Origin of the sequence: Variovorax sp. KK3 (assembly GCF_001984055.1) — a bacterium.
Taxonomy (GTDB): Bacteria; Pseudomonadota; Gammaproteobacteria; order Burkholderiales; family Burkholderiaceae_C; genus Variovorax.
Window position 1 is genome coordinate 1 of record NZ_LYVO01000064.1, and the last position, 43,298, is coordinate 43,298.

The following is a 43,298-nucleotide window of genomic DNA, read 5'->3' on the forward strand; positions in this document are numbered from 1 at the left end:
GCTGATCCTGGCCGCCTTCGCGCCGCCGCTGACCGAACTGGCCTTCAAGTTCGGCCCGGCCGAATACTTCTCGCTGATGATCCTGGGCCTGATCGGCGCCGTGGTGCTGGCCTCGGGCTCGCTGCTCAAGGCGGTCGCGATGATCGTGCTGGGCCTGCTGCTCGGCATCGTTGGCACCGACGTCAACTCGGGCGTCGCCCGCTTCAGCTTCGACATCCCCGAACTCACCGACGGCATCGGCTTCGTGGTGATCGCCATGGGCGTGTTCGGCTACGGCGAAATCATCGGCAACCTGTCGCACCCCGACGACGAGCGCGAGGTCTTCACCAACAAGGTCAAGGGCCTCTGGCCCACCAAGGAAGACTTCAAGAACATGGCGCCCGCCGTGCTGCGCGGTACCACGCTGGGTTCGGCCCTGGGCATCCTGCCCGGCGGCGGTGCGCTGCTCGCGGCCTTCGCGGCCTATGCGCTCGAGAAGAAGATCAAGATGCGCCCCGGCGAAATCGCCTTCGGCAAGGGCAACATCCGCGGCGTGGCATCGCCCGAGTCGGCCAACAACGCCGGCGCGCAAACGTCCTTCATCCCGCTGCTGACGCTGGGCATTCCGCCCAATGCCGTGATGGCGCTGATGGTCGGTGCCATGACCATCCACAACATCCAGCCCGGCCCGCAGGTCATGACCAGCAACCCCGAGCTGTTCTGGGGCCTGATCGCCTCGATGTGGATCGGCAACGCGATGCTGATCATCCTGAACCTGCCGCTGATCGGCATGTGGATCAAGCTGCTGACGGTGCCTTACAAGTTCCTGTTCCCGGCCATCGTGCTGTTCTGCGCGATCGGCGTGTACTCGACCAACAACAACACCTTCGACATCTGGATGGTCGCGATCTTCGGCTTCATCGGCTATGTCTTCATCAAGCTGCGCGCCGAGCCGGCACCGCTGTTGCTGGGCTTCATCCTGGGCCCGATGATGGAAGAGAACCTGCGGCGCGCGCTGCTGCTGTCGCGCGGATCGTGGAGCGTGTTCGTCACGCGGCCGCTGTCGGCCGGCCTGCTCGTGGCGGCGCTGCTGCTGCTGGGCATCGTGCTGCTGCCGTCGATCAAGGCGAAGCGCGAAGAGGCTTTCGTGGAGGACTGAGTTCTCCCCACCACCAAGCGAAAGGCCGCCTTCGGGCGGCTTTTTGCTGGCTGTCTCGCCTACGGCGTCGGCCGCTTGAAGCCCGATTCCCGCTGGCTTCTCAGCGCGAGCACGAAGACCGTGTCGATGTCGGGGACGAAGCGATAGAGCGCCACGTACGCCCGCGATTCCCTGCCGATAAGCAGCTCACGCTTGCCCGCTTCGACGGGACGACCCATGAAAGGGTTCAACTCGAGGATGTCCAGCGCGCGGACGATGTCGGCGATACGCCCCGGAACGTCGTCGACCCCATGCGAATTCAGGTGATCGATGATTCGCTCGAAGTCGGCAGTGACCTCCGCCGCAACCTCAATCCGCGGCACGTGAACTCTTGCGCGTTTCGGCTCGCTGTGCGCCAGGATTGCGCGCCCGGGGCCTTGCGGCCTCCCGTCCGGCTGCTCGTGCGCCGACGTATTCCTTGAGATCGGACCAGGCGACGGACTTGCCCGTTTCCAGCAGGTTGGCCCAACGCTTCTGCGCAACCTGATGCAATTCTTCTTCGGCCTCCGCCTGCTCCAGCAGGCGGACGACGGCCTCGACGATGAAGGCGTGAGGGCTCTTTCCGGTGATTTCAGCGGCGTGCGCAACGCGCACCCTCAGATCCTCATCCAGGCGAATGGTGGTGGTCGACATGACGAACTCCCGAAAAGCCGCCACTGTAGCACTGTTGTGCTACGCGCTTTCTCAGCGCAGCCCCAGCAGTTCCAACGCCAGCGCATGCGTCCTCGACTGCGTATCGACCAGCTCGTGCAGCACGTCCATGTGGTTGCGCCCCGGCACGCGCTCGTCGGCGACCATGCGGGGTGCCCAGGCCTGGGCGATCAGGTCGGCCTGGCGGTGGAACTCTTCGCTCTCGTCGCCGCCCACCACCGTCGCCAGGGCGCCGTGTGCCGGGGCCCGCATCGCCGCGGGGCTCAGGCGCAGGGCGGATTCGGCGCTCAGGTTGATGTCGGCCGACAGGAAAGGCGCGTGGCGCAGTGGCTCCAGGTCGTGCAGGCCCGAGATGGACAACGCGGCCTTCACCAGGTCCGGCGGCAGTCCGGGCGCGAAGGCCGGCCAGTCGCAGGCCAGCAGCATCGTCGCCAGGTGTCCGCCGGCCGAATGGCCCGCGACCACGATATGCCCCGGGTCGCCGCCGTGCGCGGCGGCATTGGCGTGCACCCACGTCAGCGCCTTCACCATCTGCAGCGCGATGTGTTCGACGGTCACGGCCGGGCACAGGTCGTAGTCGAGCAGGACGACCATTGCCCCTGCATCCGCAAAAGGCGGCGCGATGAAGCCCTGGTCGCGCTTGCTCAGTGCGCGCCAGTAGCCGCCGTGGATGTAGACCAGCACCGGCGCGTCTTTCCGCGCGGCAGGCAACAGGTCGAGCCGTTCGGCGGCGCCACTTCCGTAGGGCAGGTCGAGCGCCCAGCCGGGGCGCTCGTAGGCGCGCGCCGAAGACTCGGCCCAGTGCGCCAGGATCGCAGGATGTTCCGGCACGCGCGCGCGGTTGTTGTACTGCGCGTCGTACCAGGCGGGGGAGTTCTGCATGTCTTCTTCGGTCATTCCTGGGCTCAACTTTGGCAACACTTCGGCGAAACTTCGGCGGAACTTCGACCCGATCAGCGGCGCTTGGCCGCCACCGGCGCCGGCACCCGCACGCCGTTCGGCTTGGGGCGGCCGCGCGCGGCGGGCTTCTGCTCCGACTCGCGCAGGGCCGCGTCGATCAGCGCGTCGGCCATCCACAGCGCGGTGCGCTCCACCTCGCGGTCGCCCAGGCCCCAGATGTCCTTGAGGATCACGTAGGGCTCGATGCCGTAGACCACCGACAGGGCATGGTGCAGCCGCTTGCGCACCGCGGGGCTCAGCTGCGGGCCGAGCGGCTCGATCGCGTGTTCGAGGATGCGCACGCGGTGGCCGCGGCGGTAGGGTTCTTCTTCGAGCAGGCCCGCACGCTCCAAGGCCCACTGCTCCAGCGACAGTTGCGCGGCCGCGCGCAGCTGCGCCTCGAATTCCTTGAAGCGCGGGAAGGTCTGCACGAAGAGTTCGTGCACCCGCTCGCGGCCGTTGGGGTTGTCCGACGCGAGCCGGCGCACGGGGCCGAGCGAGCTGTCGATCACCGCCGTGACCAGCGCGCTGCGGCTCGGAAAGTAGCGGTAGGCCGTGGCGCGCGACACCTTGGAGCGCGCCGCCGCCTCGGCCACCGAGGGGATGTGGCCGCTCTGCCGGATGATGTCCATCGCGGTGTCGAGCAGCAGATTGAAAGTGGCCGCCCTGACGCCGCGCTCGGGCGGCACGGGCGGTTCGCTCAGCTTGTGCTTCAGTCGCGCCATGGGGTTTCTACGGGTTCGAGAGGACCTGACTCTGCTTGTGGTTGTCCGAGGTCGGCACGTATGATGCACCGATCCCGATTTGAGACGCAAGTCTCAAAGACGATGACAGTTCCCTGATCTCGCGGCGGCCGGCCCCCAATTCGTGAAACCGGCACATGACCGCGGGACAAGACGGAGACAAATGCGATGCGCTTGGCCAGCTGGAGTTGGGGCGGACGCGAACACGTGGGCACGATCTCGGCCGACGGGCGCGAGGCCACGCCGCTCGCGTGTCGCGATGCATCGGCGGGCGTGCTGCCGCTCATTCGAGCCCTCGCGCAGGGCGAGCCCCTTCCCTCCCCCTCCGGCGCGCGGCTTCCTGTCGAAGTGCTGGACCTGCGCGCGCCGCTGCCGCGCCCGCTGCGCAGCCTCTTCTGCGTCGGCCGCAACTACCGCGCGCATGCCAACGAGCTGGCCGGCACCGTGTTCCGCGCCTCCATGCCGGAAAGCGACCCCTGGCCGATCGTCTTCGGCAAGCTGGGCGAATGCGTGATCGGGCCGCGTGACCCGGTGCGGCTGCCCAACCCGAAGACCACGGTGCAAATCGACTACGAGTCCGAACTCGCGGTGGTGATCGGCCGCGGCGGCCGCGACATCCCGCGCTCGCACGCCATGGACCACGTGTTCGGCTACACCATCGTCAACGACGTGACGGCGCGCGACGTGCAGATGCGCCACCAGCAGTGGGACCTGGGCAAGAGCTTCGACGGCTTCTGCCCCATGGGCCCGTGGATCGTGACGGCCGACGAGATGGACGGCCGCGCCACCCGCGTGCGCGGCTGGGTCAACGGCGCACTGCGGCAGGACGGCCAGACCAAGGACATGATCTTCGACATCCCCACGCTGATCGAGACCTGCTCGCGCGGCATTACGCTGTTTCCCGGCGACGTGATCGCCACCGGCACGCCGGCCGGCGTGGGCATGGGCCTCGATCCGCCGCAATGGCTGGGCGCGGGCGACGTGGTGCGCATCGAGATCGACGGCATCGGCGTCATCGAGAACGCCTTCGAATAGGCCGCGCCATGGCATTCCAGACCATCGACCGCGTCGCGGTGGAGGAAGAAGGCGAGGGCCCGGCCGTCGTCTGCGTGCACGGCCTGGGCGGCAGCGGCAACACCTTCACACCGCTGATGCCTGCGCTGGTGCGGCACCGCGTGATCCGGGTCGACCTGCCCGGCAGCGGGCGCTCGCAGCGCGCCGAAGGGGATCTGTCGATCGCGCGCTACGTCGAAGCCCTGCTGCGCGTGTGCGACCGGCTCAAGGTCGAGCGCGCGCACTGGATCGGCCATTCGATGGGCACCATCGTCTGCCAGCACATCGCGGCCGATCATCCGAAGCTCACCGCCAGCGTGGCCCTGTTCGGGCCGCTGATCGCGCCGCCCGACGCCGCCCGCAGCGCGATGAAGGCCCGCGCCGCCAAGGCACGCGAAGGCGCGGCCGGCATGCAGGAGATCGTGCAGGGCCTGCTGCAGGCCGCCATTTCGGCCGACACGCGCCAGCGCCTGCCGCTGGCCGTGGCCTACGTGCGCGAAAGCCTGATGCGCCAGGACGGCGAGGCCTACGCGCGCAGTTGCGAGGCGCTGGCCGGTGCGCCCGCGGCCAGCGTGGACCGCATCGAAGCGCCCGTGCTGCTGGTCACCGGCGACGAAGACGGCGTGGCGCCGCCGCAGGCCGTGCGCGCCATGGCCGACCGGCTGCACAACGCCGCGAGCAAACGGGTGGTGGTGCTGCCGCGCTGCGGGCACTGGACGCCGATCGAGCGGCCCGAGGACTGCCAGCGCGAGCTGCGCGAGTTCCTGGCCGCGCACGCAAGGAGCTGACCCATGGCCGACGTGCTGTTCACCAATGTGCGTGTGTTCGACGGCGGCGGCGAGGCGCCCTTCACCGGCGACGTGCTGGTGCAGGGCAACCGCATCTCGCGCGTCGTCAGGACCGGCTACGGCGGCCGTTCCGCGCCGGTGATGGGCGCACAGCAGATCGATGGCGCCGGCGCCTTCCTGATGCCCGGCATGGTGGAGGCGCACACGCACTTCTCGTGGAACGACCAGCCGAGCCTCGACGCCATCCAGCGCATGCCGCCCGAGGAGCACATCCTCTGGTGCGCCGAGGTCGCCAAGCGCTACCTCGACATGGGCTGGACCAGCTGCGTCGGCGCTGCCACCGCGAAGCCGCGGCTCGACGTGGTGATCCGCAACGCCATCGCCGACGGCACCATCGTCGGCCCGCGCTACCTGGCCGCGAGCCAGGAGATCACCGTGCCCGGCGGCCTGGGCGACACCACCCAGCCGCACCTGCCGCAGCCCGAGTTCGCCTTCGGCGCGGTGGTCAGCGGTGCGGAGGAGATGCGGCGCTGCGTGCGCATGTTCGCCAAGTACGGCGTCGACTCGCTGAAGATCAATCTCTCGGGCGAGTCGATCACCGGCATGCCCAGCGAGATGAGCCAGTTCACCGAAGAGGAGATCGCCGTCTGCGTGCAGGAGGCCAAGGCCTGGGGCAAGCGGGTGGCCGCGCATGCGCGCTCCACCTGGTCGATCAAGCAGTGCGTGAAGCAGGGCATCGAGGTGATCTACCACGCGAGCTTCACGGACGAGGAGGCGCTCGACATGCTCGAAGCGCACAAGTTCGAGCACTTCGTCGCGCCGGGCCTGGCCTGGCTGATCAACACCTGCCACCACGCGAGCGAATGGGGCCTGACGCCCGAGGTGACGCGGCGCATGGGCTACCACCGCGAGCTCGAAGCGGCGATCGAGAGCATGAAAGCCATGCGCCGGCGCGGCATCCGCATCCTGCCCGGCGGCGACTACGGCTTTGCATGGACGCCGCACGGCACCAATGCCAAGGACCTGGAGTACTTCGTCAAATACGTTGGCATGAGCACCATGGAGGCCCTGCTCTCGGCCACCGCCTGGGGCGGGCCGATGATGCGCATGGGCAAGGTGCTGGGCTACGTGCGCGAAGGCTACCTGGCCGACCTGCTGCTGATCGACGGCGACCCGCTGGCCGACATCACGGTGCTGCAGGACAAGGCGCGCATCTTGGCGGTGATGAAAGACGGCGAGTTTCATCGTGCGCCGCCGGTGCGGCGGTCGCAAACCACCCGCTGGGCAGCCTAGAAGTCGAGGAGAAGCACATGAGCGATGTCGTCTTCACCAACGTCCGCATCCTCGACGGCACGGGGCAGAACCCCTATACCGGCAGCGTGCTCGTGCGCGGCAACCGCATCCGCCAGGTCGGCCGCAGCACGGCGCCCATCGCCCCCGGCGGCGCGATGGTGGTCGACGGCGCCGGCGCCACGCTGATGCCCGGCATGTGCGAGGCCCACACGCACTTCTCGTGGAACGACGCCGCCACGCTGTCCGCGATCCAGCGCATGCCGCTCGAAGAGCACGTGCTGTGGTGCGCCAAGGTGGCCAAGCGATACCTCGAGGCCGGCTTCACGTCCTGCGTGGGCGCGGCCTGCGCCAAGCCGCGGCTCGACGTGGTGATCCGCAATGCGATCAACGCCGGCCAGATCCCGGGCCCGCGCTACCTCGCGGCCAGCCAGGAGATCACCGTGCCCGGCGGCCTGGGCGACGAGACGCTGCCGCACCTGCCCTTTCCGGAGTTCAGCTTCGGCGTCAACGTCAACTCCGCCGACGAGATGCGCAAGGCCGTGCGCATGTTCCTCAAGTACGGTGTCGACTCGATCAAGCTCAATCTCTCGGGCGACAACTTCACGCCCGACTCGCCGGCCGAGACCACCTGGATGAGCGACGAGGAAGTCGACGCCGCCATGCGCGAAGTGCGCGTGCGCGGCAAGCGCGGCACCGCGCATGCGCGCTCTGCTGCGTCGGTGAAGCAGGCGCTGCGCCACGGCATCGACGTGATCTACCACGCGAGCTTCACCGACGAAGAGACGCTCGACATGCTCGAGGCCGCGAAGGACCGCGTGTTCGTCGCGCCCGGCATCGCCATCCTCTACGCGATGCTGTACGAGGCCGAGCCCTACGGCATCACCTACGAGAAGGCCTGCGCCCTGGGCTACCAGATCGAGTGGGACGCCGCGCTCGAATCGCTCAAGGCCATCCACCGGCGCGGCGTGCGCGTGCTGCCCGGCGGCGACTACGGCTTCGCGATGACCCCGCACTGCCAGAACGCGCGCGACCTCGAGTTCTTCGTCAAGTACCTGGGCTTCACGCCGATGGAAGCCATCCGCAGCACCACGCTTTACGGCGGCCAGATCATGATGCGCGGCCACGAGCTCGGCACCATCCAGGACGGCCACCTGGCCGACCTGCTGCTGGTCGACGGCGACCCGCTCGCCAACATCGCGATCCTGCGCGACCCCAAGCGCATCCTCGCCGTGATGAAGGACGGCGAATTCGCCAAGGCGCCGGAGATCGCTTCGCAGCGTCGCTGGGAGCGCGCCGCATGAAGTTGAAGTGGCTGCTGTGGCTGGTGGTGGGCGGGCCGATCGCGGTGTTCTCCGTCTGGGCGCTCTTCGACAATGCGCGCCTCTACGTGATCACGCTGCTCAACGGCCTGACGCTGGCCTCGCTCTACTTCATCGTCGCCAGCGGCTTCACGCTGGTCTTCGGCCTGATGCGCAACGTCAACCTGGCGCACGGCTCGCTCTACCTGCTCGGCGGCTACGTGGCCTTCGTGGTCGCGGACTGGACGGGCTGGTGGATCCTCGCGCTGGCCGCGGGCTTCGCGGCGGCCGCGATCGGCGGGCTGCTGATCCAGTTGCTGGTGCTGCGACGCATGCAGGGCGAGGAGCTGCGGCAGACGCTCGTGACCATCGCGCTGTCGATCGTCATCGCCGACGTGCTGTTGTGGATCTTCACCGGCCAGGTGCATCAGATGGAAGCCCCGGCTTGGCTGCAGGGGCCGATCCGTGACATCCCGCTGATCCGTGCCTATTCGGCCTATCGCCTCTCGCTGCTCGGCTTCGGCATCGCGATCGGCCTGGGCCTGTGGTGGCTGCTCACGCGCACGCGGGTCGGCATGATGATCCGCGCTGGCGTGGACGACCGCGGCATGCTCTCGGCATCGGGCGTGAACGTCAACATGGTGTTCGCCATCACCTTCATGCTCGGCGCCGGCCTGGCCGGGTTTGGCGGCGTGATCGGTGCGGTGGAGCTTTCGATGGTGCCGGGCGAAGACACGCGGCTGCTGCTGGCGTCACTCATCGTCGTGATCGTGGGCGGCATGGGCAGCGTGCCGGGCGCCGCGATCGGCTCGGCCATCCTGGGGCTGGCAGAGACCTACGGGCTGGCCTACGCGCCGACCTACAGCGTGGTGTTCACCTTCGTGATCCTGATCCTCGTGCTGGCGTTCCGGCCGCGCGGGATCATGGGGAAGGCGGCATGAGCGCAGCGCAATGGCGTCGCGCGATGCGCTCGGGCACGGCCGCGGGCGCGCCACCGCGCGTGCTGTCGACCGTTGCCACGACAGCCTTGCCCATGCCGGCCCCGACACAGGCCAGCCGCGACTGGCTTGCCTCGATGCGGCGCGCCATCCACCTGCGCCACATCGCCGTGCTGGTCATCGTGCTGGTGTTCCCTTTCGTCTCCACGCCTTTCATCACCTTCCAGGTCGTCGCCCAGTCGCTCGTGCTCGGCCTGATCGCGCTGTCGCTCACCTTCCTCGCCGGCTACGGCGGCATGATCTCGCTGGCACAGATGACGGTGGCGGGCATCGCCGGCTACGCGCTCGCGGTGCTCGGCACCAGCAACGGCGCCGACATCGCACTGCGCTGGCCCTGGTGGGTGGCGGTGCCCTTCGCGCTCTTCATCGCCACGCTGTGCGCCACGCTGATCGGCTGGCTGTCGGTGCGCACCGAGGGCATCTACACCATCATGATCACGCTGGCGATCGGCGTGGCGTTCTACTACCTGGTGCTGCAGAACTACAGCGTGTTCAACGGCTTCCAGGGCCTGCGCGAGGTGTACCCGCCCAAGATCTTCGGCATCGCCTGGCGCGACCCGGTGCCCTTCTACTTCCTCTGCCTGGCCTGTGCGATGGCCGGCTACTTCGTGGTGAAGTGGGTGGTGCGCGCGCCATTCGGCATCGCGCTGCAGGGCATCCGCGACAACCCGCGGCGCATGGCGGCGCTGGGCTACCACGTGGTGGCGCACCGGGTCGCCGCCTATGCGCTGGCGGGGCTCTTGGCGGCGGTCGGCGGCGTGCTGCTGGTCTGGTACAACGGCCTCATCACGCCGGGCTCGGTCAGCACGTCGTGGCTCATCAACATCCTCGTGGTCGCCGTGCTCGGCGGCATGCGGCATCCCATCGGCGCCTTCTTCGGCGCGCTCGTCTTCGTGCTGCTGCAGACCTTCGCGATCGACCTGATCGACCGCGAGCGCTTCAACCTGCTGATCGGTGGCGTGTTCTTCGTCATCGTCCTGTTTTCCCCCGACGGCCTGCTCGGCGTGTGGGCGGCGCTGCGCGCCCGCTTCGGTCCGAGGCAAGGCTTGACTTCCAACCAAAGGAGACAACCGTGAACGTGAACAAGCGACTCTGGGTTCGTTCGATGGTGGGTGCGGCCGCGTTGGCGGCAGCGGCAGGCGGCGCATGGGCGCAGGGACAGCCGGTGAAGATCGGCCTGCTCGCCACGCTCGAAGGGCCCTTCGCGGCCGGCGGCGCGGACGGCATGCGTGGTGCCGAGCTGGCGGTGAAGCAGCGCGGCGGCACGGTGGCCGGGCGCAAGATCGAGATCATCAAGGCCAGTTCGGACGCCAAGCCCGACGTGGCGGTCAACTCCACGCGCAAGCTGGTGGAACAGGACAAGGTCGACATCATGGTCGGCCCGCTTTCGGGCGGCGAAGGCATCGCGGTCAAGGACTATTCGAAGACGCAGCCGCAGGTGACCTTCATCAACGGCGGCTCGGGCGCGCAGGGCGCCACGCTCGACAGCCCGAGCCCCAACTTCTACCGCTTCAACACCGAAGGCGCGCAGTGGATGGTGGGACTGGGCAAGGCCGCCATCGCCAAGGGCTACAAGAAGGTGATGGTGATAGCCGAGGACTACGCCTTTCCGTACTCGCAGGTGCAGGGCTTCATGACCGAGTTCTGCAAGGCCGGCGGCAAGGTGCCCGAGAAGGCCTGGGTGCCGCTGGGCGGCAAGGACTATTCGTCGGTGATCGCCAAGATCCCGAAGGACGTCGATGCATTGCTGGTGGTGCTGGGCGGCGCCGACGCGGTGAACTTCCTCACGCAGTACGAGAACGCCGGCGGCGACAAGCCGATGCTGGGCGGCTCCATCACCGTGAGCCAGGACGTGCTGAACTACAAGGGCAAGCGTCGCGAATCGCTGGTGGGCACGCTGTCGGCCGGCCCGCTGGCCGACGCCTACGACGGCGCGGAGTGGAAGGCATTCGTCGCCGACTACCAGAAGACCTATCCGGTCTCGGCCGGCGGCTTTCCGAGCCCGAGCCTGTTCGCCTACGTGTACTACGTCAACATGAAGGCGGCGCTCGACGGGCTCGACGCGGTCAAGGGCGACCTGTCGGGCAACCAGGCGAAGTACCGCGAGGCGCTGCAGAAGATGACATTGAAGACGCCTACCGGCGACGTCAAGCTCGACAGCAACCGGCAGGCCATCGGCACCACCTTCGTCACCGAGGTGGTGAAGGACGACAAGGGCAACCTCTTCAACAAGGTGCACAGCAAGGTCGACAACATCGACCAGTTGCTGGGCATGAAGAAAGAGGAATTCAAGATCGGCTCCCGCGACGTCCCCGCCTGCCCCTGAAATGTTGCGCTCCCCCAGGCTCCCCCACTTCGTGTGGTCCGCCAACCCCCTCACCGGGGGCGCACCCAGCGGCCCGGCAAAGCCGGTTCCGCGGGTGCTTCCGAACGGGCCGGCTTCGCGGCCCTGAAAGGAGATTGCAGTGGCCTCTGTCAGCACTTTGCGCACCGGCGTCGCCGCACCTCCGCGGACGGCGGCCGGAACGCATGCGCCGCTTGCGTCGAGCGATGCACTGGTGCTCAGCGGCGTGACGCGCGCCTTCGGTGCGCTGCGTGCGGTCGACGGGGTGTCGTTGTCGGTGGCAGCGGGCGAGAAGTACGCCATCCTCGGCTCGAACGGCGCGGGCAAGACCACGCTGTTCAATGCGATCACGGGCGACTTCCCGCCCACAGCGGGACGCATTCATTTCTTCGGCGAAGACATCACCGAACTGCCGCCCTACGACCGCATCCGCAAGGGCTTGCGGCGCACCTACCAGTCCTCGCTGCTGTTCCGCGAACTGACGGTGCGCGACAACCTGTTCCTGGCGGTGCGCGGCGTGGCCAACGGACGCTTCGGCTTTCTGCGCGCAGGCGCGACGCATCCGTCGACGCTGGCCACGCAGGACTTGCTGGAGCGCACGCGGCTCGCGCACATTGCCGGCGAGCGCGTCGCCAACCTCGCGCACGGACAGCAGCGCCAGTTGGAAATCGGCATGGCGCTGGCCGGTGCGCCGCGCCTCATCCTCTTCGACGAGCCGGCGGCCGGGCTGTCGCCGGCCGAGCGGCGCGAGCTGGTGGCGCTGCTGCGCTCGCTGCCGGCGCACATGAGCTTCGTGCTGATCGAGCACGACCTGGACATCGCTCTACGCGTGACCGAGAAGGTCACCGTGATGCACAACGGCCGCACCCTGCGCACCGGCACGCCGAGCGAGATCGAGAACGACGCGCAGGTGCAGGCCATCTACATGGGGAGCCGGCACTGATGGCCTGGCGCCGCACCTCACGAGACACGTCGCGCAACGCCGCGGCACCGCCGGCCTCCGTTGCCGGACCGGTGCTGGCCGTCGAATCGCTCGACGTCTACTACGGCCGCGCCCACGCGCTCCAGGGAGTGAGCCTCACGCTCGATGCGGGCGTCCTCGGCATCGTGGGCCGCAACGGCATGGGCAAGACCACGCTGTGCAACGCCATCACCGGCCTGGTGCCGGCACGCGGCAGCATCCGGATGGCCGGTGAACAGATCCTGGGCCTGGCGCCACACGAGATCACACGGCGCGGCATCGCCTACGTGCCGCAGGGCCGCAGGGTCTGGCCCTCGCTGTCGGTCGACGAGACGCTGCGCCTGGTGGCCAGCCACCGGCGCGAACTGGACCGCGTCTACGCCATGTTCCCGCGCCTGGCCGAACGCCGCGGACACGGCGGCGCGCAGCTCTCGGGCGGCGAGCAGCAGATGCTGGCCATCGGCCGCGCGCTGCTGCTGGACCCGCGCCTGCTGGTGATGGACGAGCCCACCGAAGGCCTGGCACCGGTGATCGTCGAGCAGGTCGCGCAATCGCTGCGCACGCTGGCGGCCGAAGGGCGCATCGCGGTGCTGCTGATCGAGCAAAACCTCGGCGTGGCGATCTCGGTGAGCGATCGCATCGGCGTGATGGTCAATGGGCGGATCGCGCAGGAGATGCCGACGGCGCAGTTGGCCGGCGACCTGGCGCTGCAGGAGCGGCTGCTGGGGGTGCGGTCGAACGGGCATGACGAAGCGGTGGCGCCGATCGCACTGGATGCGGGCGATGCGGGCGGGCCGGCGCAGGTCTTCACCGTTCGGCGTGCGCACGCGGAGGGGGCGCCTTCGCTGGATGGGCCGGCACCGGGGACCGTGCGCGGGTTCAATCGGTGGAATGCGGGCGTGGTGGCGGCGCCGGTGAACGACATTCCGCGGGCGGCTGCTGCGCCGCAGCCCTCACCCCAACCCTCTCCCGCAGGCGGGAGAGGAAGCACTACCGCGCAACCGGCACGCACGACACAACCCACGCTGACGGAGCGGCCCGCCGCGCAACTCTTCGACTTTCCCGTCGCCACGGGCGGCATGCGCGCGGCCTATGTTGCCGGCACCTTCGACACCAAGGGGCGTGAGCTCTTCTTCCTGCGCCAATGCCTGGAGCGCCTGGGCCTGCGCGTGGTGACGGTGGACCTGTCCACCTCGGGCAAGACCTCGCCGGCCAGCGTCCACCCGCGGGAGGTGGCACGCCACCATCCGCAAGGCGAATCGGCCGTGTTCAGCAACGACCGCGGCAGCGCCACCACCGCCATGGCACAGGCTTTCGAGTCCTTCCTGCGCACGCGCCGCGACCTGGGCGGCCTGATCTCGGCCGGTGGCTCTGGCGGCACCTCGATGGCGACGCAGGGCATGCGCGCATTGCCGATCGGCATGCCCAAGGTGATGGTCTCGACCATGGCCAGCGGCGACACGCGGCCCTACGTGGGGCCGAGCGACATCTGCATGATGTATTCGGTCACCGACGTGCAGGGCATCCACCGCATCAGCGAGCAGGTGCTGGCGAACGCGGCGAATGCGCTGGCCGGCATGATCGCGCACCCGCCGGCCACGTCCGAAGTGCGCAAGCCCGCGCTGGGCCTGACGATGTTCGGCGTGACCACGCCCTGCGTGCAGGCCGTGACCAAGCGGCTCGAGGAAGACTACGACTGCCTGGTCTTCCACGCCACGGGCGTGGGCGGCCAGTCGATGGAGAAGCTGGCCGACTCGGGCCTCCTGGCCGGCGCGATCGACGTGTCGACCACCGAGATCGCCGACGAGATCGCCGGCGGCGTGCTCTCGGCCGGGCCGGGGCGGCTCGACGTCTTCGCGCAGCACGCCCTGCCCTACGTCGGATCGTGCGGCGCACTCGACATGGTCAACTTCGGCGCATGGGAGACGGTGCCGGAGCGCTTTCGCGCACGCCGCCTCTACCGCCACAACCCGACGGTGACGTTGATGCGCACCACGCCCGACGAATGCCGCGCCATCGGCGCATTCATCGCCGGCAAGCTCAACGCCATGCGCGGGCCGATGCGCTTCTTGATTCCCGAAGGCGGCGTCTCCGCCATCGACCGCCCCAGCCAGCCTTTTCACGACCCGGAGGCAGACCGCGCGCTGTTCGAGGCGATCGAGCAGAACTTCCGGCCCGGTGCCGGACGGCGCCTGCAGCGGCTGCCTCTGCACATCAACGACGAGGCCTTCGCCGAGGCCCTGGTTGCGGCCTGGCGTGAGATCGCCAGCCCCGCACCCAACGTGCGGCGCGCTTGAAGAGGGAGACACGATGGCACGCATTCCACGCAGCACCTTGCTCGAACGCTTCCGCGCCAAGATCGCCGCAGGCCGGCCGATCATCGGGGGCGGCGCGGGCACGGGGCTGTCGGCCAAATGCGAAGAGGCCGGCGGCATCGACCTGATCGTCATCTACAACTCGGGCCGCTACCGCATGGCCGGGCGCGGCTCGCTGGCGGGGCTGCTGGCCTACGGCAATGCCAACGAGATCGTCTGCGAGATGGCGCGCGAGGTGCTGCCGGTGGTCAAGCACACGCCGGTGCTGGCCGGGGTGAACGGCACCGATCCCTTCATGATCCCCGACGAGTTCCTGGGCCGCCTGGTGTCGCTGGGCTTTTCGGGCGTGCAGAACTTTCCCACGGTCGGGCTGATCGACGGCACCTTCCGCGCCAACCTCGAAGAGACCGGCATGGGCTACGGGCTCGAGGTGGACCTGATCGCGCGCGCCCGTGCCTTCGACCTGCTGACCACGCCGTACGTCTTCTGCGAAGCCGACGCGCGCGCCATGGCCGCGGCCGGCGCGGACATCGTGGTCTGCCACCTGGGCCTGACCACCGGCGGCGCCATCGGCGCGGAGACCGCGCTCACGCTGGAAGACTGCGTGAGCCGCATCAACGCCTGGGCCGCGGCCGCGAACGCGGTCAACCCCGGCGCCATCGTGCTGTGCCACGGCGGCCCCATCGCCACACCGGAAGACGCGCATTGGGTGTTGTCCCGCTGCCCGTCGTGCCACGGCTTCTACGGCGCCAGCTCGATGGAGCGGCTGCCCACCGAAGTGGCACTGACCGACACCACGCGCCGCTTCGTCGGCATCACGAGATAGTTCGATCAGCTACGAGACAACAGGAGACGAGACCCATGTCAGGCGCTCAATTCGGCAATTTCATCCTGGGGCTGATCGTGGTCGCGATCGTCGTCGCGCTCGCGGTCTGGCTGCTGCACTGGCTGTACCTGCGCAGCTCGAAAGAGCGGGCCTTCGTGCGCACCGGCCTGGGCGGGCAGAAGGTGGTGCTCGATGGCGGCGCCTTCGTGCTGCCCATCGTGCACGACGTGATCCCGGTCAACATGAACACGCTTCGGCTCGAAGTGAGCCGCGGCCGCGACAAGGCACTGATCACCAAGGACCGCATGCGGGTCGACGTGATCGCCGAGTTCTACGTGCGCGTGGCGACCCGGCCCGAGGCCGTGGCCGCCGCCGCCCAGACGCTGGGCCTGCGCACCATGGAGCCCGACCAGCTCAAGGAGCTGGTGGAAGGCAAGTTCATCGACGCACTGCGCACCGCGGCCGCCGAGATGACCATGGAGGAGCTGCACGAGAAGCGCGGCGCCTACGTGCGCCGGGTGCGCGAATCGGTGGCCGAGGACCTGACCCAGAACGGCCTGGAGCTCGAAGCCGCCTCGCTGACCCAGCTGGACCAGACCGGCATGGAGTACTTCAACCCCAGCAATGCCTTCGACGCCGAGGGTTTGACGCGGCTCACCGAACAGATCGAACGCCGCAAGAAGCAGCGCAACGACGTCGAGCAGGACACGCTGATCGCCATTCGCAACAAGAACCTGGAGGCCGAGAAGCTCTCGCTCGACATCGACCGCGAAAGCGAGCATGCGCGCCTGGCGCAGCAGCGCGAGGTGGAAGTGGCGCGGGCCCGCCAGCGCGCCGAGCTGGCGACCGAGCGCGCGCAGCGCGAGCAGGATGCCGAGGGCGCACAGATCGCGGCCAAGCAGAGCATCGACGCGGCCCGCATCCGCGCCGAGCAGACCATCGAGGAAGAGCGCATCACGAAGGAGCGCGTGATCCAGGGCGCCGAGATCGAGCGCCGGCTGCAGCTGGAGCTGGCCGAGCAGCAGCGTGCCATCGCCGTGGCGCGCGAGAGCAAGGCCCAGAGCGAGGCCCAGGCCGCGGCCGAGAACGCACGGGCCGAGGCGGTGTCGGCCGAAGAGAAGGTGTTCACCGCGCGCGAGGTCGAGATGGCCGAGCGCAAGAAGGCGATCGAGCTGATCGGCGCGGCCCAGGTGGCCGAGCGCGATGCCCTGCGCCTGACCTCCGCGGCGCAGGCCGAGAAGGACGCCAGCGCCGATCGCGGTGCCGCCCTGCGCGCCCAGGCCGAGGCGGATGCCGACGCCGAGAAGATCCGCTCGATGGCGATGCGCGTGCGGGCCGAGATGGAAGCCGAGGCGCAGCGCATGATGAACGAGGCGCACAACATGCTGTCGCCCGAGGCCCGCATGTCGGCGCTGCGCATGAAACTGGTGGAGAAGGCCGAGGCCATCATCCGCGAGTCGGTGCGGCCGATGGAGCGCATCGAGGGCATCAAGATCCTGCACGTCGACGGCCTGGGCGGTGGCGGTGGAGGCATGAGCAACGGCGAGGCCCACGGTGGCTTCGCCGACGGCCTGGTCAATTCGGCGCTGCGCTTTCGCGCGCAGGCGCCGCTGGTGGACCAGCTGCTGCGCGAGATCGGCATCGAGGGCGGCGACATCCAGCGCCTCGTGGGCGACGCCAGCGGTGCGCATGCGGCGCTGCCGTCCAGTGTCGGCGTCGGCGCCGGTGCAAAGAAGAAGGACTAGCGCATGGTGCAGGTCTACGTCTCCAGCGTCATCGACGCCGGCGCGGACAGCGTGTGGTCGCGCATCCGCGACTTCAACGGCCTGCCGCAATGGCATCCGGCCATCGCCGACAGCCGCATCGAGAACGGGCAGCCGGCCGACCGCGTGGGCTGCATCCGCCAGTTTCACACCCGCGACGGCGGCACGATCCGCGAGAAGCTGCTGGCGCTGTCGGACTACGAATACAGCTGCACCTACGAGATCCTCGAAAGCCCGATGGGCGTGGCGAACTATGTGGCCACGCTCAAATTGACGCCGGTGACGGACGGCGTACGCTGCTTCGCCGAATGGAGCGCCGATTTCGAATGCGCTGAGGGACGCGAGGGCGAGCTGGCCGAGAGCATCGGCCAAGGCGTGTTCCAAGGTGGCTTCGATGCGCTGAAGCGGCACTTCGGAAGCCGCTGATGTCCGCACGCCCATCGCATCGTGACGCCGGGAGCGCGGGCTGATGCTCCAGAAAGTCGTGCGCTCGACCATCATCGACGCGCCGATCGAGCGCGTGTGGGCGGTGCTGCGCGACTTCAACAGCCACGACCAATGGCATGCGGTGGTGGAGACCAGCCGCATCGAAGGCGGCGAGCGCAGCGACCAGGTCGGCTGCGTGCGCAGTTTCACGCTGCGCGACGGCAACCGCATCCGCGAGCAATTGCTGACCCTGTCGGACACCGACCACCGCAGCACCTACTGCATCGTCGACGCCACGGTGCCGCTGCAACGCTACGTGGCCACGGTCACGCTGAAGGCCGTGACGGACGGCAACCGCACCTTCTGGCACTGGGAGTCGACCTTCGCCACGCCGCCCGGGCAGGAACGCGAGTTGCGCGAGATGGTGGCACGCGACGTGTACGAAGCCGGCTTCGAGAATCTGCGGCGGCACTTGCAGCAAGGCGGCGACCTGCGTGCGCCGGGGCAGACCGAGCCGATGCCGGTGGCGGTGCCCCTGCGAACTCGGCGCGTGGTAGTCGACCGACATGGCGGCCCGGAGGCACTGCGCGTCGAGGATGCCGAGGCGCCCGCGCCGCGCGACGGCGAAGTGCGCATCCGGCAGCGCGCGGTCGGCGTGAACTTCATCGACATCTATCTGCGGCGCGGCTGGATTCCGGCGCCGCTGCCGCTGGTGCCCGGCATGGAAGCCGCCGGCAGCGTGATCGACCTGGGGCCGCAGGTGGCCGGGCTCTTGCCGGGCGATCGCGTCGCCTACATCGGGCCGATGCCGGGTGCCTACTGCGGCGTGCGCTGCGTGCCGGCCGACTGGGTGGTGCGCCTGCCGGCGGCGATCGAGGACGACACGGCCGCTGCGCTGATGCTCAAGGGCATCACGGCCGACTACCTGCTGCGCGACCTGGGCCAGGTGCGGCGCGGCACGCGGCTGCTGGTGCATGCGGCGGCCGGCGGCGTGGGCTTGCTGCTGTGCGCGTGGGCTCGCCGGATGGGCGCCATGGTGTTGGGCACGGTGTCGACCGAAGAGAAAGCCCGCGTCGCGCGCGATCACGGCTGCGAGCACGTCATCGTGACGCGCGACTACCGCTTCGCCGACGCGGTGCAACGCATCTGCGGCGGCGTGGACCTGCTGGTCGACGGCCTCGGCGATGCGGCGCGCGACGAGAACCTGGCCTCGCTGGCGCGGCGCGGCCACTGGATCAGCCTGGGCCAGGCCAGCGGGCCGCTCGCATCGCTGGCGCCCGATGCGCTGGTCGCCAAATCACTGAGCTTTTCGCGGCCGGTAGTGTTCGACTACGTCGCCACGCCCGCGCAGCTCGCCGAGCGCGCGCAGCGTGTGTGGGACGCGCTGGCCGACGGCAGCATCGAACTGCCGCCCATCGAACGCCACTCGCTCGAATCGGCGGCGCAGGCCCATGCGCGCCTCGAATCGCGCGCCACGCTCGGCGCATTGGTGTTGCGGCCCTGAGGCGCCGAGGCGCTGAAGCCATGAGTTCACGACAAGGAGCCATCGCATGATCGTCGGCATGAACCACTTCACCGTGACCGCGGAGGACGAGCGCCAGACGCTGGACTTCTACACCGGCCTGCTGGGACTGCGCGTCGGCCCGCGGCCGGACCTCGGCTTTGCCGGCGCCTGGCTGTACGGCGACGGGCCGCAGGCACTGGTGCACCTCTACTTCGGCCGCCCGGTGCCGGCGCAGCGCACCGGCGTGATCGACCACATGGCCTTCACCGCACGCGACCTGAAATCCGTGAAGGCCCGCTTCGACGCGAGCGGGATCAAGTACGACCTGCGCCAGCAGGCCGGGGCCGGCACGTGGCAGCTGTTCTGCCACGATCCGAACGGTGCGAAGGTGGAGCTGGATTTCGATGCGGCGGAGCGGCCCTGAGCCCGGCGCCAGCCCAGCGCAGACTGCATACACTCGATCGCCCTGCTCCATACGTAATGCTGTGACGATTCGAACTGAAGACAAGGCCGAGGATTGCCGCGAACACCTGGCCGATGCACCGCGACGTAGCCGGTCGTACTTGGAAGCCGAGGCGATCCGTGAGACTGAGGTCGCACTGACGGAAGCCGACGCGGGCGATTTCGCCGACCACCACGCTGTAGTGGCACTCCAAGAGAAATGGGTGGTGAATCCAGTGTAGATAGCGGGCTCACGTGCTGGTGAGTGGGGCTTCGTACATCGCCACCGTGGACTTCGCCGCAGCGAGGCAGTAGGGTCGTATTTCGGAAGACAGCGCTACTCGTCCTTGACCGCGTGCAGGAAGCCACTGTAGGTTGCCCGCGTGAGCTTCCTGCCGATCTCCGGGTCGGTACCGCTGCGGTACCAGATCATCATGTTGCCGTCGTGCACGGCCTGCAGGTATAGGGCGGTGTCTTTCGTCTCCTGGTCGAGGCAGAACTCGCCCGCTGCCTTGCCGGCGTCGATGATCTCCTCGAGCAGGCTGGAGATCTTGGCGTACATGCCCAGCATGCGCGTGCGCACCTTCGACTTGGTGTTGGCCGTCTCGATGGACAGCAGCACGACGATGGCCAGGTCCTTTGGATGCTTGGCCGCCCAGCGCGTCTGGTGGCGCACGAAGTTCACGAGCTGCGCGCTGGGCGTGCCGCCGTCGCGGCGCACGGCCTCGATGGTGGCGTCGATGGAGCGCTGCTCGATCGCGGCGACCACGTCCAGCAACAGCCGTTCCTTGCTCTTGAAGTAGTAGTACACCGCGCCCTTGGTGAAGCCGGCCTTGGCCGCCACTTCTTCGAGCGTGCTGCTGGCATAGCCGTGCGTCGCGAAGAGCTGCACCGCGGCTTCGATGATGCGGGCGGTGCTGTGGACCGGTGCGGACGCTTCCTCGGTCGAAGCCGACTTGCGTGCAGCCGATGCCGCGGCGCCGCGCGGGCGCGTGCTTCGCACGGGTGGCGCGCTCTTCTTCTTGCCAGCGACCGGCGTACTGCGCTTCGTCTTGTTTGTCTCATTGAGCCGCATAAGCCTCCTTGGCGATCAACAGCCGCTGGATCTGGTTGGTGCCTTCCCAGATTTGCGTCACTTTCGCATCCCTCATCATCCGCTCGACCGGATAGTCCCTCAAGAAGCCGTAGCCTCCGTGCAACTGAACGGCGTCCGTCGTCACCGCCATGGCCGCGTCGCTGCACAGCACCTTGGCCAGTGACGCGTACTTGCGCGCATCGGCGTGGCCGTGCATGCGATGGTCGACCGCCTGGTAGAGCACCGAACGCGCCGCCTCGACCTTGAGCACCATGTCCGCCACCATGCCGCGCAGCAGTTGGAACTTGGCGATGGCCTGCCCGAACTGTTCGCGCGAGCGAGTGTAGTGGAGCGCCTCGTCGAGGCCGCCCTGCGCGATGCCGAGCGCGTGCGCTGCGATGGTCAGCCGTGAGTTGTGGAGCATCTCGACGATGTACTCGGCGCCGCGCTCGGGGTCGCCGACCTCGCGCCCGGCCGGAATGCGGCAGTCGTCGAGGATCACGTCGGCCGTGGGGCTGCCGCGCATGCCCATCTTGTCCTCGAGCTTTCCGAAGCGGATGCCGGGGTCGTCGCGGTGGACCATGAAGATGCCGAAGGTCTTCGGTCCGGTGCTCGCGAAGATCAGGTACCAGTCGGCCCATCCTGCATTGGTGATGAAGCGCTTGGTGCCGCGCAGCAGCCAGCCGTCGCCACTGCGCGTGGCCTGCGTGCGCGCGCCCATCAGGTTCGAGCCGCCCTGCGGTTCGGTCAGGCCCCAGGCGGCGCGGAGGCGGCCGGTCGCGACGGGGCGGATCACCGCTTCCTGCAGTTCGCGCGAGCCGTGATGCACCACGCCTTCGAGCACCCAGCCGCTGGTGATGGTCAGCGAGGTCGCGGCGCAGACGCGCGCGAGTTCTTCGGTGGTGATCACTTGCGAGAAGAGATCTCCGTCGGAGCCGCCCAGGCGTTCGGGGAACGGCAGGCCGGGCAGTCCCAGCGCGAGCGCGGCGTCGATCGCTTCGACCGGCGGCCGAGACTCCTTGTCCACGGCCGCTGCGTGCGGCGCGACCTTGTCCAGCGCGAAGCGGCGCAGGCTGTTCCTGAACTCCTGATAGCTCGAACGTTCGGATGAGCGCATGTCGTTTGTCTCCTGTTGGCGGTGTGCGGCTGGGGTCAATCGGTGAATCGCGGTGGCCATGCGAGGCCGTCCTGCACGCCCCGCTGCGACGGGGGGCTGGCCTTGTCGATGTCGGCGGCGGTGAGGCCGATCGACGAGAGCACCGCCACGCTGTGGTCCTGCAGGTCCACGGACGCAGGCGAGATGGCTGAGCGACTGAAGCGCGGTATCGCGGGCACTTCCTGTGGGCGCTGCGGATCGACGCGCGTGCGCACCTGGCGGTCGCGCCACACCTCGTCGGGCGCGAGCACCGGCGTGACGCAGGCATCGACGCCTTCGAAGCGGGCTGTCCACGCGTCGCGCGGCAGGGTCAGGAAGGTCGCTTCGAGCGTGCGTTCGATGGCGGGCCAGGCGCTGTGGCTCATCGCATCGGGCGGCTCGCCGAGTTCCAGCGTTCGCCACAGGGCGGAGAAGAACTGCGGTTCGAGCGAGCCGACCGCCATGTAGCCGCCGTCGGCGCATCGGTAGCAACGGTAGTTGGGCGCGGCACCGGCCAGCCAGCCGTCGCCGCGCGCCGGCATGGCCGGGGTCTGCCACGCGGGGAAGTGCATGGCGATCAGCGACAGGCAGCCGTCGATCATGGCGGCGTCGACCTGCTGCCCGAGGCCCGTGCGCTGGCGCTCCTGCAAAGCGGCCAGGATGCCGATCACGGCAAGCATGCCGCCGCCCGCCATGTCGGCGATCGCGTTGAGCGGAATCTGCGGCGGCCCGCCGATCGGACCCATCGAGCCGAGCACGCCGGTGTAGCCGAGGTAGTTGATGTCGTGGCCTGCCTCCTGCGCGCGCGGCCCCGTTTGGCCGTAGCCGGTCAGCGAGCAATAGACCAGGCGCGGGTTGCTCGCCGACAGCGCTTCGTAGCCCGCGCCCAGGCGACTCGCGACGCCGGGGCGAAAGCCTTCGATGAAGACGTCGGCGCCTTCGCACAGACGCACGAGCGCCAGTTGCCCCTGCTCCGACTTGAGATCGAGCGAGATGAACTTCTTGCCGCGCGAGAAGCTCGACACCGGCGGCCCCGCGCGGCCGCCACCGACCACGATGACTTCGGCACCGAGGTCGGCGAGCAGCATCGTTCCATAGGGCCCCGGCGCCAGGCGCGTCATGTCGATGACGCGCACGCCGTCGAGCGGTTTCGATTGATTCGATTGATTCGACACAGTCAACACGTCTCCTTTCGTTGTGAATCGACGGTCATGCGAAGGCCGATGCGCTCGATGCGCGCGCTCGCCATGGGCTTGCGCGGTCGCATTGGTGACGCCTTGCGGGCAATCCAAGGGACAACCCGTACGTCACCGTCTTGCACCTGTCGCGATCACGGCTGTACCATCGCCGTCAATCACATACCGGCTGGATAGTATGAAGTGTCGAAGCCGATTTGTGCAAGCCGAAACGGCACTCGCTACGGAGACTGGATGAACGCACGCACACCTGCAGAGGCCCTTCTGCAAGTCGAACTCGATGACAAGTACCTGCAGCGCAACGGGCAGGTTTTCATGTCGGGCACACAGGCGCTGGTGCGCCTGCCGATGGACCAGCAGCGGCGCGACGAGCGAAACGGCGTGCGCACCGCCGGCTTCATTTCCGGCTACCGCGGCTCGCCGCTGGGCCGCTACGACCAGGAGCTGTGGTCGCAGTCGGCACTGCTGAAGAAGCACCACATCCACTTCCAGCCCGGCGTGAACGAAGACCTCGCCGCGACGGCCGTGTGGGGATCGCAATACGTGGGCAGCGTGCCGGGCGCGCGCTACGACGGCGTGTTCGGCATCTGGTACGGCAAGGGCCCGGGCGTGGACCGCAGCGGCGATGCCTTCAAGCATGCCAACAGCGCAGGCACGTCGCGCTTCGGCGGCGTGCTGGCGATTGCCGGCGACGACCATGCGGCCAAGTCGTCGACCACGGCGCACCAGTCCGACTACGCATTGATGGCGAGCGGCATTCCGGTGCTCTACCCGTCGAACGTACAGGACATCCTCGACTTCGGCCTGCACGGCATCGCGATGAGCCGCCACTCCGGCTGCTGGATCGGCATGAAGGTGGTGACCGACGTCGTCGAAAGCTCCGGCAGCGTGAACGTCGGCGACGAGCTGCCTCGGGTGATCGTCCCCGAAGCGATCTTCCCGCCGGACGGTGTCAACATCCGCGGCAACGACATCTCGCCGCAAGTGCAGGAGCAGCGGCTCTACGAACACAAGCTGCATGCCGCGCAAGCCTATGCGCGCGCCAACGGCATCGATCGCATCGTCTGCGACCATCCGAGCGCGCGCGTCGGCATCGTCTCGGCCGGCAAGGCCTTCGCGGACGTGCGGCAGGCGCTGCGCAGCCTCGGCTTCGCAAGCGACGAGGCCGCGGGCGCCGCCGGCCTGCGCGTGCTCAAGGTCGGCCTGGTCTGGCCGCTCGACCCGCAAGTGGTCGAACGCCTCGCCGATGGCCTGGAGACGCTGATCGTCATCGAAGAGAAGCGGCCGCTGCTGGAGCACCAGCTCAAGTCGATCCTCTACGACGCCCCGCTCGCCCACAAGCCGCGCATCGTCGGCAAGTACGACGGCCACAACGAATGGTCGGCCGATCGCGGCGACGCGGTGTTCTCTTCGGTCGGCGAGCTCGCGCCGCCGGTGATCGCGCAGCGCATCGCGCGCGTGCTCGGCCTGCCCTTCGAGGCGCCCTCCAATCCGGAGAGCGCGACACTGCCTTCGGTGGCGCGCGCCGCCACCTTCTGCTCGGGCTGCCCGCACAACACCTCGACCCAGCTGCCCGACGGCAGCCGCGCCTTCGCCGGCATCGGATGCCACGGCATGGTGCTGCTGACGGGCCGCGACCCCTACGGCACCGTCGGACAGATGGGTGCCGAAGGCGCGATGTGGGTGGGCCAGGCGCCCTTCACCGACGAGAAGCACATCTTCGCCAACATGGGCGACGGCACCTACTTCCACTCGGGCTTCCTGGCGATTCGCCAGGCCGTGGCGGCGCACGTGCCGATCACCTACAAGCTGCTGGTCAACGGCTTCGTGTCGATGACCGGCGGCCAGCCGATCGACGGCGAGCTCAGCACCGTGCAGATGGTCAACGAACTCGCGGCCGAAGGCGTGAAGCGCATCGTCGTCGTCGCCGACGACCCGACGCGCTACGACGATCCGTCGATGAAGCTGCCGCCCGGCGTGCCGGTGCGCCACCGCCGCGAACTCGACGCCGTGCAGCGCGAGCTGCGCGACTACGCCGACGTGTCGGTGCTGCTCTACGACCAGGTCTGCGCCACCGAACGCCGGCGCCTGCGCAAGCGCGGCCGTCATTCCGACCCCGACAAGCGCACCTTCATCAACCCCGCCGTCTGCGAAGGCTGCGGCGACTGTAGCGAGAAGAGCGGCTGCCTGTCGATCGAGCCGCTCGAAACCGAGTTCGGCCGCAAGCGCAAGATCAACCAGTCGACCTGCAACAAGGACTACTCCTGTGTCGAGGGCTTCTGCCCCAGCTTCGTGACCGTGCATGGCGGCAAGCTGCGCACGCGCGCCGCGCAGAAGAGCGACGAGTCCGGCTTCGGCGCATTGCCCGAGCCCACGCTGCCATCGATCGACGAAGGCTACGCGATCCTCGTCACCGGCATCGGCGGCACGGGCGTGATCACGCTCGGCGCGGTCGTCGCGATGGCCGCGCACCTCGACGGCCACGCCGCCAGCGCGCTCGACATGACCGGCCTCGCGCAGAAGTACGGCGCCGTGATGTCGCACGTGCGCATCGCGCCCGACGCGTCGAAGATCAAGACCGCCCGCCTGGCCAGCGGCGAGGCCGACCTGATCGTGGGCTGCGACCTGATCGTCAGCGCGAGCACCGACGCCGTGTCGAAGATGGTGCCGGGCCGCACGCACGTCGCAGTCAACACCGAGGTGTCGCCGACCAGCGCCTTCGCACGCGATCCTGACTGGCAGGTCTCGCCGGACGAACTGGTCGCCCGCATCGCCCACGCGACCGGCGGCCAGGCCAGCGGCCTGCCCGCCACGCGGCTGGCCACGGCGCTGATGGGCGACGCCATCGCGGCCAACATGTTCCTGCTCGGCTACGCCTGGCAACGCGGCTGGCTGCCCGTGACGCTGGCCGCGATGCAGCGCGCCATCGCCCTCAACGGCGTGAGCGTGGAAGCGACCGAGAAAAGCTTTCTGTGGGGCCGCCGCGCCGCGGTCGACCTGCAGGCGGTCGATGCGCAGGCGCGCCCGAGCAGCGTCGTGAACTTCGTGCCGTCGCGCAAGCCGAAGACGACGCCCGAACTCGTCTCGCACCGCGAGGCGGAACTCGTCAAGTACCAGAACCGCGCCTATGCGGCCCGTTACCGCACGCTGGTCGATCGCGTCGACCAGGCCGCGCAATCGTTGCCGGGCGGCGACCGCCTGACGCGCTCCGTGGCGCGCTACTACTACAAACTGCTGGCCTACAAGGACGAGTTCGAAGTCGCGCGCCTCTACGCCTCCCCCGAGTTCCGCGACACGCTGGCCGCCACGTTCGAGGGCGACTTCCGCCTGCACTTCAACATCGGCGCCTGGCCCTTCGCCACGCGCGACCCGAACACCGGCCTGCCGCGCAAGCGCGAGATCGGCCCCTGGGCGCTGACCGCCATGGGCTGGCTGGCCAGGCTGCGCGGCCTGCGCAACACCGTGCTCGACCCCTTCCGCGGCAACGACGAGCGCCGCCACGCGCTGCGCGACATCGCCGAGTACGAAGCCGACATCGGGCGCCTGCTCGAAGGCCTCGACGCGCAGCGCCTCGACAGCGCCGTCGCCATCGCCGAACTGCCGGAGCACATCCGCGGCTACGGCCACGTGCGCGAGCGGCACGTCGACACGACCCGCAAGCGCCGGGAATCGCTGTGGCAACAGTGGCAGGCCGAGGGGCTGCCCAAGGCCGCTTGATGGCCTCGTGATGGCCTCCTGACAGGCCGCCCGAAGCGCCGACCGACCACCTTCTTCGTCATTCGAACCCCAAGGAGACAAGCATGCAGAAACTCGACCTCGAAGCCGCCGTGCAGAGCGTGACCGACTACGCGCTCGCCCACCCCTACGAACGCGATGTCTGGGAAAAATCGCCCGCCATCACCGGCATCCTGATGTGGAACGACAAGGACAAGGACAAGGACAACGCCGCCGTCGTCGAGGCGCGTCGCTGGGTCGAGCGCATGGTCGACGTGCAATCCTCGCGCGGCTTCCTGGGCTACGACGAACGCATCGAGCTTGCCAACGGCCATGCGGCCGTGTTCACACCCACCGCCTCGCTCTCGACCGCGCTCGGATTCAACGTGCTCGCCTACTACGAGCGCGACGGCGAGGCCCGCTTTCTCGATGCGGCCAGGCGCCAAGCCGAGGCCCTGCTGGCCGGGCCACGCACGCGCAACGGCGGCTTCTGGGTGCGCAAGGAGGGCCCCGAGCTGTGGATCGACTTCATCTACATGATGTGCCCCTTCCTCGCGCGGCTGGGCCGCATCGAGAAGAAGCCTGCGCTGGTCGACGAAGCGATCAAGCAGATCGACGTGTATGTGCGCCACCTTGTCGATCCCGAGCTGCACCTCGCCCGCCATGCCTGGCGCGAGACGCCCAACTCGTATCTGCAATCCACCTTCTGGTGCCGCGGCAACGGCTGGCTGACCTGCGCGCTGGTCGACACCATCGAACAGATCGGCGTCGACCATGCGGCCGCCGCCAGGTTCAAGGACGTGGCGCAGCGCGCCTTCGTCGCCATCGCGGCCCATCAGGACCGCTGCGGCTTCTTCCACAACATCCTGGACGACGAGAACGCCAAGTTCGAAGCGTCCGGCACCGTGATGTTCGCGTACAGCGCGGCCAAGGCCGTCAACCAGGGCTGGCTCGACGCCTCCTACATCGAGAAGGCGCAGCGCGCACTGCACATCGTCGCCGGCTCGATCGAGCCCGACGGCGCCATCCCCGGCGTGCAGGTGCCGCCCGGCGGCCCGGGCGTGCCCTTCGCCACCACGCTCTACGGCCAGGGCTTCTTCATCCAGGCGGCGGCCGAGTTGCGCCACCACCTGGCCTGACGCGCACCGCATCGACCGGAACGCAGCATGATCCTCGAGATCCTCCTCAACGGCATCTTCCTCGGTGCCATCTACGCGCTCTTCGCCGTGCCGATGAGCGTCATCTGGGTCACGACCGACGTGATCGACGTGTCCATCGGCGCCTATGCCGTGGTGGCCGGCGTCATCGTGGCCGCCTTCGGCCTGCCCTGGGGGCCGGTGCTCGGCCTCGCCGCGGCGCTCGCGCTCGGTTGCGTCACAGGCTCGGTGTTCCTGGGCTTCCACGCGCTTCGCCTCATGAAGGATGCGATGCCGATCGTGCTCGCGACCTTCGCCTTCATGCTGGCGGTCGAATCGGCGATCCTGGTCGTGGTCGGCACCGACAACCAGTTCGTCGACCGCATGAACGGCAACCTGCGGCTCGGCGGAGCCGTGCTCAGCGTGCAGGGCGTCTTCAACCTTGCCCTGAGCGTGGTGCTGATGCTCGCGCTCAGCGTGGTGCTCAAGTGGTCGCCGGCCGGCTTGCGCATGCGGGCCTGCGCGATCTCGTCGAAGGGCGCCTCGCTGGTCGGCATTCCGGTCAAGCGCACGCAGTTCCTGACCTTCGTGCTGTGCGCGGGCATCGCCGGCGTCGGCGGGGTGCTGGCGGCCATGTCGATCGGCATGACCTATGCGAGCGCCTTCACCTTCACCACCATCGCCTTCAGCAGCGCGGTGGTGCTGGGCAAGCGCGGGCCGCTGCCGGCCTTCTTCGGCGGCCTGTTCGTCGGCCTGGCCGAATCGCTGAGCCAGACCTACCTGCCCAGCGGCTGGGCGCATGCGGTGCCGGCGGCGCTGATCATCATCATCCTCGCCTCGGGGCGCCTGCCGAGCGCGGCCTTCTCGGGAGCGCGGCCATGACGCAGCACCACAACGGCTTCGCGCAGAAGTGGGGCAGCACGGCCGGCGTGCTGATCGCCTGCTTCATCGTCGCCACCCTGTGCGGCCAGTTCCGCGGCTCGGTGTACACCACCTCCACCACCATCGGCATCTATGCGCTGCTGGCGCTGCCGCTGGGCATGCTCTACGGCCAAGGCGGCACGGTGTCGCTGGCGCAGGGCGCGTTCGCGGCCATCGGCGGCTACACCACCGCGATCCTCAGCACGCGCTACGGCGTGCCGCCGATGCTGTCGCTGCTGCCCGCGGTGCTGCTGCCGGCGCTGGTCGCGTTCGTGATCTCCAAGCCGATCCTGCGGCTGCCCGAGCTCTCGCTGGCGCTGGTGACGCTGTCGATCGGCACGGTGGTCGAAGTCGCGTTGCAGCGCGGCGGCGACTTCACGGGCAGCTTCATCGGCATCAACGGCATCCCGACGCTGCCCTTCATCGGCAATTCGCGCATCGGATCGCACTTCGCGGTGTGGACGCTGGTGCTGCTGATCGTGATCGGCTACGTCAACTATATGTCGAGCCTGCGCGGCCGCGCGCTCAACGCGATCCGCACCGACCACCTGCTGGCACAGGCGATGGGCGTGAGCGTGCCCTTCGACCTGGCGATGATGTTCTCGATCACCGCGGGCGTGGCCGGCCTGGGCGGCTGGTTCTACGCGCACACCATCGGCTACGTGGCGCCCGATTCGATGTCGATCGCGATGTCGGCCAACGTGCTCTTCATGGTGGTGCTGGGCGGCCGCAAGTCGGTGCTCGGCCCGATCGTCGGCGCCGTGTTCTTCACGATGGCCAGCGACCTGCTGCCCGGCACCGAGAGCCAGGGCATGTTCTTCGGCACGCTGCTGGTGCTGGTGCTGCTCTTCTCGCCCGACGGCCTGCTGAGCCTGCGGCCGCTGTCCTGGCTGCGCGCCCGCAACGCACCCGCGGCGCGTCCGCCGGCGGGCGGCGCCGGCAATACCGCGCACGTCGCGCCCACCGCCGGAGTCGTGCAATGAGCCTCGACGCCATCGACACCAGCATCGCCTTCGGCGGCCTGAAGGTGCTCACCAACGTGAGCGTGAAGGTCGAACGGGGCCGCATCACCGGCCTCGTGGGCCCGAACGGCGCGGGCAAGACAACGCTCTTCAACTGCCTCACGGGCGTCGCGCGGCCGCAGCAGGGCTCGGTGCGCATCGACGGACGCGACATCTCCACGCTGCCGCTCGACAGGCGCATCCAGCTGGGCATCTCGCGCACCTTCCAGACACCGCGGCTGGACCTCGACTCGAGCGTGCTCGACGCGGTGATGCTCGGCTTCTACTCGCGCAACAAGCCGACGCTGGCCGGCAGCTTCGTCTCGACGGGCGCCCGGCGCCGGCTCGACGCCGGGCTGCGCGAGAAGGCCGAGGCATTGATCGCGCAGTTCGAGCTGACGCCGAACCCGCACCAGCGATCGGGCGCGCTCTCTCTGGGCCGCCTGCGCCTGCTCGAAGTGGCCCGCGCCATCGCCAGCGAGCCGCAGTACCTGCTGCTCGACGAGCCGGCCGCCGGCGTCGACGAGCACGACCGGCACCTGCTGGCGCGCGCCATCCGCAAGGCCGCCGAGCGACAGGTCGGCGTCCTGCTGGTGGAACACAACGTCGGCTTCGTCGCCGAACTCAGCGACCACATGCTTGCGCTGGTGCGCGGCGAGGTGGTGGCCGCCGGGCCGCCGCAAGCGGTCGTCAACGATCCCGAAGTCGTCACCGCCTACCTGGGAGGACAACGTGTCGCAGCCTGAAGCCCACCATTCGCCGCAAGGCGGCCTCGTCGTCGACGACGTCTCGGCGCGCTACGGCAACCTCACCGCCTGCCGCCCGGTCAGCCTGCGGGTCGCGCCCGGCGAGCTGGTCGCGCTGATCGGCCCCAATGGCGCCGGCAAGACCAGCCTGATCGGCGCGCTCAACGGCACAGTAGCGGGCAGCGGCGCGATCACGCTCGACGGCCGGCGCATCGACGGCCTGCCGGCCTGGCGCCGGGTCGGTATCGGTCTGACGACCGTGCCCGACAACCGCGGGCTCTTCCCCTCGCTGACCGTCGCCGACAACCTGCGCCTCGGCGCCTTGTTGTCCGACCGCGCGAAGCGCGAGAAGGCGCTGGACGACGCGCTCGCGCTCTTCCCCTTCCTGCGCACGCGCTGGGGCGACGCCGCGGGCGCGCTGAGCGGTGGGCAGCAGCAGATGCTGGCCATCGCCAAGTGCATGGCCTGCAGCCCGCGCGTGCTGCTGCTCGACGAGCCGACCCAGGGCCTCGCACCGATCATCGTCGACGAGCTGGCCGAGGTGTTGCGCAACCTGCGCGCACGCGGCCTGCCGATCCTGCTTGTCGAGCAGAACCAGTACCTCGTCGAAGCGGTTGCCGATCGCTTCGTGGTGCTGGTGGGCGGCCAGATCGTGCACTCGGGCCCGCGGGCCGCGCTGGCCGACCGCGAGCGCATCGCCGGGCTCTATCTGCAGCGGAAGCCGTCCGCCGCGCTTTCCCACTGACCGTGTTGACCCTGCTGACCCTATCCAACCGAAGGAGACAAACCATGGACCACCGTTCCGGCAGAAGACTGACCCTCGCCGCCGCACTCGCGATCGGCCTTTGCGGCGTGCCGCTCCACGCCGCCGCCCAGGGCGAGCCCTTCCGCGTCGGCCTGCTGCTGGCGCTGTCGGGGCCCGCCGCGGCCTACGGCGCCGACGAGCGCGCCGCCATCGAGGCCGTGACCGAGCGCACCAATGCGGCCGGCGGCATCAACGGGCGCAAGATCGAGCTGATCGTCAAGGACACCAAGACCAACCCGACCGAGGCGGCGCGGCTGGCCAACCAGGTGATCCTCGACGACAAGGTGATCGCCATCATCGGCGCCACCACCGGATCGGAAACGCTGGCCTTCGCCGACCTCGCGATGCGGTCGAAGGTGCCGGTGTTCCCGATGGTGGGCACGCAGTCGGTCACCGATCCGAAGGAAGCCTTCTCGAAGTGGATGTTCCGCATGTCGGTGCCGATCAGCACCGACCTGCCGGCCAGCTTCGACCGCATCGTGGCCGACAAGCGCAAGCGCCTCGCCATCTTCTCGGAAGAAGACGCCTACGGCCAGCAGGCCTCGGCCATGATGATCGAGGTTGCCAAGAAGAACGGCCAGGTCGAGATCGTCGAGCACGCCTCGGCGCCCAAGGCGGCCACCGACCTCACCGCGCAAGCCACCCGCATCCGCAACGGCAAGCCCGATGCCGTGTTCCTGGCCACCTCGACCACCGGTTCCGCCGGCGCGCTGCTGCGCAAGCTGCAGGAAGTGGGCCTCGACGTGCCGGTGTACGGCATGGCCGGCATCGTGCAGAAGCAGATCATCAAGAACGGCGGCAAGGCGGCCGAGAACCTGATCGCACCCGCGCTCGTCAACCCCGACGAAGCAGGCCCGCTCACCGAACTCTTCGACCTGCTCAAGAACAAGGGCGGCGTGGCCGGCTTCGGCGCGCTGCTCGGCGCCAACGCCATGGCCACCGTGGTGCAGGCGCTCAAGGCCGGCGCCACCGACGGGCCGAGCCTGCGCGACAAGGTCGAGACCATGGGCCCCATCAAGGGCTACGCGGCCGCGCCGATCAAGTTCTCGGCCACCGACCACGACAGCTGGACCAAGGAAACGCTGTTCTACGTGACCGTGCGCGACGGCAAGTTCAAGAACCTGGACCCCAAGTAAGAGAAGAAGCAAGGCATTGACGATGGCAGACGAAACCCTTCCGCTGCACGGCGTTCGCATCCTCGATCTCACCCAGGTCCAGTTCGGGCCCTGCGCCACGCAGGTGCTCGGCGACTTCGGTGCCGAGATCGTCAAGATCGAGCGGCCGGGCGACGGCGACATCTCGCGCACCACCGACCCCTACATCACCGAGGTCGAGGGCCAGAGCGCCTATTTCCTGAGCCTGAACCGCAACAAGCGCGGCATGGCCCTGGACATGGGTTCGACGGCCGGGCGCGAGATCATCCGCCAGCTGCTCGAGCGCGCCGACGTGCTGGTGCACAACTTCCGCCCCGGCGTGGCCGAGCGGCTGGGGCTGGGTTTCGACGAGCTGCATGCGCGCCATCCGCGCCTCATCTATGCCTCGGGCTCGGGCTTCGGCCCGAGCGGCCCGCTCGCCCACAAGGGCGGCCAGGACTTCCTGGCGCAGTCGCTGTCAGGCATCGCCTCGCGCAACCCCGACGCGAACGGCGTGCCCCAGCTCTTTCCGACTGCGCTCGGCGACTTCACCTCCGGCATGATCATCGCGCAAGGCATCCTGATGGCGCTCTACCAGCGCGAGCGCACCGGGCTCGGCCAACGCATCGACGTCTGCCTGCTCGACGTGCTGCTCGCCATGCAGCAGCAGGAGGTCACGCAGCAGACGCTGCGCGGCAAGCCGGTCAACTGGGTCACGCAGAACCTCATCGGCATCTTCCCGACGCGCGATGGCGCCGTCACGTTGGTGGGCGTGTTCCGACCCAACCCGCTGGGCGACCTGTGCCGCGCGCTCGACATCGAGGATCTTTCCGCGCGGCCCGAGTACGCGGACAAGGCCTCGTGGGGGCCGAACCGCAGCGCCATCTTCGAACTGCTGGCGCCGGCCTTCGCACGCTTCACCACGGCCGAATGCCTGGAGCGCCTCGACCGCGAAGACGTGCTGTGCGCGCCGGTGCTGACGCTCGACCAGGCCATCGCGCAGGAGCAGATCGGCACCAACGGCATGATGATCGAGTTCGAGCATCCGGTGCACGGCACGGTGCGCACCGTGGGCAACCCGCTGCACCTGTCGAGCGCGCCGAAGATCGCCAACCGCGGCGCGCCGCTGCACGGGCAGCACAACGCGGAGGTGCTGGGCGAGCTGGGCTACACCGCGGCCGACATCGAGCGCCTGCGCCGCGACCGCGTCATCGCCTGAGCGGAACGCACGCACGCGCACACGCATCCACTCCATTCAACCAACCACCCGGAGACCCCCATGTTCGTCGACTTCGACACCGGCCCGCGCGCCACCATCCGCGACCTGAAGATCGGAGACAAGATCGCCATCGAGAAGACCATCTCGGAATCGGACGTCTACCTCTTCGCCGGCATCTGCGGCGACTTCTCCCCCAACCACATCAACGAGCGCTACATGAAGGGCTCGCGCTTCGGCACCCGCATCGCGCAGGGCGCGCTGGTCGTCGGCTTCACCTCGGCGGCGGCCGCGATGTTCGGCATCAAGTACCGCGTCGACGGCGTCTCCGGCGGCTACGACCGGCTGCGCTTCGTCAAGCCGGTCTTCTTCGGCGACACCATCCGCATCCACTACGAGATCGCCCGCATCGAGATCGAGCGTGACCGCGCCTACGCCACGCTCAAGGTGACCAACCAGCACGACGAGGTGGTGCTGGCCGGCGAGCACATCCTGCGCTTCGTCGAACTCGAAAGCCGGGAGACCTGAGCATGCCGGAACCCGTCGTCATCCTGGAGAAGCGCGGCCCGGTAGGCCTGATCACGCTGAACCGCCCCGATGCACTCAACGCGCTGAGCACCCGCGTGATGGACGAGCTCACCGCCCACATCCGCAGCTGCGAGGCCGACAGCGACATCGGCTGCATGGTGCTCACCGGCACCGGCCGCGCCTTCGCCGCCGGCGCGGACATCAAGGAGATGGCCGACAAGGGCTATGCCGATGCGCTGCTGGAAGACTTCATCACCCGAAATTGGGAAGAAGCCACGCGCTGCCGCAAGCCCATCATCGCGGCGGTGAACGGCCTCGCCTTGGGCGGCGGCTGCGAGCTGGCGATGATGTGCGACTTCATCCTCTGCTCGGAAGCGGCGCGCTTCGGGCAGCCTGAAGTGAAAGTGGGCGTGATGCCGGGCGCCGGCGGTACCCAGCGACTGTCGCGCTCGATCGGCAAGTCGAAGGCCATGGAGATGTGCCTCACCGGCCGCATGATGGACGCCGCCGAGGCCGAGCGCTGCGGCCTCGTGAGCCGCATCGTGCCGGCCGGCAGCCTGGTGGACGAGGCGCTGCGGGTCGCGACGCAGATCGCCGAGCTGTCGCGCCCCATCATCTACATGACCAAGGAAGCGGTGAACCGCTCGTTCGAAGTGCCGCTGGCCGAAGGCGTGCGCTTCGAGCGGCGCCTGGCCCACACCACCTTCGCGCTGGAAGACCACAAGGAGGGAGCCGTCGCCTTCGCGGCCAAGCGAAAGCCGGTGTACAAACACCGCTGACCTCACTTCCGCGAAGCGCCGCGACAAGGAACGATGCTCGACCTTCCCTTCGAGAGATGGACCCTGGGTGACGCGCTCGCGCAGCGCGTCGAAGCATCGGGCGATGCGCCGTTCGTCCGCATGGTGGGCGGCCCGCCGTTGACCTACCGCACGCTGCAGTCGCAGGTGCTTGCGCTGGCCGAGGCCCTGCAGCGCGAAGGCGTCGAGCCCGGCGACCGCGTCGTGGTCATGGGCGGCAACTGCCTGACCACCCTGCGCTGCTGGTTCGCGCTCAACCTGCTCGGCGCGACCGACGTCACCATCAACACGGCCTACCGCGGACGCCCGCTGGAGCATGCGATCAACACCGCGCAGGCGCGCCTGATGCTGATCGGCGCGCGGCACCTCGGGCTGCTGGCGGAGAGCGAGGCGACCGTGCCGATGCTCGAACGCGTGCTGCATTTCGACGACGAGGCCGATACGTCGGTCGCATCATCGACGGCCGCGGTCAGCTTCACGCGGCTGCAGCTCGCGCCGCTGCCCGCGCCGACCACGCCGTCCCCCGGCTGGCAGCCACCCGGAGCCCGCGCGCAAGACCTGGCCTCGATCATCTTCACCTCCGGCACCTCGGGGCCCGCCAAGGGCGTGATGCTGCCGCACGCGCAGACCTACCTGGTGTCGCTCGAAAGCGCACGCCAGCTGCAGTTGCGCGAGGACGACGTCTACTACATCTTCCACCCGCTCTTCCACATGTCGCCGCGCTACGTGGCGATCTACGCCGCGCTCATTGCCGGCGCGCAGGTGTGCATCGACCGGGCCTTCAGCGCCGCCGACTGGCTGCCGCGCATCCGCGCCTGCGGCGCCACCGTGTCGATCGGCCATGGCCCGATGCTCGAGATGATCCACGCCACGCCGGAGCGGCCCGACGATGCCGACAACCCGCTGCGCCGGCTCGCGACCTCGCCCTTTCCGTGGCATATCGCCGCCGACTTCGAACGCCGCTTCGGCATGCGCGGCCTCGAGGTGTGGGGCATGACCGAGGTCAACATCCCGCTGTGGAACTCGCTCGACGAGCCGCTGCGCCCCGGCTGCGGCCGCTTGATCTCCGACGAATACGAAGTCGCGCTCGTCGACCCCGACACCGACCTGCCCGTGCCCACCGGCACCGCCGGCGAACTCGTCGTGCGCGGCCGCCGGCCATGGACCTTGATGCAGGGCTACTTCGGCATGCCCGAGGCCACGCAGAAAGCCTGGCGCAACCTGTGGTTCCACACCGGCGACCTGGCGTGGAAGGACGACGAGGGCTGCTACCACTTCGTCGACCGCCTCGGCGACCGCATCCGCCGCCGCGCCGAGAACATCTCGTCCTACGAGATCGAAGTCGCGGCGATGCAGCACCCGTCGGTGCGCGAATGCGCGGCCATCGGTGTCGCCTCGGAATTCGCGAGCGACGACGACGTGCTGCTGGTCGTCGTGCCTTCGACGGATTTCGACGCGGCCATCCTGCTCGCGCACCTGGCGCGCAAACTACCGCACTTCATGGTGCCGCGGTACATCGACACGCTGGGCGAACTGCCCCGCACGCCGACGAACAAGGTCCGCAAGGCGGCGCTGCGCGAACTTGGGGTGCAGGCGGCGACGTGGGATCGGAAGGCGCATAGGGTCGATCTGCGGGAGTTGGCGGCGGGGCGTTCTTGAGCCGCCACTTGACCGCCGGCGACCTGCATCGCCATCACTGACGCCCATCAGGCGACCCCATAGTCGGTCCATCGTCGATGCAGCCAGTTTCGAAGGCTGGCAGCGGCCGCACTCCCGTCTACAAGGGCGGAAGAGGGTGCGCCTCGATGTCGTGCCAGGGAACGGGGAATGTCTCCACGTCGTTGTGCGGCTGATTGGGTGCGAACGATGGCAAGAGCGTGCTGGGCGGGCTCGGCGGCGAATAGCCTCCGTTTCCGAGGACCAAAGTGGCATTGAGACCAGCGCCATAGTTCGGATTCCAGGTGCCGCCGCCATGTGCGACAACCCCGCTCGGCAATTGCTGACCGACATAGGAAACACGGCCGAGGGCATCGAACGCGGTCAACTTGTGGCTGTTGAGACCATAGTGGTCATAGTCGACGAACAGCCGGGTACCGTCGTCGAAGAAGCGGGTGGAATAGTCTCGCCGTGCATTGGCGTCGAACATGGTCTGGCAACTGCTCCACGGGTTGGCGCCCGCTTCGTCGTAATCGAGTTCGAAGCGCCTGCCGTCGTCGTTGAACTCGTTGGAGCAAGATAGGCGTCCCCACTGGTCGAAGGCGTGGTGCCAGCTGCTCCACGAGTTGGCTCCCGTCTCATCCAGGTCGACCTCCAGTCGAGAGCCGTCGTCGTAGAAATCCGCGAAGCTGTCTTCCCGGCCCGACGCGTCATAGAGATGGCGAGTGCTGCTCAACGCCGTCGCGTTTGCTTGATCGACATCCACGAGCACACGACGGCCGTCGTCGTAGAAGATGTTCTCCCAGTCGAGACGCCCCGAGGCGTCGAAGCGTTGGGCCCAAGTGCTGTCGACACGTGCATTCGCCTGGTCGAAGTCGGTCCAGTTGCGGCCACCGTCGTCGAGCGAGATGTCTCTCCAATCGATGCGCCCCGAGGCATCGAAGTACTCGGTCCAGACGCTGTCGACGCGCACGTTGCTCTGGTCGTGGTCCACCCATTTGCGACCACCGTCATCGAAGGAGATGTCTTGCCAGTCGATGCGCCCACCCGCGTCGAAGTGCTGAGCCCAGCCGCTGTCGTTGCGCGCGTTGCCCTGGTCATAGTCGATCCAGTCGCGGCCCCCATCGTCCTGCACGACCTCGTTCCAGTCCTTGCGCCCGAACTTGTCGAGGCGAATCGACCAGATGCTGTCGCCGCGTTCGTTGTTCTGGTCATAGTCCTTGCCGGTGTAGCCGCCGTCGTCTTCGTAGATCGCGATCCAGTCGGTGCGGCCCTGGCTGTCGCGATGAATCGTCCAGATGCTGTCGCCGCGTTCGTTGGCCTGGTCGTAGTCGTAGCCGGTATAGGCGCCGTCGTCTTCCCAGACGGCGAGTGAATCGGGTCGGCCATGCGCGTCGAATGCTTGTATGCGCGTTGAATAGTCAGGGTTGTCGTGCGCCCCGTCGGTGTCGGCGATGCGGCAAATTTCGTCGCTTGCATAGTAGTCGGTTCGAGTCTGATCACCATTTGCCATCGTGTCGATGCGCGAGGAACGATAAGCGCTGTGGTCGTAGATGTACTCCGTCACGCGGCCTCCCTCGTGCCGAATCCAGACATGGCTCGATCCGTCGTCGTAGGTCTGGCTTTCAATGGAGTAGCCTTCACTATGGAAGGTGTTTTTGGCGTGCACCAGATAGGCGGCGGCCTCCTTCGGATTCATTTTGGTGGCCTGCGTCGCATATGTGGCCGCCCAGTCTCTATACAGGTGGTCGCTGTAAGCCCCCATCTCGACTCTGCTGTTTTCGATGAGATGCTGCGTGCGTACCTGCCCGCTCAGGCCCAACGCATCCGCCTCTTTGGAAAGCTCGGTGAACCGTCGATAAAGCGGATTGGATTCCAGGGCCGCAGTATTCGACCCTTTGTAGTCGCTTCCTGGGAGAGCCATGATTTGCTTCCGTAGCTCGTAGCTATCCAAGCGAGATGCAGTCTCGTCGTCCAACCAGCCTCGGACGTAGGCATCTCCGCGATCCTTGGCCAAGCCGTTTCCACTCCGCAGCGACTCGTCTAGCTGCTCTCGGGTTATCAGGTTGCTGTGATGCCGACCCTCATGATTCAGATCGTCAATGAGCGACAGTACAGCGGCGTCGCTCGAGCGCCCCAGATTCTCGGGGCGCAGAACCAAGTACCCGGGCAAGCCTGACTGTGAATCGGGTGGTGCAACGTAGATGGCGCTTGCACTACTCGGCATGTTGTCTCCGGGCCCTGCCAGTCGAATCCGAATTTGCCCCGAGACCAGGTCGTCGCGCAAATCATCGAGTTGGGTGAGGGCTTGGTTGTTGAGCAGCATCAGTGTGCGACTCAAAAGAGCGGCATTGGCTTGCTGTCGGATGCCATCGAAAACGGAACTGCTAATTTGTGGCATAGCTGGCTAGTTGGGAATGAAGTTGGCACTGATGCCAAAGGTGGCGACGCACGTTGCGCCGCGCGGTGGAGAGTCGCCAGAGTTGGCGACGCTCACGGTAAGGCTGAATCGCTTGTTCGACGTGTAGCGCCCGGTGTGACCGCGCTTGAACATTCCCCACTCATAGGCCTCGGACCAAATGGGTCTCGGCGACTGATGAGGACTCGCGTCGCTGTTGCTGAAGTTCGCACCGGTGTAGATCGCGAGGTCGTATGCATCGATGCAAGGGACCATGCTCGGGTCCATCTTGAACGCGAGCCTGTAGATCCTTTGCCCAGCTGTCGAACTTCCGGGGGACGGACGCTGTAGCTCGGTCAAGGTGTTCAGCTGAGCCCAGAAAGGCGGGTCCGTTGGCTCAGGACGGTAGATCCATGGAGCTTCAACGCGGTAAACCTGCATACGGCTGTCGTCGTCCTTTTTCTTCCAGTCACTGGGCAAGACTTTGATCCCGAGCTTCGCCTCGAACTCCTGCAGAGTCGGCTCCCGGCTGCCAGGCTTGAAGAGTTCAATCGCCTCATCGATGAAGCGCTTGAACTCAGACGGCCAACGATCCGCTGCGCGTGCATCGCGCGGCGGCAACGGCGAGCCATCAGGCTGCGGCGTCAGCGGGATAGGCGCCGTTCCAGACACGCCGAACGAAGATCTTTCGTGCGGAACTTGCGCCGTCGTGCATGCAGCAAGGCCTGCTGCAAAGCTAAACAGGAGTAGCCTGCCTCTACATCGCTCCATTCTTAATTGCTCCATCATTTTTTTCCTAACGGCGATCCATCTGCCCTAAAAACTAACCGTCGCGACTGATTCATTTCATGCTTTTCCCTTCATATTGAAAGTAGACGTCAGGACGGGACAAAATATCGAACTGAAGCTTTACCGCTCTCTCAAGCTACGCCGAATTCCATCCAACACCGGATCGAACAAATAGCGCCACGCGCTCCGTTCGGCAGTCGGAATGAACACCTCCGCCTGCATGCCGGGTGAGAGCACCAGCGATTGACCAGCCAGTGTGCTGGCCGTGCGCAGCGCCTCCGGGCTCACGCTGATGTGCGCCACGTAGTAGGGCGCGTTGGGCAGTTGAGGATCGATCTGCCGGTCGGCCCCGACGTATATGACGCGCCCATCCACCTGGGGCGTCGAGCGCGCGCGATAGGCGGGCAGCACGACGTGCGCCAGCGCGCCTTGCGCCATGGCTTTCTGCGCGTCCCGGATGTCGCCGGGCACGATGCGCGCTTCGATGAGCAGCTCGGCGTTGGTCGGCACGATGTCCAAGACCGGTTCGCGCGGGCCGATGGCGGCGCCGACCGTGTTCACCTTCATGCCTACCACTTCGCCGTCGACCGGAGCCACCAATTGCTGCCGTGTCTGCGCGTCGAGGGCTGGGCGCATGGCTTGGTCGATCTGGGCCAGTTGCGCTGTGTTTTCCTTCAACTCGTCGGCCGCTGCGCGAGCGAACTCATTGCTCTGCGCCGCAAGCTTCAGCCGCGTTTCGGCTTCCTTCTGCCGGGCTTGCGAGAGCTGGCTCTGCGCAGCCTGCATGCGAGCGCGATAGTCGGCGACAACCCTTTGCAGTTCAGCCAAGCGTGCCACGCTGATGAAGCCATCGGCCTTGAGCCTTTCGTTCATGGCGAGGTCTTGTTGCGCAAGCTTGAGAGCGGCTTCGATGATGCCAGTCAGTTCAGTTTGCGTCCTGGCCTCGCCCTGAATCTGCAAGAGCTGTTCACTTAACCATTTCTTCTGCTCGGTCTGCTGGCGGGCACGCGCAGCAAACACTTCCTGCTCACGCCGTGCGAGGGCCGCGGTCTGGACGCGTTCGCCCGTTTCGCTCGTGCTCACGCGATCGTCGCGACCGAGCGCGCCGAGATCCGGCATGAACGGCACCCCGCGCGTTTCGGCGTTCAGGCGCTGCCCCTTCAACATCTGCACCACCCATTGCTCACGCAGGGCTTGCGCACCGGCAGCGACGCGTACGTCGGCCAGCGTGACGAGTACCTGCCCCTGTTTCACTCGCTCGCCATCCTTCACATGGATCGCTGCGACGATGCCGCCTTCGGCGTGCAGCACCGTCTTGCGATGGCCTTCCGACTTCACGGTACCTTCCGCGACGACGGCGGCGGCGAGCGGCGCCAGTGCGGCCCACACGCCGAGGGCCGCCGCGCCGAGCACGGTGCCGCAAATGCCGGCACGCAAGGCGCGGCGCGTTTCCTGATGCCAAAGGGGTGCCTGGATGGCGGTGGAATCGTTGGCGGCTGGCTGGTCGAGATGGATCATTCCTGGGCCGCCCGGTTGGCCATCATGGTCTGGTTGCGCTTCACCATCCATTGCCGGACATGCTCGGTCGGCCCGAACTGTTCGACGGCTCCTTCCCTTAGCACCAGCACATGGCTTGCGAGGCTGATCAGACGTGGGCGGTGCGTGATGACGACCACGGTACGGGAGCGCTCGCGAAGGCCGCGCAGGCAACCCTCCAGCGCCAACTCGCCTTTTGCATCGAGCTGGCTGTTGGGTTCGTCCAGCACCACGAGGCTTGGCTCCTCCGCGCCCGGCGCCGCATAGATCGCGCGCGCCAAGGCCACGCGCTGGCGTTGCCCGCCCGAGAGAACATGCGCTCCGGGCTCCTGGCCTATCGGCGTGTCGTAACCCTTCGGCAAGGCGACGATCAGTTCATGCGCACCCGCGCGCTGAGCCGCAAGCACCACCGCATCGCTTTGCTCTGGCGTGAGCGTCTCCGCCGGTCGCCATAGCCTCGCAATGTTGTGGGCTACGGTTCCGGAATGCAGCAAGACATCCTGCGGAAGAAATCCGGTCGCCCGTCCCCGCGCCTGCGGCCCGTACTGAGACAGCGCAGCGCGGTCGAGCGCAACCTCGCCCTGGGTCGGGGCCTGAATACCCGCCAGCACACGCGCCAGCGTGCTCTTGCCGCTGCCGCTGGGACCGAGCACCGCGAGCATGCTTCCGGCCGGCAGGGCGAAGTTGACGTTATGCAGGATCGCCGCGTTGCCCGCCGAAGACCAGACGCCCAGATGACCAACGCTCAGTTCACCTCTGCTCGGCGGCAAGATGGTCTCGGGCAGTTGGCTCACCGCGTGGGCTTGGGACAGCAGGGCGTGCCGCAGTCGTGCTAGCGCATCACGCGCCTCAAGTTGCTGATTCCAGCCCCCGATCAGCGTCTCCAGCGGCGCGAGGGCCTTGCCCAGCAGGATGCTGCCTGCGATCATGACCCCGCCTGTGGCCTGCCCCCGCATCACCAGCCACGCGCCCGTCGCAAGCATCGCGATCTGCAGCACTTGCCGAGCCAGCTTGCCTATTCCTTTCAGGCCGTGGCTCGGCAGTTCGACGGCCATTCGTGCCATGGATGCATCGTCCTTGATCGCGATGAGCGCGCTGCCGACTTGCCGCTGTTGACCGTGTGCTTGCAACACGTCGGTGAACGAAGCGACCTCGCCGCTCACGCGTTGCGCCTGAAAGTGGGCTTGTTCGGCCGATCCGACCGCGCCCCGCAGTCGCCACTCGGTCAGCCAGGCGAGCCCGATCAGAACCACCATGCCCGCGAGGGCCACCGCGCCCAACAGCGGATGAAAGGCCGCGAGGACAAACAGATAGATTGCGCACCAAGGCAAGTCGATCAATGCGAGCAACGAAGGCCCGCCCACGAACGCGCGAAGCGTGCCGACATCCCGCCAAAGTTGCGTCGAGACCGTGCCCGCCGCGAAGGACGGGCCATAAAGCGTCAATGGCATCAATGCACGCGTGAGTTGCGACTCCAGCCCCGCCGCGCGCGCTGAATGCCATCGGACGCGGGCGGTATCGACCACCCACCACGCCACAAGCGACAGCGCGGCCGCGGCAAGCAGCATGAGCAAAGTCGCGGTGCTTCGACTCGAAAGCACGCGGTCGTAAACCTGCAGCGTGACCAAGGTGGGGATCAGGAGCAGCAGGTGAACAATGGTGCCGCCCAAGAAAGCAACGCTCCATTCGAGGGTTGAAGGCCATGCGAGGATGCGTTGCGGTTCGCCTCTACTTTCGCAATGCAAGCCGTTCACCACAAAAAGGCTCGAAGCGAAAACGCGCGCACGTGCATGAATGCGGCGTGAGTCAAGCGAATGCTCCTCGAATACCTAAACTCAAACGACGTCTCCCGAAACAAAAGCTGGCGAATCTACTTTGTGCCTTGCTCATTCGGTGCCCGTCGCGAGCAAAGTTCAGATTTCAGCGCATCAGCCGGTCGGCGTTGACCCTCCCACATATCCCGCCAGATGATCCCCCGTCACCGTCGCCCGCCCCG

At 67.8% G+C, this 43,298-nt stretch carries 37 protein-coding genes and 1 pseudogene; 27 read left to right on the forward strand and 11 right to left on the reverse strand.

Translation table 11 applies throughout. The annotated features are described in order from the left end of the window. On the forward strand, positions 1-1,138 hold a 1,138-nt coding region (locus B0W80_RS24920), incomplete at its 5' end, for a tripartite tricarboxylate transporter permease (RefSeq protein WP_077001851.1). Positions 1,139-1,197: 59 nt separating this feature from the next. On the opposite strand, the gene B0W80_RS24925 is transcribed toward B0W80_RS24920, so the two are convergent. The 4 genes from B0W80_RS24925 to B0W80_RS24940 are packed head-to-tail and all read right to left on the reverse strand — an operon-like array spanning position 1,198 to position 3,492. Continuing rightward, the gene (locus B0W80_RS24925; RefSeq protein ID WP_077001852.1) at positions 1,198-1,500 is read right to left on the reverse strand and encodes a type II toxin-antitoxin system RelE/ParE family toxin; all 303 of its coding nucleotides are present in this window, start codon (positions 1,498-1,500) and stop codon (positions 1,198-1,200) included. Next, positions 1,487-1,810, reverse strand: a complete 324-nt coding sequence (locus tag B0W80_RS24930; RefSeq protein ID WP_077001879.1) for a CopG family ribbon-helix-helix protein — start codon at positions 1,808-1,810, stop codon at positions 1,487-1,489. Before B0W80_RS24930 ends, B0W80_RS24925 begins: the two co-directional genes overlap by 14 nt. Positions 1,811-1,861: 51 nt before the next feature. Next, positions 1,862-2,725: an alpha/beta hydrolase gene (locus B0W80_RS24935; protein ID WP_077001853.1), complete on the reverse strand. Its 864-nt coding sequence runs from the start codon at positions 2,723-2,725 to the stop codon at positions 1,862-1,864. Positions 2,726-2,781: 56 nt separating this feature from the next. Next, the gene (locus B0W80_RS24940; protein WP_077001854.1) at positions 2,782-3,492 is read right to left on the reverse strand and encodes a TetR/AcrR family transcriptional regulator; all 711 of its coding nucleotides are present in this window, start codon (positions 3,490-3,492) and stop codon (positions 2,782-2,784) included. A 186-nt stretch (positions 3,493-3,678) separates the two neighbouring features. Here B0W80_RS24940 and B0W80_RS24945 point away from each other — a divergent pair, with 186 nt between their 5' ends. The 15 genes and pseudogenes from B0W80_RS24945 (at position 3,679) to B0W80_RS25015 (ending at position 19,503) form a co-directional block, all read left to right on the forward strand. Next, positions 3,679-4,545, forward strand: coding sequence for a fumarylacetoacetate hydrolase family protein (locus tag B0W80_RS24945; protein WP_077001855.1), 867 nt, complete (start codon positions 3,679-3,681; stop codon positions 4,543-4,545). Between the two features lie 8 nt (positions 4,546-4,553). Further along, complete coding sequence (locus tag B0W80_RS24950) at positions 4,554-5,351, forward strand: alpha/beta fold hydrolase (RefSeq protein ID WP_077001856.1); 798 nt, start codon at positions 4,554-4,556, stop codon at positions 5,349-5,351. 3 nt (positions 5,352-5,354) lie between these two features. Next, entirely contained in the window at positions 5,355-6,644 is a 1,290-nt protein-coding gene (locus tag B0W80_RS24955) for an amidohydrolase family protein (protein ID WP_077001857.1), read from the forward strand. Positions 6,645-6,661: 17 nt separating this feature from the next. Further along, positions 6,662-7,945 (forward strand): amidohydrolase family protein, encoded by a 1,284-nt coding sequence (locus tag B0W80_RS24960; RefSeq protein WP_077001858.1) that lies wholly within the window; start codon positions 6,662-6,664, stop codon positions 7,943-7,945. Beyond that, entirely contained in the window at positions 7,942-8,883 is a 942-nt protein-coding gene (locus tag B0W80_RS24965) for a branched-chain amino acid ABC transporter permease (RefSeq protein ID WP_083745618.1), read from the forward strand. Before B0W80_RS24960 ends, B0W80_RS24965 begins: the two co-directional genes overlap by 4 nt. Further along, entirely contained in the window at positions 8,880-10,016 is a 1,137-nt protein-coding gene (locus B0W80_RS24970; protein ID WP_083745619.1) for a branched-chain amino acid ABC transporter permease, read from the forward strand. The genes B0W80_RS24965 and B0W80_RS24970 overlap by 4 nt, the downstream gene beginning before the upstream one ends. Continuing rightward, entirely contained in the window at positions 10,013-11,266 is a 1,254-nt protein-coding gene (locus tag B0W80_RS24975; RefSeq protein ID WP_218668947.1) for an ABC transporter substrate-binding protein, read from the forward strand. Before B0W80_RS24970 ends, B0W80_RS24975 begins: the two co-directional genes overlap by 4 nt. Positions 11,267-11,405: 139 nt before the next feature. Beyond that, entirely contained in the window at positions 11,406-12,227 is an 822-nt protein-coding gene (locus B0W80_RS24980; RefSeq protein WP_218668948.1) for an ABC transporter ATP-binding protein, read from the forward strand. Continuing rightward, positions 12,227-12,745: pseudogene (locus B0W80_RS36015) on the forward strand (ABC transporter ATP-binding protein); the annotation flags it as partial. The gene B0W80_RS24980 and the pseudogene B0W80_RS36015, both read left to right, overlap by 1 nt. Before the next feature lie 579 nt (positions 12,746-13,324). Beyond that, complete coding sequence (locus tag B0W80_RS36020) at positions 13,325-14,542, forward strand: Tm-1-like ATP-binding domain-containing protein (RefSeq protein ID WP_218668949.1); 1,218 nt, start codon at positions 13,325-13,327, stop codon at positions 14,540-14,542. A gap of 13 nt (positions 14,543-14,555) precedes the next feature. Beyond that, the gene (locus B0W80_RS24990; protein WP_077001861.1) at positions 14,556-15,386 is read left to right on the forward strand and encodes a phosphoenolpyruvate hydrolase family protein; all 831 of its coding nucleotides are present in this window, start codon (positions 14,556-14,558) and stop codon (positions 15,384-15,386) included. Positions 15,387-15,421: 35 nt separating this feature from the next. Next, on the forward strand, positions 15,422-17,131 hold the full coding sequence (locus B0W80_RS24995; RefSeq protein WP_083745621.1) for a flotillin family protein: 1,710 nt from the start codon (positions 15,422-15,424) through the stop codon (positions 17,129-17,131). A gap of 3 nt (positions 17,132-17,134) precedes the next feature. Next, the gene (locus B0W80_RS25000; RefSeq protein ID WP_077001862.1) at positions 17,135-17,575 is read left to right on the forward strand and encodes an SRPBCC family protein; all 441 of its coding nucleotides are present in this window, start codon (positions 17,135-17,137) and stop codon (positions 17,573-17,575) included. 43 nt (positions 17,576-17,618) lie between these two features. Further along, complete coding sequence (locus tag B0W80_RS25010) at positions 17,619-19,079, forward strand: SRPBCC family protein (protein ID WP_083745622.1); 1,461 nt, start codon at positions 17,619-17,621, stop codon at positions 19,077-19,079. Between the two features lie 46 nt (positions 19,080-19,125). Beyond that, positions 19,126-19,503, forward strand: a complete 378-nt coding sequence (locus B0W80_RS25015) for a VOC family protein (protein ID WP_077001863.1) — start codon at positions 19,126-19,128, stop codon at positions 19,501-19,503. 354 nt (positions 19,504-19,857) lie between these two features. Here the strand turns inward: B0W80_RS25015 and B0W80_RS25020 are convergent, their stop codons facing one another. The 3 genes from B0W80_RS25020 to B0W80_RS25030 are packed head-to-tail and all read right to left on the reverse strand — an operon-like array spanning position 19,858 to position 22,905. After that, positions 19,858-20,523, reverse strand: coding sequence for a TetR/AcrR family transcriptional regulator (locus B0W80_RS25020; protein WP_179107019.1), 666 nt, complete (start codon positions 20,521-20,523; stop codon positions 19,858-19,860). A gap of 58 nt (positions 20,524-20,581) precedes the next feature. Further along, on the reverse strand, positions 20,582-21,712 hold the full coding sequence (locus tag B0W80_RS25025; protein WP_077001864.1) for an acyl-CoA dehydrogenase family protein: 1,131 nt from the start codon (positions 21,710-21,712) through the stop codon (positions 20,582-20,584). A 35-nt stretch (positions 21,713-21,747) separates the two neighbouring features. Then, on the reverse strand, positions 21,748-22,905 hold the full coding sequence (locus B0W80_RS25030) for a CaiB/BaiF CoA-transferase family protein (RefSeq protein ID WP_143684776.1): 1,158 nt from the start codon (positions 22,903-22,905) through the stop codon (positions 21,748-21,750). Between the two features lie 255 nt (positions 22,906-23,160). Between B0W80_RS25030 and B0W80_RS25035 the strand changes: the two genes are divergently transcribed. The 11 genes from B0W80_RS25035 (at position 23,161) to B0W80_RS25085 (ending at position 36,582) form a co-directional block, all read left to right on the forward strand. Continuing rightward, on the forward strand, positions 23,161-26,643 hold the full coding sequence (locus tag B0W80_RS25035; RefSeq protein WP_077001866.1) for an indolepyruvate ferredoxin oxidoreductase family protein: 3,483 nt from the start codon (positions 23,161-23,163) through the stop codon (positions 26,641-26,643). 83 nt (positions 26,644-26,726) lie between these two features. Next, positions 26,727-27,779: a glycoside hydrolase family 88 protein gene (locus B0W80_RS25040; RefSeq protein ID WP_077001867.1), complete on the forward strand. Its 1,053-nt coding sequence runs from the start codon at positions 26,727-26,729 to the stop codon at positions 27,777-27,779. Between the two features lie 27 nt (positions 27,780-27,806). Next, on the forward strand, positions 27,807-28,658 hold the full coding sequence (locus B0W80_RS25045) for a branched-chain amino acid ABC transporter permease (RefSeq protein ID WP_077001868.1): 852 nt from the start codon (positions 27,807-27,809) through the stop codon (positions 28,656-28,658). Continuing rightward, entirely contained in the window at positions 28,655-29,680 is a 1,026-nt protein-coding gene (locus tag B0W80_RS25050; protein WP_077001869.1) for a branched-chain amino acid ABC transporter permease, read from the forward strand. Before B0W80_RS25045 ends, B0W80_RS25050 begins: the two co-directional genes overlap by 4 nt. Then, positions 29,677-30,444, forward strand: coding sequence for an ABC transporter ATP-binding protein (locus tag B0W80_RS25055; protein ID WP_077001870.1), 768 nt, complete (start codon positions 29,677-29,679; stop codon positions 30,442-30,444). The genes B0W80_RS25050 and B0W80_RS25055 overlap by 4 nt, the downstream gene beginning before the upstream one ends. Next, positions 30,431-31,189, forward strand: a complete 759-nt coding sequence (locus B0W80_RS25060) for an ABC transporter ATP-binding protein (protein WP_077001871.1) — start codon at positions 30,431-30,433, stop codon at positions 31,187-31,189. The genes B0W80_RS25055 and B0W80_RS25060 overlap by 14 nt, the downstream gene beginning before the upstream one ends. A 44-nt stretch (positions 31,190-31,233) precedes the next feature. Continuing rightward, a complete protein-coding gene (locus tag B0W80_RS25065) occupies positions 31,234-32,385 on the forward strand; it encodes an ABC transporter substrate-binding protein (RefSeq protein ID WP_077001872.1) in 1,152 nt (383 codons plus the stop codon). A 22-nt stretch (positions 32,386-32,407) separates the two neighbouring features. Then, positions 32,408-33,601 carry a CaiB/BaiF CoA-transferase family protein gene (locus tag B0W80_RS25070; RefSeq protein WP_077001873.1) on the forward strand — a complete coding sequence of 398 codons (1,194 nt, stop codon included), beginning with the start codon at positions 32,408-32,410 and terminating at the stop codon, positions 33,599-33,601. Between the two features lie 60 nt (positions 33,602-33,661). Continuing rightward, positions 33,662-34,126: a MaoC/PaaZ C-terminal domain-containing protein gene (locus B0W80_RS25075; protein WP_143684772.1), complete on the forward strand. Its 465-nt coding sequence runs from the start codon at positions 33,662-33,664 to the stop codon at positions 34,124-34,126. A gap of 2 nt (positions 34,127-34,128) precedes the next feature. Then, positions 34,129-34,905 (forward strand): enoyl-CoA hydratase, encoded by a 777-nt coding sequence (locus B0W80_RS25080; protein ID WP_077001874.1) that lies wholly within the window; start codon positions 34,129-34,131, stop codon positions 34,903-34,905. A gap of 33 nt (positions 34,906-34,938) precedes the next feature. Further along, positions 34,939-36,582 (forward strand): AMP-binding protein, encoded by a 1,644-nt coding sequence (locus B0W80_RS25085; protein WP_077001875.1) that lies wholly within the window; start codon positions 34,939-34,941, stop codon positions 36,580-36,582. 118 nt (positions 36,583-36,700) lie between these two features. Here the strand turns inward: B0W80_RS25085 and B0W80_RS25090 are convergent, their stop codons facing one another. The 4 genes from B0W80_RS25090 to B0W80_RS25105 form a co-directional block, all read right to left on the reverse strand. Beyond that, positions 36,701-38,905 (reverse strand): hypothetical protein, encoded by a 2,205-nt coding sequence (locus B0W80_RS25090; RefSeq protein WP_143684773.1) that lies wholly within the window; start codon positions 38,903-38,905, stop codon positions 36,701-36,703. An 81-nt stretch (positions 38,906-38,986) separates the two neighbouring features. After that, positions 38,987-39,763 carry a hypothetical protein gene (locus tag B0W80_RS25095; protein ID WP_143684774.1) on the reverse strand — a complete coding sequence of 259 codons (777 nt, stop codon included), beginning with the start codon at positions 39,761-39,763 and terminating at the stop codon, positions 38,987-38,989. 123 nt (positions 39,764-39,886) lie between these two features. Continuing rightward, a complete protein-coding gene (locus tag B0W80_RS25100) occupies positions 39,887-41,284 on the reverse strand; it encodes an HlyD family type I secretion periplasmic adaptor subunit (protein WP_179107020.1) in 1,398 nt (465 codons plus the stop codon). After that, entirely contained in the window at positions 41,281-42,972 is a 1,692-nt protein-coding gene (locus B0W80_RS25105) for a type I secretion system permease/ATPase (protein ID WP_077001878.1), read from the reverse strand. Before B0W80_RS25105 ends, B0W80_RS25100 begins: the two co-directional genes overlap by 4 nt. Between the last annotated feature and the right edge of the window lie 326 nt (positions 42,973-43,298).

What these genes read in the sequence shown, in the direction of transcription:
- B0W80_RS24930 (WP_077001879.1), bottom strand. Translation starts at nt 1,810, where the DNA reads ATGTCGACCACCACCATTCGCCTGGATGAGGATCTGAGGGTGCGCGTT.
- B0W80_RS24935 (WP_077001853.1), bottom strand. Translation starts at nt 2,725, where the DNA reads ATGACCGAAGAAGACATGCAGAACTCCCCCGCCTGGTACGACGCGCAG.
- B0W80_RS24940 (WP_077001854.1), bottom strand. Translation starts at nt 3,492, where the DNA reads ATGGCGCGACTGAAGCACAAGCTGAGCGAACCGCCCGTGCCGCCCGAG.
- B0W80_RS24945 (WP_077001855.1), top strand. Translation starts at nt 3,679, where the DNA reads ATGCGCTTGGCCAGCTGGAGTTGGGGCGGACGCGAACACGTGGGCACG.
- B0W80_RS24950 (WP_077001856.1), top strand. Translation starts at nt 4,554, where the DNA reads ATGGCATTCCAGACCATCGACCGCGTCGCGGTGGAGGAAGAAGGCGAG.
- B0W80_RS24955 (WP_077001857.1), top strand. Translation starts at nt 5,355, where the DNA reads ATGGCCGACGTGCTGTTCACCAATGTGCGTGTGTTCGACGGCGGCGGC.
- B0W80_RS24960 (WP_077001858.1), top strand. Translation starts at nt 6,662, where the DNA reads ATGAGCGATGTCGTCTTCACCAACGTCCGCATCCTCGACGGCACGGGG.
- B0W80_RS24965 (WP_083745618.1), top strand. Translation starts at nt 7,942, where the DNA reads ATGAAGTTGAAGTGGCTGCTGTGGCTGGTGGTGGGCGGGCCGATCGCG.
- B0W80_RS24970 (WP_083745619.1), top strand. Translation starts at nt 8,880, where the DNA reads ATGAGCGCAGCGCAATGGCGTCGCGCGATGCGCTCGGGCACGGCCGCG.
- B0W80_RS36020 (WP_218668949.1), top strand. Translation starts at nt 13,325, where the DNA reads ATGCGCGCGGCCTATGTTGCCGGCACCTTCGACACCAAGGGGCGTGAG.
- B0W80_RS24990 (WP_077001861.1), top strand. Translation starts at nt 14,556, where the DNA reads ATGGCACGCATTCCACGCAGCACCTTGCTCGAACGCTTCCGCGCCAAG.
- B0W80_RS24995 (WP_083745621.1), top strand. Translation starts at nt 15,422, where the DNA reads ATGTCAGGCGCTCAATTCGGCAATTTCATCCTGGGGCTGATCGTGGTC.
- B0W80_RS25000 (WP_077001862.1), top strand. Translation starts at nt 17,135, where the DNA reads ATGGTGCAGGTCTACGTCTCCAGCGTCATCGACGCCGGCGCGGACAGC.
- B0W80_RS25010 (WP_083745622.1), top strand. Translation starts at nt 17,619, where the DNA reads ATGCTCCAGAAAGTCGTGCGCTCGACCATCATCGACGCGCCGATCGAG.
- B0W80_RS25015 (WP_077001863.1), top strand. Translation starts at nt 19,126, where the DNA reads ATGATCGTCGGCATGAACCACTTCACCGTGACCGCGGAGGACGAGCGC.
- B0W80_RS25025 (WP_077001864.1), bottom strand. Translation starts at nt 21,712, where the DNA reads ATGCGCTCATCCGAACGTTCGAGCTATCAGGAGTTCAGGAACAGCCTG.
- B0W80_RS25035 (WP_077001866.1), top strand. Translation starts at nt 23,161, where the DNA reads ATGAACGCACGCACACCTGCAGAGGCCCTTCTGCAAGTCGAACTCGAT.
- B0W80_RS25040 (WP_077001867.1), top strand. Translation starts at nt 26,727, where the DNA reads ATGCAGAAACTCGACCTCGAAGCCGCCGTGCAGAGCGTGACCGACTAC.
- B0W80_RS25045 (WP_077001868.1), top strand. Translation starts at nt 27,807, where the DNA reads ATGATCCTCGAGATCCTCCTCAACGGCATCTTCCTCGGTGCCATCTAC.
- B0W80_RS25050 (WP_077001869.1), top strand. Translation starts at nt 28,655, where the DNA reads ATGACGCAGCACCACAACGGCTTCGCGCAGAAGTGGGGCAGCACGGCC.
- B0W80_RS25055 (WP_077001870.1), top strand. Translation starts at nt 29,677, where the DNA reads ATGAGCCTCGACGCCATCGACACCAGCATCGCCTTCGGCGGCCTGAAG.
- B0W80_RS25065 (WP_077001872.1), top strand. Translation starts at nt 31,234, where the DNA reads ATGGACCACCGTTCCGGCAGAAGACTGACCCTCGCCGCCGCACTCGCG.
- B0W80_RS25070 (WP_077001873.1), top strand. Translation starts at nt 32,408, where the DNA reads ATGGCAGACGAAACCCTTCCGCTGCACGGCGTTCGCATCCTCGATCTC.
- B0W80_RS25075 (WP_143684772.1), top strand. Translation starts at nt 33,662, where the DNA reads ATGTTCGTCGACTTCGACACCGGCCCGCGCGCCACCATCCGCGACCTG.
- B0W80_RS25080 (WP_077001874.1), top strand. Translation starts at nt 34,129, where the DNA reads ATGCCGGAACCCGTCGTCATCCTGGAGAAGCGCGGCCCGGTAGGCCTG.
- B0W80_RS25085 (WP_077001875.1), top strand. Translation starts at nt 34,939, where the DNA reads ATGCTCGACCTTCCCTTCGAGAGATGGACCCTGGGTGACGCGCTCGCG.
- B0W80_RS25090 (WP_143684773.1), bottom strand. Translation starts at nt 38,905, where the DNA reads ATGCTGCTCAACAACCAAGCCCTCACCCAACTCGATGATTTGCGCGAC.
- B0W80_RS25095 (WP_143684774.1), bottom strand. Translation starts at nt 39,763, where the DNA reads ATGGAGCAATTAAGAATGGAGCGATGTAGAGGCAGGCTACTCCTGTTT.
- B0W80_RS25100 (WP_179107020.1), bottom strand. Translation starts at nt 41,284, where the DNA reads ATGATCCATCTCGACCAGCCAGCCGCCAACGATTCCACCGCCATCCAG.